We start from the raw sequence: 45,058 nt of genomic DNA, 5'->3' as shown, positions 1-45,058 counted from the left end.
TTGGGGTGGCTGATGGGACTCGAACCCACGACGACAGGAATCACAATCTGAGGCATCAAGCCTTATTCGGAGCGGCTCTCCGGGTAGCTCGTGGGAATACTGATCGAAATTCGAGCACGGCTGCATGCGGCTTTCCGGGCTGCTATTCCCACGAGAACAAAGGCCTTTTCACGACCTGCCCGCGACCCTATACTGTATATCCATACAGTATACGTAGAGTGCATCATGGGCAACAGCAAACTAGCCAACGGCTGCTCAGTCCCTTCCGCCAACCCTACCCCGCGCGCGTCGCCTCAGACTGGCATCCTGACCTATGTCGGCGGCCACAAGATCGCAGAGGCCATGCAGACCCTCCCCCCGCCCAGCCGCACCGGCCCCGAGCACGCCGAGGCGGAGATCGACACGGAATACCAGGGTCGCGTCCGGATCTTCTTTGAGCGAAGGACCTCGCGCCACCACAAGAGCTCCCACGTGTTCTGGTCAGCCTATCGGGCGGAACCGGTGCACGGCGCCTGGGATTCTGACGCCGGTCAGACGTAGCCCTATACCGCCGCGGCCGCCCCGGGCATACAACGGAAGTGATACGCATAGGAGGCGACCATGGCAGGGAATATTCACGTCGTGCCGGCCGACGGCAACGGATGGGCGATCGAGGTAGAGGGATCGGGCCGGACCAACGTACATTATCCGTCCCAGGAAGAAGCCATTCGGCAGGCGACCGAGCAGGCGAAGCAGGCAAAGGTCGAACTGTACATCCACGGCCGGGATGGCCGAATCCGGGAGCGCAACAGCTTCGGCGACGACCCCCGCGACATCAAGGGGTAGCCGTGGCCACCGCTCGGCCGCCTGCCCCTACGCTGGCCGAGCTCTCCCCGATGCTGCTCGAGGAACGCCGTGCCGTTCCACTGGGCGACTGGCACTTCGAGATCAAGTACGACGGGTACCGGCTGCTCGCGGCCAGTAAGCCGGCGCGCCTCAAGTCCCGCAACGGGCACGACGCCACCGCCTGGTATCCGGAAGTCGCCGCGGCTGTCGGCAACCTCAAGGCTGGTTGCATCTTCGACGGCGAGGTCTGCGTCCTGGACGAACACGGCCGGAGCGACTTCGAGCTGCTGCACCGTCGGTCGGCACGCCGCGGCAAGCCGCCCGGCTCGCACCACGTCGCCTACTGCGTGTTTGACCTGCTGGTCAACGGCGGCCGGGACATCCGCGGCCAGCCGATCGAGAAGCGTAAGGCTGCCCTCCGGAAGATCCTGGACTGCTGCCCCGACACCCTGCTGTTCGTCGACTGGGTGGAAGACGGCGACTGGCTCTATCAGCAGGCGCTGGCGCTGCAGCTGGAGGGCATCGTCGCCAAGCGCGCCGGCAGCCCATATGCGGCTAGCAAACGGTCGAGCGACTGGGTGAAGGTGAAGCGGCCCGGCGCTGTGCCAGCGGAGAGATTCCAGCGGCCGCTGCTCAATATACGGAGGCCTGCGTAGTCATCCAAGTAATCCGCCGCTACATGCGAAGGCACCACCAATCCGCTGGAGGCCGATAACACGGCTCTATCACACACCCCAACCGGCGCACGCATGGCTGCACGCAAGCGCTGCGCCGCGTGAACGCGGCGCTGACCCGGGGCTGGCGCCGCATCGGTACGGCATTGTGGTATCTTCGCTACCATCCCAACTTGGAGTCCACCATGTCTCTCAGTCCAGAAATGCGCCGCCTTCAAAACAAATGGGCCACAAACACCGGCTGGCCCAAGCGCCTCGAATGGTTGGAGATTGATGGAATACATGGATGGACGGGCCAGCGCATAGATTTCTCGTTTCCGATCGTCGCGCTGGTTGGCGAAAATGGCGCGGGTAAGAGTACGGTGCTCCAGGCCGCTGCGTCAATCTATGCCGATGCAAGTCGCGAGCGTGAAATCTATCCCTCGACATTTTTCCCCGATACACCATGGGAGAGAATTACTGCTGGTTCAATCAAATACTCTGTGCGGGAAGGCAATCGATCGAGAACTGACAGCGTGCGAAAGCTAACTCGGTGGCGCGGTTACTCAAACCGGCCTCAGCGCAACATTGTGAATATCGATTTGAGCCGACTCCAACCGGTCGCGGCCCGCGTGGGCTATCAACGTTTGGCAAATCCGCAACTTCGCGAAGTGGAGGTGCAGGACACTTGGGCCGCTGACAAGGTAAGACGCCTGTCGCACCTGCTCGGAAAGAGCTATGAATCGGCCCGCATGGCTCTAACTACCTTGGACAACCGGCGCCGAGTGCCAGTACTGCAAATAAACGGCCAGTCGATTTCCGGGTTTCACCAAGGGGCAGGAGAGATAACAATCGCTGAGTTATTGCAGCATCCGTTTCCAAGTACGGCTTTGGTGCTCATTGACGAGATTGAGACGTCTCTCCATCCGCGCGCTCAACGTCGACTTGTCCGGGAATTGGCGGATCAATGTCGACAATTGGATTTGCAGATTATTTTGACAACGCATTCTCCATATGTGCTTGGAGAACTTCCGCCAGAAGCCCGTATTCAGATACTGAATGGAACTACGGGTCGCACTATCGTTGCAGGCGTAAGCCCGGAGTTCGCTATGACTCGCATGGACGAAGAGCAACATCCAGAATGCGATTTATATGTGGAAGATGATAGAGCGGGCGCGATGCTTAAAGAAATTTTAGTTCGCGGCAACCCAGCACTAGTACACCGATCTATGATTATCCCGTACGGAGCCGCCTCAGTCGGCTACGCCCTCGGCATCATGGCATCGCAAAATCGATTTCCCAGGCCATCTTGCGTGTTTGTCGATGGAGATCAAGAAGAGCGCCCCGGTTGTATGGTCTTGCCAGGCGGCGATGCGCCGGAGAGAGTAGTTTTCGAAGCACTCTCCGAAGCAGACTGGCCCGATCTGAGTACTCGACTTTCGAGAGGCTTCGCTGACGTCGCGGATTCGTGTCACGGCGCGATGGCTTCAGCGGACCATCACACCTGGGTTAACACCGCCGCCAATCGATTACTTGTTAGCTCATCGGTGCTTTGGCATGCGATGTGTGCGACCTGGGCCGCGAACTGCCTTTCCGACGCAGATGCAGCCCGAATCTTGCGAGTCGTTGAAGCGAAGTTGGAAAACTAGTGGCGCCTCTCCGCTGAAACCTTATTCAGTGCCTGGTATGCCCGCTCGCAGGCTTGCCCTGCGATGCGGGCGGCGTCAGCATATTCAGCCAGGATTCCCGCTCGACGGTCAGCCCTTTCGAGCACGTCGGCAAGCACTCCGAGGGAATCGCCGGTTGACGCGCCTCCGCTGGTAGGGGCGGAATCGCCGCCGGATCGACTGGCGGCGACCAGCCCGGCAATTCGCTGGCGCAGCTGGCCAGCAACAGCGTCAGCGGCGCGAGCATCAGCGCGCGCCAGCTCGGCTTCCTGTTTCGCAGCATTGGCAATCTCCGTTTGAGCCGCGATGCGGCGTTGTTCCTCCGCGCGCGCCCGGTCAGTGGCCTTGACTTGGTCGACGGCGGCGGCACGCCGAATTTCGGCTATCTCCGCGTCCTTGCCCCGCGCGGTGAACTCGGACCCAGCCAAGAACGCCAGCGCGAGCGCCGCACCGGCGGCGACAATCTTCACCCAAGGCATAGCGCCCTCTCCTGCTGCCGGCGATTGACGAGCCCGGGCAGCTTCACGCCCTTCGCATACACCCAACGCGGCAGCTCGTTGCAGGCACCCACGTAGTCGCCGGCGTTCAGCTTGCGCACCAGCGTCGAGCCGCAGAACTTGCCCCGGCCGACGTTGTACGCGAACGAGACCAGCGCGGTCCGCTGCCCTTCGCTGAGCGGAACGCGAACGCACGAGTCGACGCCGGCATTCGCCTCCAGCAGATCCCTCGCCAGGAGATCGTCGCACTGCTCGCGCGTGTAGACCTGACCAAGCCGGACGCCCTTGGTCGCGCCGAAGCAAGCCGTCGGGATGCCGACAGGATCAAGGTATGCCGTCTGGCGCAGACCCTCGAATGCGGCCACGAGCGGGACCGCTGCTGCAATGCCAACGGCGATGACGCGGCGGCGGAGATCAGGGCTCATCGCGCCCCTCCAGGACCCGCATGCGCGCTGCGTGTTCTTCGCGCTCCCGCTCGTCTCGGGCCGCGCGCTCCTGCGCCTCCAGCCTGTATTTCAGTCGCGTGTACCAGGCATTGAGCCCGAACGTCAGGAGCGCCGTCACGATACCGACGATGACGCCGATATCGGCCAGCGTCAGGGAAGCGCCGATCGAGGTGATCGCGCCGGCGTAGCTCGTTGCTTCGACGGGATGGAGTTGTCGCATGTGGACCCCGGAAAAGAAAAAGCCCGCTCTGTGGCGGGCATTGATGGAACTGTTGACAATAGCCCCTATGGGGCTACAATGGTCCTCGTAGGGTAGCGCAGCCGTGCAGCCCGATAACCCTCGCGGATGAAGCCATGACGACCTTTCACCTCGGCGCGTTCAGCGCCGTCAACGATGCCAATCCACTACGTGCCTCCACACCCGGAGGATCTGCGCGCCCTGAAGCAAAAGCTCGGCTATACCGGCGAGCAAATGGCCGAGCTCTTCGGCCTTTCCGGCAACAACCAGTGGCGCAAGTACACCGGTGGCGAATCCCCACGCCCTATGAGCCTGCCTATGCTTTTCCTGGCCGGGGCTATGCTCGACCGGGCACGGACCGCCGAGCAGATATTCGATTGGTGCCGGGAGGTCGGGGCAATCGTCGAACTGCCGCAACGAGAGCAATCGTGAGGGGTCTGATTGCCAGCCTCGCTGGCGCCTTCGTCGTCGCATGCAGCGGGTGCGGCGGCGGTGGAGGCGACGAAGGCCCTAGCGCGCCTACCGACTCGCCCCCGCCCAAGGCTGTGCGCATGGTCGTGATCGACTGCGAAGGCGATTCAACGATGTGGGGCATGGCGAAAGATGAGCAAGGACGCGCATATCAGACAGCCCGTTCTGCCCCCGTCGTTCTGCAGGAGGCCCTTCGGCTTCGGGTGGAAGGCACTGTCGTGGTGAACAACCACGGCGTTCCATCGGCATCGGTGTCAGATTCGCTCTCAGGCAACAACGAGTTCTATTCCTCGCCATGGGATAGCCGGCTCAGCGCCAGCAACGCCCATATCGTCATCGAGAACTACGCCCTGAACGACATGAAAACCGTCACCCCGGACCAGTTCTATTTGAACCTGGCACAGTGGGTCCATCGCGTCCGTGTCGCCGGCAAGATTCCCGTCCTCGAGGAACCGAACCCCATCACGCGCCCTGGCCTGCCCGACGTTGAACCCTACGTCCGCGAGATCGGCCGTGTCGCGTCCGACTACAACGTGCCGCTCGTCAAGCAGTACGACTACATCAAGTCGCTTCCGAACTGGCAGGCGATGCTGCCCGACGGTGTTCACCCGAGCGATGCACTGTACGAGATCAAAGCCAAGCGCGTAGCGGAGGTCGTGACGCCGATGATCTACTCGCTCATCCCGCAGCCCTAGCCTCCCTCAGGGCTCGATCGGCCAATCGATCTGATCGGCGTCCATATCCAATCGGGACAGCGCAACCCGATACCGCTTCAGGTCTTCCAAGAGTTCGGCCTCGGCCGCCGTTGCAATGCCGAGGTCGACAGCATCCTGCAGCGGGCCCATGCGACGACCGGCCGAAGCCATCATGGCATCGCGCCGCATGGCTTGCGCCTTCTTTATGATTTCCTGGTCTACTTCGCCGCCCTGCGAAAGCACAGGGCGACCATCGTCGCCTTCGATTATGCGCAGCCCTCGCCCTTGGCCGTCCAAGAGCGCGATGTGTTCGTCGGCACTGATCTCCAGGCCGCCGTTGTCCGTTTCGGAAAAGGCGTAGCGCCCGTCAGCTTCTATCCATTTTGCGAACATTCGAGTCTCCTTATCGGCCGAGCGCAAAGTAAAGACCGCCATCCGTAACTGGCGCCCCACTAAGATTGGTGACGATCGCGGTGAAGCCGGTCAAGGTGATGCCCTGCACCGCCCAGACATTGGGCGTGCTTCCCCCCGCAACTGTTTCCCCTGGGATGATGCAGTACGTCGCGTTCGGGAACGCGATAGGGAAGGTGGTATTCCCAACGCCACTCACTGCCCCAGTCTGTCCCCACTGGAGAATCAGGCCTCCTGGGAGTTTCTGGTATCCCGCCGACCCGAAACTCTGATTCGCGCCTGTGAACTGCCCGAGCTGGATTGCGTGACCGCTTTGCGTGCCGACGGCGACCTGCTGCGCGCCACCCGAGGATTCGAGGAGCACCCACGAGCTGATGTCCGCTCGCCAAACTGCAGCGGCTCGGCCGCCAGCCACCAGCTCACCGCCCTGGAGCGCGCCATGAGCATATCCGACAAGCGGCTGTGCACCGAGCCCATTCACATTAAGTGTTGCTGCTCCTGTGTTGGCCGTCTTCACCTTAAAGCGCAGCACCATTCCGTCGGTCAGCGTGGTGATGGCCGGCGCATAGGTCACCGCATACGCATTTGCAGCACCGACATCTTCAGCCGTGATCAGTGCGCTCTGCTGGACGGAGTGCAGCAGATCCGTGGGCAAGATGGGCGCGTTTGCGGCGCGCGATATGTTGGACGAAGCGATGGAGGTCTGGCCGTTCGCGACCGTTACTACCCAGAGGCCCGTGTATCCGACGTCCGGCGCCGGCGTGAGCTGCGTCCCTGTGGGTGCAGAAACACCAGCCTTCGCCGAGATCGCGATGATCCCCTTGCGCGCGGTTGCTTGCGGCGTCCCGCTGTTGTTCGGGCCTGACCAGGCTTGCGTTGGATTGCTCGCGTTGTAGTACGGCAGCGTGACGAGGTCCGTATCGGCGTCCTGATACGCAGCCTGGACGAGGTAGTTGACGCTGTGGCCCGCAGTCGCCGGCGCAGGGCAGTCGAGCGTCACCGCGTCCAGCGAGATCCCCTGCTTCAGGATGTTGTGAGCAGTGTCTGCCGGCAGGGAGGAATACCCGGAAGCATCGATGCTCATCAGCGCATACATCTCACCGGGATTGACCGTCACCTGCATCGATGCCGGATCGGTCGGCACACATGCCAGGCCATTCACAACGGTGGTCGTGCCCAGCATCGCGGCGGCAAGCTTGGCCAGCGCCACCATTGCGAACTTGTTGGTGTGCAGCAGGTCGGTCTCGAGCGGAATCTGCCCCGGATATACGATTTGGCGGTCCATTGAAACTCCGGAATGAGAACAGCGCCCGGAGGCGCTGCAGTGGATGTGTGGTGTGTCCGTTCAGGACGTAATGCGCGTCCAGACGATGGTTGCCACCGGCTTCACGCTGTCGATTGCCGCGTAGATGTCGGCGTCGGTGACGGCGCCTTGGATCATGGACAGGGACGCATATTCCGCTTGCGACGGCGTGCTGTAGGCTCCGGTGGAAACCCCATAGCCGGCTACGCTCGGGATCCCCGTCCCGACCGGCCGGAAGGCGGTAACGAACGCCTGGAATGGCATCGACATCGAACCGTAGGCGCCGGCGACGCCATAGCCCCAGTTCGGCATGCTGTAGGCACCCGTGTCCGCCGGCCGCGTGGGCTCGACCACGATCGGCGTGCGGCCGGTCAGGTCTTCCAGCACCCTGATAAGGCCGGCGCGCGTGGCCCGCTCTCGAAACAGGTTCAGCAGGATCCTGGCGCGAAACGAATCGTCCGATTGGTTCGCCGCACGCCGCAGCGCGTCGCCGAAGAAGTCGGCTGCGATCATGTCCAACCAGCCATCGGTGGCCGTCTTGATCCGCGTCTGCAGCTTGGCATAGCTGATCAGGCTGTAGACGAACGCGCCCCCGTAGGCCAGGCCGCGAAGCAGGCCAGTGATGATCGGCGCCTCGCTCTCATCTGGAAACCACCGAGGCAGGTAGCCCCGCAGCCGCTGATACACGTCGTTCTGATCGCCGACCATTTATGCCACCGTGACCGAGGACCATTTGATGGTCTGCTGCGACGTGACCGTCAGGTCAGCTGTGCCGCCGTTGAGCGTTACCGCCGTGACGTTCACCACGCCGAGCGACGCGTCGTAGGCGATCTGCGCGAGCCGCGAGTACGTGAGCGACTGACCCAGGCCCAGCGCGTTGATGTAGTTCTTCAGTGCCGTGACCACCAGCGCCTTCGTCGCCTCCGGGTCGTACCCGGTCGCGATCGTGCAAGTCATCGACACCGCGGCATGGACCACCACCGGAGCAAAGACGCCGAAGCTGCTGCACAGCGGCCGCACCGCGTCGATGGCGTTGGCCACCGTAGACAGAAACGTGCTGCCGGGCGATCCGGTACCGTCGTCGACCACCACGTAGAAGTAGCCCATCTGGACCGCACCGGAGTACGCCTTGTTCTCGACCAGCGTATAGGTGATGCCCTGCTTGAGCGATGTGATCGCATAGCCCACCGCATCCTTGGTGGCCTTGGACAGGCTTCGCACGTACGCGATGAACCGCGTGCGCAGCGCCGCATCCGATTCCGCGTCGGCGCCGTTGGCGAAGGCAGACGCGTTGGTGACGGTGTCCACGCCGGGAACAGCGCCGACGATCACCGACACCGCGCCGGCGACCGCATTGCCGGCCGAGCCCGCCACAAGCGCCAACACGGGGACGGTCACGCTCGATGTCCCGGGCGGCAGCACGTAGCCGCCCAGCGTCGCATCGTAGGCCGGGTTGCTGGCGTCGATCGTGACCGCATACTGCTGCGTTCCGTCGCCGGTCTGAACCGTCGCCCCAATCGGCACAACCGCCTGCTGCGTGGCCGTAAAGCGCGAGAACGTAGCCAGCCCGCGCGCGAACGTCGCGGCCAGCCGCGTCACGCCGAAGTCGGCGACCCAGCTATCCAGATCCGCCCCACTCGACGTGGCCGCACGCGTGATCGCCAGAACCTGCAGGACGAGCGCCTGCAGCCAGACGATCACTGCGGCGTTGGCCTCGACGATCGCGCGCAGGATCGAGCCGACCGTCAGGTCGACCAGCGCCGAGGCATAGCCTTGGATCGCCGTCACGCTCTCGCGAACCAGCGTGTTGAAGTCCTTCGTGGAGATGGCCATATCAGCGGGTCACGTCGAAACTGAGAGTTACCGGCTTGCGCGTCGCGGCGCTGGTGTACCGGATGGTGATGGCGAAGCCGGAGTTGATCTGCCGCACGTCGACCTCGGGCTCAGGCAAGCGCGCCACGGCGTCTTCCATGAGCACCTGCGTGCGGATCAGCGCGCGCAACGCCGGCAGGTCTGCCGTCTGGCCGATCTTCGCCGGCAGCCCGGCGCCGTACTCGGGGTGAAAGACGTACTCGCCGGGATTGGTGACGAGGCGCCGAACGATGCGCTGCTGCGTCCGCACTTCGCCCGTGACCTGGCCGAGGTCTCCGGTGGCGGACACACCAAGGTCGCCGCCGGCCCAGTGGTCGATGTCGGTCAATAGCTTCTGGCTCATACGACGGTCCCCGACTGGCTCGATCCCGCTTGCACGTCGCCGTGCCGGTGGGTCTCGTCTATGGGCTTGCCGTTGGCTGTCACCGGGCCGGTGAAGTCCGTGGCGCCCTGGATGCTTACCGACTTGCCCGTACCGTTGTCGCCGGTCACCGCCATGCCGCCCTGGCCGGTGATCGTCTTCTTGACTAGCAGCGTCTCGTCGATTTCCATTGCGCCCTTGTGCCGCCAGAGCCCGCGGGACTCGATCGTGCCGTCGTTGAGGAACTTGAGGTACTGGCCCGACTTATGGACCAGCCAGAACTCGCCCGACGGCGCGCCCGGCGGCCGATCGGCGTCGCTGTAAAGGCGCCCACATACGTAGCCGTTCTCGATGTCCCCGCCGAAGAACTTCACTTCGACCTGGTCACCCACGCTCGGCGGTGCGTCCATGCCCCACCCGTTGCCGACCCACGGCGACGTGACTGGCAGCCAGCCGGACAGGAACGGCTCGGCGTCATCCTCGGGGTGAGACCGATCGACGAACTCGACCCGGGCTGTGCCGCTGTCTGGGTCGTAGCTGCGCACGATGCCGGCGCGCGCCTCAGCCACATCGCCGGCGGCGAGCCGGCTGGCCAGCGCCATCTGGTTGCGGAAGGTCTGCATCATGGCGACGGCACCGTCTCGGGGTTGTGGTTCTTCGCGTCGACCGTCATGGTGTAGCCGCCGCGCAGGCTCATCCGCTTGGTGACGGAGACCGGGTAGTAGGTCTGGTCGAACTTCGTGCCGGTGCCTTCCACCTGGATAACGACCGTCGGGTCGAGCAGCTCGTCGGCCGGTAGCGTGGCGCGCAGCTTCATCTCGTGCGAGGTGATCTCGCGATGCAACTGGATCGCCTTCTGCGTGGCCTGCTCCTGCGTGAGCCCCGGGAACACGAAGCTGTACACCTGCGTGCCGCCGAACGGCGACGCCGCGCCGGCCTGCGTGGTGCGCCCCTTGTTCGGATAGGACGCGGTGAAGCCAGCCTTCTGCTTCGTGTTCCACGACCGCACCACCACCGTGACGCCATTGGCGACCGTCAGGCTGCGCGAGAACTCCAGCGACTCGACGTTGGCCTGCGGCGCCGCGTTGTCATCCGTCGGCGGCTCCCAGCGGATGACATAGGGCTCGCCGGGATCCGTGGGTCGAGGCCGAAAGTGCAAGGTTTTGCCCCGCACGTAGCAGAGGTAGCCTTCATTCGCCGCCAAGTAGGTCAGCAAGTCCCACTCGCTGCGCTCCTGCTGCATGCGCGCGTGGTCCCGAACGTAGTAGGTGCCGACCTTCGTGGTGGTGGGCACCACCTCCGCGGTCAGGCCGTGGGATTCGGCCAGCTTCTTGGCGATCTCCGACGACGTCATGTTCTGGTACTGCATGGACGTCTTCGCGTCTATGAACACGGCCGTCAGATCGCGCCCGACCAGGTCGATCGTGCCGCGCACGATGTCGAACTCGACGTCATCGATTCGGCCGTAGATCTGGCTCGTCAGGTCGGCGTCCGTGTAGTTCTCCGGGTCCAGCGGGAGGCCTCCGAAGATCTCGACGAAGCCCTCTTTCAGCTCGGAGAACCAGGCTTCGTTCCGCTGAGGGCTCAGTAGGCGCACCGCAAACGTCACGCGGAAGGTGTCGGCCTGGTAGTAGGTGTTCCGAGACACCGACCAGTCGATCCACCCTCCGATGGTCTCGTCCGACACGCGCACGATCCCCCGCGGCGCGCGCGCTGCTGGCGCGGCCGGCAATGTGTTCAGCATGGGAATGGCTCTACGAGTTGAGGACCCCGCCCTGATCGTCGGCGGATGCCGGGATGGTCAGTTCGCGAATGCCCGTGACCTTCGGGTCGGTGATGCCGTTCGCCTTTGCGATGCCGGTCCAGGCCATGGCATTGCCGTACGCCTTTGCTGCCATGTCCATCAGGTCTGCGCCGGCGACTGTGACGCGGCGCGCGCTGTTGTACACGCTGCCGACGTTGCCCTGCACGCGGCCCATGACCCGATCGAGCTGCACCAGCGCCGGCAACTGCTGCGCCGCGAGGATCTGGCCGGACAGCCGCTGGACCTGCTGCGCAATGGGGTTGTTCGGCAGGATGCCGCCGAGCGTGCTCACGTTCACCAGCGTGTTGTTCACCGATACGACGGCGGTCTGCACTTCGTTGCGAAGCGCCGCGATTGGCTGCAGCACGCTATTCAGCGTGGACTGGGCCGCATTGGCGAACGACGACACCGCCGACACCGCAGCCTTGACCGGCGCGAATGCCGCGGTGATGCTGCCCATCGACAACCCGTCGACCAAGCCACCGGCCACCGACATGTCGGCGCCGATCAGGCTGTCGAGGCTGTCGGTGCCGAGCGACAGCACCGGCTGCCCCAAGTCCTCGACCACCTCCAGCACGATGCTGTACGGCAGCTGGTAGAAGCGCTGGAAGTCAGCCCGGAACGACCGGATCAACACGACGTAGATGAACTCCGACCACATCAGCGTCAGCGGCTTGCCCTGCGCGCGCATCGTGTCGAGGTACCGGGCGCGCTGGAGCGCTTGGGGACCGCGCAGCCAGCCGCTCCATGCCTTGGGCAGGCAGAAGCCGCCCATCGCGTCGATCTGCCGCTTGCCGCCCACCAGCTCATGGATGACCAGCCGCTGCTCGCCGCCCACGGCATCCCGGATCTCGGCCGGAATCTCGGTGTCCTGGAACTCCATATCACCGAGGAACAGCACCAGGTCAGCCATTTTCAGTTCCTAAGCGCCGGCGGGCGCAGATTCATTGCGGGGTCGAAGCCGCTCGGCCCGGTTTGCGGCCGCGCCAGCTCCTTTGCCTGGTGGAAGCTCGTCGCCTCGGCCAGCACGCGGCTATCCAGCCTGATTGCGGTGTTCACCTGAACCATCTGCGGCGCGGCGCCGGCGACGGGGTTCGCCGAAGCCATCTTGTCCTTACCGCCAGACGCCACCGGGTCGCCGGGTAGAAGCGACTTGCCGGGCCGCCAAGCCCATCCGAGCACGCCGCCCGAGCCGATGTCGCGCGGATCCAGCGAAAACGGCGTGCCGACCGCCTTCAGCCGCTCGTTCAGGCCGGCGTTCTTCCGGTCGTTCACCTGAACCATCTGCGGCGCGGCGCCGGCGACGGGGTTGGCCGAAGCCATCTTGTCCTTACCGCCCGTCGCCACCGGGTCACCGGATAGAAGCGACTTGCCGGCCCGCCAGGCCCATCCGAGCACGCCGCCCGAGCCGATGTCGCGCGGATCCAGCGAAAACGGCGTGCCGACCGCCTTCAGCCGCTCGTTCAGGCCGGCGTTCTTCATCCCCCAGTCGTTCACCGACCGGAAGAACTCGGTGCCGGAATTGAGTAGCTTGGTGACCGTCGGAAGCACGCCCCGGCCCATCTCCGCCTTCATCGAGGTCCATGCCGCGACGAAGTCGGCCTCGGCCCCCGGCGCGCTCTTCTTGAACTCTTCGATCGTGCCCTGCACGCCCTTGGCGTTCTTGGCCAGATTGAAGTCGCGCAGCGCCTGCGCCTGCTGGGTGGTGAAGTTCGCCGCCATGTTGGAGCCCTGGCGGTTCGACACCAGGTTGTTCATGAAGGCGATGACCTGCGACTCGTCGGTGGCGCCGGCGCGCTTCGCCGCCTCGGTACCGTACTTCATCAGCCACGCCGCCGGGTTCTCGCGCAGCAGCTTCTCGTCGACGATGTTCTTCAGCGCCGTGGACTTGATCTGCTTGCCACCGACGCTGCCGCTGGTGATCTCGGTGAGCTCGGCCAGGCCGGCGTCGGCCAGCGCCGCCATGGTCTTCTTCGGCGTGCGGCCGGCGATCAGATTCTGGTAGAGCGACATCAGCGCGGTACCGGTCCGCGCGCCGCCCTGCTCCTGGGCCAGCGTGGCGAGCATCATGACGCCGTCGTCGCTCAGCCCCTTGAACGCTGCGCCGCCGGTCTTCGCCATTTGCTCGAGGTCGGTGAACTTCAGCGCGCCGCCGGAGCCAGTGATCATCCGCTGGGCCAAGTCCAGACCGCGGAGGAAATCATCCTTGCTGTCGGTCAGCCCGCGCATGTCGTTGAAGCGCATAATCGCCCGGACCGCGCCCTCGTCCAGCGCGCCGACCTTGCCGCTGAACAGGCCTGCATTGGCTGCGTTCAGCGCGGCCAGCGTCGGTGCTACCTCCTTGGCCAGGTCGAGCCGACCAAAGACGCCAACCGACTCGCGCAGGGTCTCCATCAGGGTCGCGCTGGAGGCGCCATAGACCCGAGTGCCGCGCGCGAACAGCTCGGCGTCCTTGTTCACGTCCTCGCCGAGGTTCAGCGTCCGGAAGCGCGCCGCGGCGGTCTGGAACTCCTTGGCTGCGTCGTAGAGCGACTTGGTGATGTACGCCCCACCGACGCCGGCCGCCAGCGGCCCCAAAGCGGCGCTGGGCACGCCGAAGCCGATGGCCCCCATGCCGAAGCCGCCCGGCCCGACGTGCACGTTGCCGCCATGGCCACCGCCGAAGCCACCGCCGCCACCGCCGCCAGCAGCGCCGGCGCCGCCGTAGCCGCGGCGACGCGGCATGCCCGAAACATAGCCACTTGGTCCTGGGAGGGCCGGCGGTCGGCCCGATCCAGCACCGGCACCACCGGGCCCCATCGCGCCGACGAAGGCCGATCGCGAGGCCGCTGCGCCGATATTGCGCAATGTGGTGAGCCGCTGCGCAAGGATCGCCGCCTCGGCGTTGGCGCGGGCCAGCTCCGCCTCCAGGCCGATTCCGGCGCCCGGAATGGCGCCGCGGATGCCGTTCAGGTTCCGCTTGACCCGGACAGCGTCATTGCTCACGCCCTGCAGGCCGGAGCTGAGCTGCTTGGCGGCGCCCGTGAGGCTGCGCAGGCCGACGACCTCTGCAGTCATCTTCTGCAGACGCTTGTTGACCTGCAAGGCGACGGCGTCGACCTTCTTGAACTCGGCGGCCAACTTGAGGAGCCGCGGCGCGATCAGGTCGTTCAGAACCAGGGTGGCGCCGATCTTATAGACGTCGATCATGGTGGCCTATACTTTGCTGTCCGGACCCGACTGCCGAATCCATGCCTTCGCCCATCTACCGCGCCCACGAGTGGCTTGCCGACCGCATTTCATGGGTGCAATACCCGAAGCGTCAGCCGCCGCGTCCTCGCCAAGAGCCAAGCGAGACTGCTCGCCTGGACCGCCGCGCGCGCCGGATCACCGGGGCAATCTTCTTCGCGGTCGTGGTCCTGCCGTTTCTCGGCGGCGCGATCGCCGGGCTATTTCAGTCTGGGCCGGCGCCAGCCGCGCCCGGCGAGCCAGGCCACAACGACGCGGGTAAGCCGGTCCTGAAGGTCCTCGCTCACCCGGACCGCAGCTGGACCTAGCACCGCCCGCGGGGGCACCTTCTCCGTGCCCTGCTCGTGCCACACCATCTTGTCGTCGTTCGAACCGACAGCCGCTTCATTACCGATCACCGTCCGCTCGATGCTGTCGCGCATCCCGCCAGTGCGAAGCAGCGGAGCATCGACCGGGTAGCCGTGCCGGATCTTGTCGAATTCGGTCTCGGCGGTGAGCTCTTCCCACTTCGCGAACGGGCCAACCGCCGGCTGGTAGTGGCCGATCTCCGCCTTCGCGGTCTTTTCGATCGCGGCGGCGGTCTGGTCGGTCATGTGGTTGGTCACGACGGCAGACTCGACCGCCATCTTGGCCAGGTGCTCGGCGAAGTCGCCCATGCTGCGGAAGGTTTTCATGGCTTCCGTTCCTTGAACTGCATGGCGTCCCAGTCGAACACGGCGCCGTCGTGCTCGCTCATCACGACGCACGCGGCGAACCGCTCAGCGTCCGAGTACGAGAATGCGACGTCGTAGGGGACTCCATGCTTCACGAGCCACAGCGCCTCACGAAACGCTGTGGCCCGGGCTAGTTTTTTGCGGCTTCGATGCCTCCGCCGCTACTGGCCTGCGCGACCTGGGCCATTCCCTCCTGCACCGCGATCAGGCCGTCTTCGTCCAGGCGTTGGATCAACGCCTCGAGTTCCATCTTGGTCGTCGGCTGCAGCACGGGGTCGCCGTCGATCGCCGCCACATACAGGAGCGGCAAGCACATGAAGCGGTACGTGTCGTTCGCGGCCGCCTCCGGGCCCATCGCTTCGACGAGGCGGAACTGCGACAGGACGCCGGGCTTGCGCAGCGTGATCTGGCGCCCGCGCGCATCGGGCACCGTGACTTCAGCCGCCGCGCGCGCGACTACCTCTTCGGAGGGACGTAGGGTAACGGTGGTCATGGTCAGGCGATGCGGATGCGGCGGGAAGCCATGAAGGTCAGGTTCAGCTTGACGGACGCGTCGCCGGCGGCCTCGCCGCCATCGTCCAGCGACAGCACGACGCCGTCATAGCGCCATTGCGAGATCGCGCCGCTCGGCTCCGACACCGTCTCGTAGATCTGGCACGGCTGCTCGTTGATGCCCGAGTAGTAGTCGGTTTCGAGCTGGTCGAAATACGAGTCGATCTCGGGGCCGGCGCGGTTCACGCTGAAGGAGCCCGACCAGCCGTCGAAGAAGCGCAGATGCTGCGAAACGCCGTTGATGAGCTTCACGCGCTCCTGCGTGGTGTCCTGCTTCTTGCGGAAGGCCGTGAGCTTGGGGATCTGCAGCGGCCCGGTGGGCGTCTGGATGACCAGCGTTGTGTCGCGCCCGACGGAAAGCCCTTGTTGCGGCATGTGTTTCTCCAGTGAGAAATGTGCCCGGCGGACCGGGCAAGTTCATCGGGTGCTTACTGCACGATCACGGTGGTCTGGCCGCCTTGCAGGTTGACCAGGAAGTTGCGGACGACGGCCAGATAGCGCGCCTGCACGTTCGCCTGCATCCAGCCGGCGCGAATGCGCGCGTCCGGATTGTTGCTCTTGTCCAGGACCACCTTGTACGCGTCGATCATCCGCGGCTGGACGGTCACCATGTTCGACATGAACTGGTCCAGGCCGGCGAAGGCGTTGGCGCGCGTCTCGTCCTCGTCGTCGAAGCCCTGCAGCTGACCGACAAACTTGCCGCCCCACGCATCGATGCTGTAGGCGATGTAGTTCGTCAGGCGCGTGTAGCTGTCCTCGCGCTGCGCCGGGTCGCTGCTCGTGTTGACGCCCAGCACGAAGCTGAAGTAGTCGCCGCCCGGCGACGGATTCGTCAGCACGTCGATACCCGCCTGCACGAGCTGAAGCAGCTCGGCGTTCGAATACGGCGGGTTCGCGTTGTTGAAGGTCCGCTGCGTCGCGACGATGCCCTGCAGCGGCTTGTTCAGCGTGCTCTGCTGCGGCGACTGGTTGGCCATCAGGCCGACGGCGAATGCCTGGGGCGAGATCAACCGTACCTGGTTGTTGACAGTGTCGTTGACGTAGACCCAGTCGCCGAACGCCACCTTCCCAGCGTACGTATCGATGCCGGCTGCCTTCTTCTTCGTGACCGCATTGCTGATGGAGTCGCCAGCCGGCCCGACGAGTTGCATGTAGGCGCCTTCGGTCAGGCCGAATGCGATCTGTGTCGACCACGTGGTGTCGTCGTCGCAGTCCGCCAGCGCGATGATGCTCGCGCCGGTCTTGCGCAGCGCGTACATGCCCTTCCGCGGCGCCGTATCGGTGCCCAGCAGCGTCGCGCCGGTGATGGTCGTCGCGCCGTCGGTCCCGCCGGACAGGGCCACGGTCACGGGCAGCGTCGGCACAGTGGCGCTGGCGCCGGCCGAAGCCACGCACATGGTCGAGGGGCCGCGGAACTGGCTGTTCCCGAAGTTCACGGCCGAGACGATGTTGTCGCGCAGCGTCGCGCCGGTGCCCGGGATGTTGTCGTAGATCTCGGGCTGGTAGCCGCCGAGGGTGATGGTCAGCTTCGACGTGTCCGCCTTGGTGCCGGCCGACAACGTGGCGGAGATGCTGTTGCCCATCGTGCCGGTGTAGCGCGAGGTCAGCGTGACGAAATCGGTGCCGAGCGCACCGGTGGCCGCGACGTCGGTGCCGTCGGTCACGCGCACGAGCGCAAATGCGGCGACGCGGCCCTGCATCGCCGCCCAATTCAGCACGGTCATCAGGTCGTGCTTGCGCGGTTGCATCTGGCCGAAGATGGCCGCGCCGCCCGCATAGTCAGACGCCATCACCGGGACGCCGACCGGCCCCCACGTTGCGGTGCCGACGATGCCGCCGATGTTGCTCGGCACGCCGTTGATCGGCGCCGGCCCCGGCGGCTGGATGGCGACGATGACGCCCGGCACCTGCTGTGCCGTCAGATTTACCTGCCCTGCTTGTACCACGGTCATGGGATGGCTCCGTAAACGAAAAGAGCCACCCTCAAGGTGGCTCGCGCTATGCGAATGAGTGCTTTACGACTTGGCCGCGGGCGCCGGCGGCGGGGCCACCTTGACGACGTTGTTGGCCTGCTCGGACGCCAGGATGGCGGCCACCTGCTTGCTGTCGGTGATCAGGTCGCCGACCTTGTGCCCGTTGAAGGGCGAAATGACACGGACGTGCATAGGTGCCTCACACGATGATGTTGCGGATGGTCAAGCCGACGTCGTCTTCCACGACGATCTCGCCTTGGGTGATTTCGTACTGCTCCTGGGCCACGGTGGTCGAGTACTCGATCCAGCAGCACAGGTCGCGGCGGTAGATGCGCTCCTTCTGGCCGCTGTCGTTCCATGGGTTGCTCATCGGCCGGGACCGCAGCGTGCCAAAGGAGCCGTCAGGCAGCGTGATCCGGGTCGTGGCGGCCAGCGCCGCGTCGACGGCGCTCGCCACCGGGTCGCGGCTGTCGTAGCAGTTCGCCCAGACCGTGATCAGGAACTCCTGGTCCTGCCGCCTGACCTCGCGCAGCCTGGTGGCAACGCCGCCAACCCGCGGGGAGATAGCGATCGCGCCCGGGACGGTCACCACTGGGCCCGTCGAGGTGGCCGGGCGGTCCGCGCTGATGAGCGCCGCGAGCGCCGTGGCGATCGACGCCAGCGTGTCGCTTTCCTGCACGGCATACGGGAAGGCCTCGCCATCGATGACCAGCGAGGCATTCTGCGGCGTCGATACCGTTCCGCCGACGGTCACCTGGTCGCCGCTGGCCACCAACGTTAGCGTGTGCACGGGCGGCGTGATCGTCCGCCACTTCGAGACGGCGCTGTTGACCTGCTTGACCGCGCGCGGGAAGACGCTGATATGCACCTTCCCTGCCTTCAGATCGTCGGCCAGCTCGGCCGGGTTCGGCCAGCCAGCGTAGACCTTGACCGGCTGACCGGTGATCGACGGCTGGCTGGTGCCATTCGGATACACCGTCTTCGCGATCAGCGCCACCAGCGCGCGCGAGACGTCGGATAGATCGGCCATTACACATGCACCTCAGTGACGTCCAGCTGCCAGAGCTGCTCGGTCCGCTCGGCGCCGGCCACCTGGAACCGCCTGCCGAGGTCGTCCGTCAGCATGTCCGCGGCGCGCACGACGGTCGGGATGCTGGCCGGCAGCAGGATCCGGAAACCGTGCTCGTCGGCTGACGCCGGCAGCGGCTCATACCGCCGCGTCCGGCCGCCGAACAGGATGGACGCTGGCCAGCCGGCGCCGCCCGGCGTTCCGATGATCGGCGTGTCGGTGTGCGCGCAGGAGCCGCCGTAGCCGACGTCACCCACCTGGTCGTCCGTGGCCGGCCGCGACATCCACACGGACCCGTTGCACTGCACGGCCAGAATAGGCAACTCCGACTGCATGCCGGCGACAAAGTAGACGTTCTGGTCCCGCACCAGGTAGTCGCCCACGGCGGTCTGGCCGCCGTCGATCAGGCAGTACCAGTACGGCCGGTCGGGCAGATTCGCCTTGGTGTAGGTCCATTCGCGCGCGCTGAAGGACGCATTCAGGCTCGCGACTTTCTTGGTCAGCGGATCGGCCGCGCTGGTCGGCCGGAAGACGTCGTAGACGTACCCGATCCGCTTGGCCGCCTTGGCGTAGCCGGAGTAGATCTTGCCCTGTAGCTTTGCCGCGTCCATCTACACCACCAGCTCAATCGAACCGCCGCCGCCTTGCAGGCTTGGCCCCGGCGGCACGCCGAAGAACTCGCACAACTGGCGGCGCCACAGGTTGAACAGCGCCATCCGGTCGGCCACCTCGCGCTTGTTGTGCGTCCACACCGCGGCCTGATCGGTGTCGAGGTTGTCGCTCGACGCCGGCACGGCCTGCTCGAGCGACGCGAGGTTGGCCAGATAGCTGGTCCGGACCGTCTCTTCCTCGACGGTCGCCAAATTGTTCATCCGGAATTCCAGCGTGCCGTACCACTGCATGAACCGATACCCGAACGCCTGCACCGGCTGGCCGCCGAAGACGGGATAGCCGCAGTAGCGCCGGATGTCGACCTTTTCGGCGTCGGTGAAGGCCATGGTTCAGTCCTTGTGCTCGACCCCTTCGAGCGGGGCCTTGCGGGCCAGCAGCAGCGCGATGGTGTCGGGATCGGTGACGACCTCGCCAGGCTGCCAGTAGCGGTGCGCGCCGGTGTCATCGTCGATGAAGCCGTGCGGCGCGCTCAGCGTGACGCTGCCCGGCAGGTCGGCGGCAGGCTGGGGGGCCGGTACCACGGCCACCGGAGCCGATGCTGGTGCTGGTGCTGGTGCTGGTGCTAGTGCTTCCGGGGAGGCGGCCGCGCCTGCGACGGGAAGTTCCGCCGCGGCCGGCGGCAGACCAACGTTCTCGGCCGCCGTCGGTTGCGGCTTCAGGGTGTTTCGCGCCATCGGTGGCTCCTGTCGGTTCGCCGGGGCCGAAGCCCCGGCTGGCGGTTACGCCGACTCGATGACGACCGCGCGCTTGAAGTAGCTGTTGCTCGCGGTCGGGATGATGGTCGGGTTGGCCGTGATGTCGGTCGGCACGCAGAAGCCGCCGACCCAGTACCACGACTGGGCGATGATCTGCTGCAGGCGGTCCAGCGGCTCGCGCGTGACCATGCAGATGTCGTCGACCATCGCCTTCAGCGAGTCCTCGCTGGCCACATCGGCGTAGCCGGTGCTGGCGTAGTCGCCCTCGATCAGCGCGCCCTGCCCGCACACCACGGCGCGGTGGATCGCAACGCCGCCCAGCGTCTGCTGCGGCGCCTCGGTGGTCGGAATGAACCGCACGCCGAGCAGCTCGATGATCTGGCCGGTCCGGTACTCGGACGAGCCGTACGCGCCGCGGTACAGCAGCTTGAAGTCGTCGTCCTTGAACAAGCCCAGCAGTTGCCGGTCGTCCAGGTAGCAGTTGTACAGGCCGCCCACGGTCGGCACGTTGTTGCTGCGCAGCTGCGCGACGGCTTCGAGCACCGTCTGCATCTTCAGCGTGTCCGTCGCCAGAATCGCCGCGGTGCTGGCGCGACTGCCCTCGCGCAACACGACCGGTGCCACCGACGACACGACGGCGTTGCCGGCAGTGCCGTCGGACACCGACACGTTGGCGCTCAGCGTCAGGGTGCCCGAAACTCCCTGCGGCGCGGTCGAGACGTTGGTGCCGTCCGCCGTCACGCCGGTCAGCGTGTACGAGCCGGCGCCGATGGTGACGGTCATGGGGTTGCCAGCCGAGACCGGCACCATCACGCCATTGGACGTCACGTACTGGAAGCCTCGAATGTCGTCGACCGCCACGGTGGTGGCCGGCGCGCCCAGCGTGGTGCGCACGCGCGTGTTGCCGCCCAGGTACGAACCGTACAGCGCATTGCGCGCTAGCCGGTCCAGCGACTGGGCCGCCTGCACGCCGTTCACGCGCGCGTTCTCGACGAACTGCTTCGCGATGCCGACGCCCTGCGTCACCATGTTGAGGTCGATGGTGTCGCCGTACATGTTGATGCTCAGCGTGTACTGCTCGACCGTCCAGCTCGACGGCGTCAGGCCGTTGTCGAGGTTGGTGTTGGTCGACGGATTCAGCGGCGTGGTGACTGGCGCCTTCAGGCCGCGGCGGGTCTTGGTGATCGTTTCACCGATCTTGTTGGGGAACTCCTCGCGGTCGGCGATCGCGCGGAACGCCAGACGCGAGCGGAGGCCTTCCTGGAACTCGCGCTCGAGGAAGCCCTGCTGGATGATCGGCTGCAGTGCGGCCGGGAAATTCTGGATGCCCATGGTCGGGGACCTCTCGTTCAGTAGGAAAAGTGGATTTCCCTGCTGGGCGTCAGGCCCCGATCAGGTGATGCTGGCGCGCGAGGGCGCCATGGGTTGTCAGGCCAGGCCGAGGCGCTTCTTCTCGGCCAGATAATCCGCATCCGACAGCTTGCGAGCGTCCTTCTGCTCGTCGGGCTTCGCCGGCGGCGGCGTGCTGGTGCTGCTGGTCGACGGCGCACCCTGGAACAGGTACGGCTTCGCCTTCTTCAGCTCTTCCATGAGGGCTTCGGCGCCTTCGACCTCGCCGGTGTCCTCGTTCAAGGTCACCTTCGACAGGTCGGCCAGCTTCAGGCCGTCCAGATCGACCATGCCGGCCTTCAGGGCCGCGGTCTTCAGTTCGGCGCGCAGGATGCGCTGCTGGGCTGCGGTGCTGGCTTCTTTCACCTTTGCCTCGGCTGCCTCTTCCGCCTTCTTGGCGCGCTCTTCGGCCTCCTGGGCCTTGCGCTCCGATTCCTGATACTTCAGGCGGTAGCCGGCACTTTCCTTCCGCAGCTCGGAGACGTACTCCTTCGAGAACGTCTCGGCGGCCGGCGCGGGCGCCGGTGGGCTGACCGTTCCACCACCGCCACCACCACCGCCCGGATCGTCGATCCAGAAGCGCAGGCACAAGGCACGGACGAGCATGCTGTAGACGGACTTCATCATGCCGATGCTCCTTCGCGCTCGGCGCGCAGGCCCTGCTCGATCGCTTGTGCTTCGGGGCCGGCGAGGCCTTTGGCAACGAGGTCGTCGTGCTGGGACAGGTTGATGTGGATGCCGACGGACAGCAGTTCGTTTGCTTTGGCGTGGTTGACGCCGTGCGCCGCCATGCCGATGGTCCCGTTGTCGTTGAGCATCAGCACAACGCACCCGGGCGCCTTCAGCGCTTGGCAGATCGCCGGCGCGACGTTCCCGAGGTGAACGTCATGCAGCAGTGGATCAGGCATCAAGCCCTCCATGGAAGATTCCCGCCACCTGGGCGGGCGTTGGTATTCAGCGCCGGGTCAACCGGCGCCGGTCAAACTGAGCGCGTCTGCGTGGTCTTGGGCTGCTCGCGCGCGATGCGTTCCTCGCGCTCCTTCTCGATCCGCGCCCGCTCGGCCGGCACGTCCTCGATGTCGTACGTGTCAGCCAGCGCGCGGGTGCCCGTCTCTTCCGAGATCAGGCTGGCATCGGCCAGCGTCTTGAGCGTGTTCGCGTCGTCGTTGCGGTCCTTGGCTGTCGGCTGATACCAGGCCGGCCAGCGCAGCACGATGTCGGCGTCCGCGGGGATCTCCGGGAACTTGGCGCCGTCCTTGAACTGCAGCGGCATCTTGCGGCGCGCGGCCACAACCATCTTGAGCAGGTCGAGCAGAGCGCCCTCGCCGTAGCTGATGCGCAGCCGGTCGGCCAGCCAGATCAGGGCCTGGTTCATCAGCTCCATGGCGCGGCCGGACTGCGCGGCGCTGAGCTTCTCGGCGCTGGCCCGGTTGCCGTGCATCGACTCCAGGGCCAGCTCGCGCAGCAAGCGCACGTATTCCATCACCGCAGTGGCCGCCGTGCCGTTGATCTCCAGCAGCTTGGCGTCGCCCTGATCGCTGACCACGAGCGCATTACCGGCGCCCTTCACCATCTGGCCCTTTTCCCCGAGCGTAGGCTCCTTGATGAGCAGCGTCGGGTCGGACGAGTACTTCAGGCCTCGGCTGCCCTGCGACAGCAGGTAATCGACCTCGATGGCGGTGTCGATCGCCTCGTCGGGGAAGGTCGGCAGGCCGTCCACCCCATCGCCGCCGGGAAGATTGCGCACCCATACCGCCGGCACGAAGCCGAGGCTGTGCGTCACGGTCCGGGTGGTGTCGACCACCGGGGGAGGCGGCGGCTCCTTCTTGGAGTCGGCCACTTTCTGCGGCAGGTAAAACACCTCCTGCGTGGTGGTCCACTCGCGCCGAAACCAGTAATCCTCGTCGTTGTCCTCGGCTTGGTAGCCCATGGCCACCAGCGTCTTGCCCTTGACCTTGTACTTCTCGGTGACCTTGACCAGCGTGTCCGGCGCTTCAGGGTCGAATTCCGGCGACAGGTACTGGGTCGGCTTGACCTCGAAGAACACGCGGCCCTTGAGCACGCGCATCAGGATGACCACGGAGCCGACGGAGCCGCGCGTCGCGGCGTCGATCATGATCGCGTTGAGCTTCGTCTCCTTGACGAGCTGGGTCAGCGCTTCGTCAAGGTCCTGGTTCTTGCACTCGATCGTCGGGAAGTGCCCCTCCGAGAACAGCATCGACACGCTGTCGTCGACGACGATTCCGCAGAGCCGGTACCGGACCGATGGCCGGCGCTTGCGCAGCGGGATGTATTCGCCGGCCTCGTTCTTCTCGTCGTGGAAGGCGTGCTGCAGGCCATCGTAGATCGTGCCTTCCAGCACGCGCGTCAGGATGCCGAGCCGGAAGGTGCGCTGCGGGTAGTCCTCGTCCTTCGGGAAGGTGGATTGCAGCGTCTTGAACATAGGTCAGCGTGTCATGTGCGGCACCGATGTGATGCGCGTCGTGGCCGGCCGTGCAACTGGCCAGCGGTATGCCAGCGGATACCCCGCGGCGTCGTTGATGTGGTCGTGGCCGGTCGTCTTGTCCGGTTCGCCGCTCGGGTCGTATGCCTGCTGCTCCAGCGCCTCGGTCAGCTTCGGGCACGCGTCGGTGTTCACCTTCAGCCGGCGCTCGCCCTTGTCGTTCAGGATCAGGGCGTTGACGGCGTTCACGCGATCCTTGACGGCCGGATTGGTGCCGTGGGCGCGGACAGTGAAGCCGGCCTGCTGCAGGATCGACAGGTCCGAGACGCTGGCGCCCTTGCTGCTGGTGTTCTGGCCGCTGGCGTCTGGGTAGACCGTCATGGCATGGCCGCCCGGCCGGAACTGCCGGTTCAGCAGCTCGGCCATCGCCGGCGTGTCGCGCACGTCGGTGAACTCGCGCACCGCGTGCGGCAAGTCGTCGCGCAGCACATAGACCACCGCGGCCATTTTGGTCACGTTGAAGTCCATGCCGATCATCAGCGGCTCGCCGGGCAGCGCCACCGTGGGCGCGTGGTTCTTGACCCGGTCGAACTCCGGGTAGACCGCCCCGCTGTTCAGGTTGACGAAGCGGCCGCGCAGGTACGCCTCGATCAGCTGCGGCGGGTAGCTGGCGCGCAGCGACGGGATGTAGTCCGCCGGCAGGTTCAGCTCGTTGTCGTACGTGCTGGCCTGCACCAGGCCGTATAGCGTCGTCAGTTCCGGCTTGTCCCGTATCGCCATGACGAACTGGTCGTAGACGAACTTGAAGCCCTCGGGCGTCGTGGTCACGTCCACGCCGTTCAGCAGGCCGGGCGCCACCTGGCGCAGACGCGCGATGATCTTGCGCCAGGCGATCTGCGCCTTGTCCTTGCGCATCACGTCGAGCTCGTCGACCAGCCCCTTGCCGATCTTGAAGCCGACGATCTCGCCGGGCTTGTCCATCGACCGGCAGATCACCGTGCTGCGGTACTGGCGGCCGGCGAACAGGTGCACTTCCTTGTTCGACGTGTTGGTCTTGGCGCGCAGGCCCCAGTCGTGGGCGACTTCCTCGATCGTCGGGTAGAAGATGTCCCGTATCTGGCCGTAGGTCGGCGCGAAGTAGCCGGCGTTGATGCGCGGGAACTCCCACGCGTGCTTGGCCAGGCCGGCGCAGCCGACCCACGTCTTCCCGGAACCGAAGCCGGCGACGAAGGCCTTGAACTTGTGCGGCAGCGCGAGGAATTCAGCTTGTGGTTTGTTCAGGCTCGGCATCGGGCTTGCGGGCGTCGGTGACCTGGACCACCACGCGCACCGGCGTCGGGTCGTCGTCCGTGTCCTTCGGATCGGGATCGCGGCGCCACAGGTCCGGGCGACGGTTGCGCAGCCACAGATCGGCCGCTTTCACCTCGGGCGGGTAGACGCGCTCCACCTTGACCTTCCGGATCTTGCCGCCCACCACGTGGATGCTGACGTCCGGGTGCCGGAAGCCGACGGCGCGCTCGTACAGGCTGGCTGCCACCTCGGCGTCCGCGAGCACCTTCCCGCGTGTAAGGGACTGACAAAACTCGGGGTAGTCCTTCTTCCAGCGGTTGATCGTCCGCTCGGTCACCTCGAAAAACGCTGCCAGGTCCTTGTCGGTCGCGCCCATCAGGGCGAGCTTGCGCGCCTGCTCGGCGAACTCGGGCTTGTAACTGGATGGTCGTGCCATCTGGGCACCTCCACGAGCGCGAGCACCCGGCTCACGTCGCGAACAAATAGGGGAATCCCCGGGGAGGGGGCAACCCGCCCACCGCCTGAAAGGACCTGCAGCGCCACCGCAGGGAAGGAGAACGGCTTGTCACCGCGTCGGGTTGCTGCCGGTGTTTTGCCCCACCGCCGGCCGGGGGTGACCTCAGCCCCCACCAGGCCGATGTCCTGCGAATTAGCTGAGCGTGAAGCCGGTGATGACGCCGTTCGCGTCCACCTGGGGCGTGATCTTGCTGGTGTAGGTGCCGGTAACGGGCACGGTCAGGTCAACGCCGTCCTTCACGATGCCGGTGTTAGCGCCCAGCGTGACGCCAGTCAGCGCGCCCTGATCAACGCCGATCGTGCCGCCGGCCGTCGTGGCGCCGTTCACCGTTTTGACACTGACTGGAAGCGCATCGACCACGATCCGCGTGGTCGCGTTGTCCAGCTTGAGCGAGAGGGCGTTGCCCGAGACCGACGCGACAGCGGCGAACGAGCCCGAGCCATCGTACTGCCCCACCGACAGGCCGGTCTGCTGGTCCTGCACGCACGCGTAGTCGGCGGGCAGCGCCACGCTCTCCAGCAGGTCGTTGGCGACGTGCGCGGTCACCATGGCCTGCAGGCCGGTGTTGTCCGCCTTGGACAGCGGGATGGTCAAGCCATCGCCCACCAGCGCGTTGCCGGCGGGCAGGCTCAGTCCGTGGTCGCCCTGCTCTGACGTTGCCGCGGCGTGCGATCTATCCTCGGTTCATCTTGAGGCAGATCTGGCAGGCGATTCCAGCTCCCCTCTACGAGTTCCCAAAGGGATCCGTCATCGGCGACGGCGAACAGGTGGCCATCCTCGGCCGTGAGTTGAAGGACTTTTCGCATGATCTTCCTTGATTGTTACGGAGTAACCATTCGACCATGAAAAAAACGCAGAGTAGTGCGATTTCATGTGTCAAACGGAAAGCAATCCGACACGCCACAGGCACCCTTCCTCAGGGAGGGCTCTCTACAGCCCGGACAGTCTGGGATAGCGGCGGTGCAGCGTTCATGCGCAAGGAAGCAAAAAGCCCCGCGCGGCGGAAACCGGCGGGGCTTTAGGGACACGTGCTGCGAGTCTGGTGAAAATCTATACCGCTTGTTGCAAAAAAGCAAGTGATTTTTCGCCGCCATCCCTTATGCAGCAAGGGCTTGCGGCTCATCGCACGCTGTACGGTCCTCGACCACGCCATGCGCAATAAAGGCCGGCTCCAGCCGGACAATCGCGAGGTTCTCCAGCGCCCGGTAATGCGACTCCATCCACTTTGCCGCCCGGAAGACCCGCGTCTGCTCGGACCCGTGCTTTTCGGCGATCGCGCGGAAGGTGTAGCCCTCCCGCCGGTCCCGCGGCAGGTAGTGGCGCGCGGTCAGGTCCAGCAGCAACGCGGTCGCCGTCAGCCCGGACGACCGGCGCGCGAACAGCGCCAGCCGCTTCATGCCGTCCACCTTCTCCTTCCCCACGCCGAAGCGCGCCCACACCGCGGCCACCTCCTGGCTCGGCAGCCGGTCCCGTACCGCCGCCGTGACCATGCTGCACTGGGCCCGGATCTCGTCCGGCGTCAGCCCGCCGAAATTGACTGTCCCGCTGCCCGGCGTGCCGCGGAGCTGGTCGAGCCAGGCCTGCTGTTTGTCCGTCGGGTGATCGAGATCCTCGAGCATCCGGATCAGCATGTTCCGGAACGGCGCGCCCTGCCGCGGCGGCATGGACAGCACCAGGTAGGACACGTGCAGCGCCTGCTCGGTGCTCCTGAAGATCGCGTCACTCATTGTTCGATTTCCCCGTCGTTGTAGTGCTGGCAGCGCCGGCCGTGGTTCCGGCGCTTGCCGTTCGGTAGTAGCTTGATGCAGGCCCTGATCGTCGTGCCGAACAGCGTGGCCGTCCGCTCATGGACGCAGCCCTTGCAGCTTCGCGCCTCCGCGCGCTCGTAGACCTCGGCCGGGTCGCGGTAGCAATAGCTCGGGAGCGCCATCTATCGCCCCCGCCTGATGCGGGTGAGCTGGCCGCAGTGCTCGCACTTGGTGCGGCTCCGCTCCGCCAGTCGCTTCATCTCGTCCTGATACTGCGCCGCGTGGTTGTGCCAACGCGTTTCCGCGCGCGCGAGCTGCTGCAGCACCCACATCGGATTGAGGCGCTCCCCGCAGGCGGTGCACTCGACCGCGTCCAGCTTCTCATCGATGGTGAACCCGGCCCGGTGTTGGCAGCCAGGCCGGTAGTGAACCTCCCGCAGGTACGGCCCTTCGTCGGCCGGCACCTTCTTCTTGCCTGGGAAGGAAAGCACGGCGGCTTTGTCCTCTCGTCCATGTTCACGATCATGCGGCCTCCCAGCGCAGCTTCCCCTGCAGCGGGTGCGTGTCGACCCGCGGTCGGCTCGGGCAGTTCCAGCTGCCGCCCGCAGTCTCCGCGACGACCCTCCAGCCGGCGGCGCGGAGCGAGGCACCGCCTTCCGTGTTGAGGGTGTAGGTGATCAGCCTGCGGTAGCCCAACGCACGGGCGGCGCGCCACGCCGCCGCGTAGAGCATCGAGCAAGCGTTGCGGTACCCGTCCGTGCAAAGGCGGTTGACCTCGAGCGTCAGGCCGTCGTCGAGAGCGCGCGACACGGGGCGCCCTACCAGCGCCACACCGACGATCCGGTCGCCAGCGGCCGCGCCGACCGCGAACTTGCATCCTGCAGCCGGCTTGTGGTGACGGTGGTGCTGGGCCACGAAGGCGTTTCCCTCAGCAAACGAGATAGGGACGATGCGGAGTGTCATGCATGCACCCCGTCGAAGCTGACGCCGAATTCGTTGGCCGCGGCCGCCTGCACCTTCGCCAGGTACTCGCTGAACTCACCCACCGACATTTCACCGGTCGACTTTCGCGTGACGCGCGTGCGGCCGTCCGGCAGCCGGATTTCCACCTTCACGCCGTACAGGTCCGCGAAGTACTCGTGCCAGGTGTCCTTGCTGAACTGCTGGCCGTGGACCCACGCCTGCTCCGCGATGTCGCGCAGCACGACGCCCCAGTAGTACCGGTTCGCCTCGGTGGTGCGCCGGCGCTCTTCGGCCGTGACAATGACTCGCAGGGGCGTGCCCCTCTCCAGGCAGGCGGCGGCGTTGGACTTGATGAAGGCGAGCACCGTGGGCCAGATGCCGGGGCTCTTCAGGGTGAACTCGCGGTAGAGCGTGGCCATGCTCAGGCCTCCTTTCCGGGGAAGTTGACGCGGGCGAACTCCCCAAACGTCGCGCGCGCGGCGGCGTCATAGGCGCGCGCCGCCTCTGCCGGCGTGTCGAACAGCCCAAGGTGTCGCGTCCTGCCGCCGTGGCCGATGGATGCGCGCCACTTCTTGTCCTTGAACGACACGCCCTTGTAGCCGCTCTTGTTCTTCGCGAGCATCGCCCGGTTCCGCAAGTTCTCGGCTCCGCTGCACAGCCGCAGGTTGGCGATCCTGTTGTCGCCGCGACATCCATTGACATGGTCAATCTGCTCGGGCGGAAGCTCGCCGTGCACGTAGAGCCATGCCAGGCGGTGCGCCATGTGGATACGACCGTCGAGCAGGATGATGCGGTATCCATGCCCGTTGATGCAGCCAGCGGGCTTGCCAGCGAACCGGTTGAACGGACTGCTGGCCTTCCATGTGAACTCGCCCGTTTCAGGGCAATACGTCAGCGCCTCGCGAACGCGCTCCGCCGTCAGGGACCGGAGCATTTTTCCCTTGCTGGGCATCAGGCAGCCTCCTTTGCGTCCAGTTCGATTCGGATTCGGGTGTTCTGCACCAGGTCGCGCGCGTATGCCGCGGTCATCTGCATGGCCTCGGCGCGCAGGGCCTCCAGCGCTTGGCGCGCGGCTGCGACGTCGGCCTGCTCGAGCGGCATGGCGTAACGGAGCTTCCGCGCCAGCACCAGCAGCGGATCGACCGGCACCGCGCGGCCCTGCCGCTTGCCGTGCATCTCGAAGGCGCAGGCGACGCCCTCCACTGCCGGCGCGGTCTCGTACCAGCAGCCGTCGTTCGCGTCGCGGAAGATCGGCACGCCGGCCGCCGTGGTGGTCACGGTGCCTTCGCGGTCCAACGTGTCGAGGATGGATTCGAGCGGCCGGAAGACGGCGTCCACTTTCCACCCCTCACACCGAAGCTTTACGTTGCCCCCATCCCAGCCGGGCCGATACTTCTTCCGTGGAGCCTTGCTACGCGGCATGGTCGCCCCCCAATGCAATTGCTTGCTCGCTTAACTCGAGTGCGTCCATCGCGCTCCATCCTCGATCGAGACGTTTCCTCACCGTCGCTTCCGACAAGCCAGCGAACTCGCACCACTCCGCGAGAGTGCGAGTGACCCCAGCAATGGTCAGTCGCCGATTTCGCCGAGTGTTTCTGGCCTGCTCTAGCCTGCTCGCCCACACGCAGTTTCCAGGCCGATAGTCGCCATCGTTGTCTCGGCGCTCGATGGTTGCGCCGGGCGGCCGAGGTCCCATATCGGACAAAAAGGACTCGAATGAGTCGCGCCAGCGATCGCACACCCGAATGCCTCTGCCGCCCCAGTTCGGGTAGTCAGGGTTGGCAGCGTTGTAGCAACGCGACTTCATGTGCTGCCAAGCAACGTATTCCGGGGTGCGAGTGCGGGTGTGCTTTCCAACTGCCTGCACCACCCGCTCATTGCGTAGGCACCCACAGGATTGGACTGCTCCACCTCGCAAGTTGGAGGCCTCCACCACCGCGGCTCCGCCACAAGCGCACCGGCAGTTCCAGTAGACGCGTGGACGCGTGCCTCCCATCCGGCTGGAACGCGCGACCACCGTAAGCCGCCCAAAGGTCTTTCCGACCAGCGATTCCGCCTTGCTCATCACGCGGCCTCCTGCGCCCGGGCGTACTCGAGCAGCGCCAGCGCGTCGGCATGGTTGTCGTCGACGACGCGGTGGCCGCGCGCGCGCATGGCCGCGATCATGGCGTCCTTGTTGGCGTTGCCCTTCCCCGTGGCCGACTTCTTGATGACGGTCACCGGCACAGCGACCAGCGGCACGCGATTGCGGTCGGCCCAGGCCTGCAGATGCGCTTCGAAGCCGCCGTAGACGTGAGCCGCCTGCACCGCGGTATGGCGCAGCACGCGCTCGTAGTAGATCGCGTGGATCTCGCCCGCCTGCCGCGCGCACTCCCCGAGCCAGGCCGCGAACTTGAGCCAGCGCTGGCCAGGGCCGTCGTTTCGCCGTGGCGCGAACGACTCGCTGCCGCTGAGCAGCTGCCCGTCGCGAAGGCCGAGCGCCCAGCCAGTCGTAGTGCCGATGTCGATCGCCAGGATGTTCAGGTTGCAGGCCGGCGTACCCAACGCTGCGAGGGCATTGCGTTTGGAATCAGCGACTTGGTCAGTCGCCTCGTCTCGCGTCACCGTGTCGAAAAAGTCCGTCATGGAATGCCTCAGTCAAAGCCGCGGGACGTGTTGGCCGGGCGCTTGGGCGGCGCCGGGTGCCAGTTCGTCGCAAGCGTTTCGAATCGGGTCTGCGCGCCGATGTAGGCCAGCGCGACGCGGCCAGGCTGGCCCTGCCGGTTGAGCGCGACGTCGACCTCGCAGATGCCCTTGTCCGGGGTGTCCGGGTGGTACACCTCGTCGCGGTACAGGAACATCACGACGTCGGCGTCCTGCTCGATCGCGCCGGAGTCGCGAAGGTCAGACGGCTGCGGCCGCTTGTTGGGCCGGCGCTCGAGCTCGCGGTTGAGCTGCGACAGGAGCACGATGGCGATGTCCAACTCTTTCGCCAGGGCTTTGAGCCCGCGCGTGATGCCCTCGATCTGCGCGTTGCGGTTGTCGCCCTCGCCTTCCATGAGCTGCAGGTAGTCGATCACGAGCACGTCCAGGCCGGCGCGGCGTTTGACCTGCTTGGCTTTCATGCGGACGTCCAACAGGCGCAGGCCGCCCTGATCGTCGAGCCACAGGCCCATGCTCTCCAGCACGCCCATCGCCTGCGATAGTCGGTTCCATTCATCGTCCGCCATGCGGCTCGGCGTCAGCAGGTTCGACAGCGGGATCTGACCGATTGCGGCAAGATTCCGGTCGTCCAGCTGCGCGCGCGGCATTTCCATCGACAGCACGAGCACCTGCCGGCCGCGGGCTGCATGGCGGGCCAGGCCGAGCGCGAAAGCGGTCTTGCCCATCTTCGGGCGCGCCGCGACGACGATCAGCTCGCCCGGCCGGACGCCACCGTTCAGCAGCGCATCGATGTCGCGGAAGCCAGTCGAGATCGCCCGAGCACCATCGGTCTCGCGCGATTGAAGAATCCGCGCGTATTCGACGAGGCTGCTCGACACGTGCGTCGGCTCCTTGCGCACGCGGGCCTGCGCGAGTGCCTCCAGGCGACTGGTGGCGCGGTCGATCAGCGCCGGCGATTCGTCAGCCGAGGCCTTCGCCTCCTGGGCGAGCTCGCTGCCGAGAACCAGCAGCGCCCGGCGGACCGCGCGCTCGCGTACGATCGCGGCATGCCTGCCAACGCTTGCGGTACCGGGCGTGTTCTGCGCGAGCTCGGTTAGGTACGCCAGGTCGGCTGCGCCTTGGCCAGCGGCCTTCAGACGTTCGAATACCGTGACGCAGTCGGTCGGTTTGCCGGCTTGGATCTGGCGCGACAGCTCGGCAAAGATCGCGCGGTGATCGCCGACGGTGAAGTGCTCCGCCTGCAGGTCACCGATGCGGTCGAAGCACTCGCTGTCGATCAGCAGCGCGCCGAGCACGGCTTGCTCAGAAGCGACCGCGGTCAGGCGGTCGTCGTGGCCGGGAGTCGGCATGGGAGCGTTCATGCTGCCTCCGCGTGGACGCGCCGCGCCTGCTCGCCGACCGTGGTCAGCACGACGTTGCCGTCGCCGGCGATGTACCAGAGCTTGAACCAGTTGCCGCGCACGGACTTGCGATGCACGGCCGGCCAGTCCTTGTAGCGCTTGGCGTCGGGCAGGCTGTACCGGGCCTTGAACTCGAGCCAGTGCAGGCGGAGGAATTCCATCGGGATGCCCGCTTGCTCGGCGTAGGCGAAGACGGTGTCGTCTTCGGCAATGGGCTTCACGCCCTGCTGCTTGCAGGCCTTCAGGTAGGCAGGCAGACCGATCGCCGAACGCCTGGGCTTCCCGACTCGTTCGGTTTCCAGCTCATTGCCCCCTTGGGGGGTATGGGGGGTATTTCTTTCCTGTTCCTGTTCCTGTTCCTGTTCCTGGTTTCGAAACGGTTTAGGTAACCGTTCGCCAAGGGTTTCGAATGGCTCTCTCACTTCGGCCGGGAATTTCGGAGCGAAATCCCGCAAAGCCCGCGCCAATACTGGCTTTACGGGGCAGTCGTCTGGAACTTGGTGAAAGAGCTTGGCCGCTGCCTTGCCTTGGTTGGGGTTCTCAATGTCGTTCCACAGACAGAACTTGTGGATGACAACCCATTTCGACCCTTCATCACGGGTTGCGAAACCGTTTCCAGACAGTTCGTCAAACCGTTCGGAAACCGTTTCGATAGGCCAGCGAAGATCCTCGGCGACATACCCGTCAGGAAGACGGAATGCACCGATCATGTTCGTGTGTGGGCTGCTGAGGAGATAGAGCGCCAGCACTTTGCCTTGGTCGCTAAGCCCCAGAAAGCCTGGGTCTGACCAAAGCGCCGTGGGCATCTTTCCGTAATCGCGCATCTGCTACCTCAATCCCTGCGCGGTGCCTGGCTGCCCAGCAGCTCGGCGATCGCGCGTTTCGTTTCGGCGCACAGCTGCAGGCGGACATCGACCGTATTGGCCAGCGTCATCCGGTGCAGCAACTCGTTGATCCACGCGACTTGGGCGCGCTGTGCCTGCTGTGCGTCCATGGTTCTCTCAATGCTTCGTGTTCTGTTCGGCCAGCACGTCGAGATAGCCGACGGTGGCAAACGCCTGCGCGACGCGGGGGTCCCGCATAGCCTTGGCGAGTGCCTTGGTCATCCTGACGTCGTCTCCAGCGCCCTGCTTCATCGCGTCTTCCATGGCCTTGGTGGCCACTTCGATCGCTTCCACGTCGGTCATGCATTCCTCGCCGCCAGCACCGCTTCCATGATGGTCAGGGCCCCGCGGTGCATGAGGTACTGGCTCAGAATCCGGTTGCCCAGCACGCGTTCGACGTCGGCGATCTTGTCGGCCGGCAGCGATCGCCGCGGGTTGCCCTTCGGATTGAGGGCCGCGCGCTGGAAGTAGTCGCTGACGTGTGATGGGTAGAGGTCGGCCAATGCGGCGAGAGCCTGGAGAGTCAGACCGGGTTGCGCCCGGCGTTCCCAAGCCAGCGCGCAAGCGTCACGGTAGGTCGCGCACATCGCGATCTCGGCGTCGGGAAGAAAGCGCCCCTTGCCGTTGATGAAAAAGCCCTGAGGCCCAGTACTGACGCCGGTTCCCGGCTCTTCAGCTACCCGCATTTCTTCTTCTCCTGATTGGCAAATTCAATCGATTCCACAGTTGCTTCCACGGTTGGCCCCCGGGCCAAATAAAGGCGTCACGAGGACGCCGGGAGCAACGCCGCGGCAGGGCTGGTGGCCGCCTACTTGCGCACCACCGCCCTACTCGCGACCCTGGTGACAAAGGCTTTTGTCACGAGAAAACAAGCACTTCTGCATACAAGCGATGACAAACTGCCTCGCATGGACACTTTCACCGACCGCCTCAGATGGGCCATGGCCCAGATGGACCCGCCCATATCGCAGCGACGCCTCGCGCTGCGCATTGGTGTCCGTCCTCAGGCGATCCAGTACCTCTGCAATCCGAGCAACAACGCGAAAGGCAGCCGGCACACTCACGCGATCGCCCATGCGCTCGGTGTCGATGCAACGTGGCTGGCTAAGGGCACCGGCGCTCCACGACGCAGGGTTCGACGCGTTGTCGACCAGCGTCACGCCATCTGGGAATGCATCCGGTGCACGCATATCCTTCTCACGCACCTCGAGCGGGTCGCCGCGTCGTTCGACGAGTGAGCCGCCCACCCGCGGCGACCGCGGTATCGGCTTGGCCGAGTTCTGGCCAGATCAGGTGCCAGCGGTCAGGCGCCAGGTCGTCAAGGCTCTTCGGCTTCTTCCCCGACGCCAGGGCGAGCTCGCTCACCCGGCTGCGGGGGATGCCCGTCTTCCGCCAATCACTGACGGAAGGGGCTTTGATGCCGAGCAGCTCGGCGACGGCGCTGGTGCCGCCAAGGAGGTCGATGAGTTGGTCTGCGGTAGCCATGGCCGCATTTTAGGTGCGCCTAAATCGAAATGCAAGGTACAACTAAAATCCTTGCTGTTAGGCTGACCTAATGGACACATGGAACAAACGGCTTGCCGCCGCGCTTGCGGAGAGCCCGTACACTGCAAACCGCTTGGCATCCGAGCTGGGTCTCTCGGCGCCCACGATTTCGGCATGGATCGGCGCCGGATCCATTGCGCCGGCGAAGGACATCAAGGCTGACAACCTGCTGCGCGTGTGCGCCAAACTAGGGGTAAGCCCTGAGTGGGTCATGTTCAAGGAAGGGCCGATGCGTCCCTCAAAGCAATGGCCGTTCAGCGTGCCATTCGCCGAATATGACGCGCTGGACGATGCGCAAAAGCAGATAGTCGACAGGGTCGTTTCATCACTCGTGAGCGAGTCCTGGGGCCGACCGCCCTCCAGCGGCGAAGTCGGATTGCCTGCAGCAAAAAAGGTCGCTCGCAGCTAGAGAACAAGCGTTCGCGACATCACAAAGGCCGCCCGGCGAGAGGCGGCCTTTTTTGTTGTTCCCTGATCCAAACGCATACAAGCCGCTTGGTAATTCCCGCACGGGGAATTTGTAGCATGCGCTTAACTCGTTCCCTTAACATCTACGCACCAGGCAGCAAAGACTGCACACGGGGAAGGGGTCAGGGATGTATGTCGAATGTGATTGAGTTGGCGCAGTTCCGCGCGGGGCGATCCAGTAAGCGCAAAGAGGGGCATTCCGAGCAGACGCTCGGGGAACACTCCATTGTGATCCGGGCACTGCCTGATGGCGGCCACACCTACACGATCCACGGCATCTACTCGGCGTCGCGCCGGCTCACGGCCCAAGCGCTGACCTGCGTGCTCGGCGACATCCTGAAGGACTGACATCTGGGCCGGCACCATCATTTAGGCCGGGCTAATATTTTTCTTGACGCTTTCTTTAGGCCGGCCTAATATAGCTCTGTCAGCGCAAGCAATGCGCGAATCAGATGGAGCAAGACATGCCAGCCCGCATCAGCCACTTCACCGCCGCCCAGACCGAAGTCGCCGAGCACATTCAGCGTGATGCGCTGAACTTCGCCAACGACAACGACATCGAGGCCGGCGCCTACATGGCGCCCGTGGCCGGCCTGGTGCTGCGCGGCGATCTGAGCGATGCCGCACTGGTCTCCATGGCGCGCGAAATCCTGCAGCAGTACGAGCGCGACACGCGCCACCACGTCGCCCTGATCGACGAAGCGGCGGCAGCCGACGAGCAAGAAGCGCTCGGTCTGCGCGCCCTGCATATCCGTTCCCTCCCCGAGTCCCTGCTGTCGCGCAACGGCGCGATCGCCTGATCTCGCACCCGGAGAAAGCAGCCATGTGCCGCTACGTCTTCACCCGCGAGTGCGACGACGGTCCTGTCATCAGCCCGGACTACGAGCTGACTGTCGACTTCGAGCTCGACCAAGGGCACATCGCCGTGCGCGGTGTCTATGCCCGCTTCGCCGGAAGCAATGACGTGGCGAAGCTCGGCGACCGCAACTACGACCGCGGCGCCATCGAATCCCTGTGCCGCAACTACCTGGAGACCCTGTGATGTCCGACGACGATCTGCGCGCCGTCCAGCGCCGCAACAACCTGATCCTCTGCTACGTGATGGCCATCTTCGCCGTGGTTTGCGCCGCGCACGAGATCGCCAACGTGCTGCCGTGAGCCTGGCCGTGATCGACATCCACGACTTCAGGGCCATGCGCGAGCGCCAAGCCAAGAACCTGCGCCGGCTGCGCGCGGCAACGTGGCTGGTCATCGGCGCGCTCCTGCTAGCCAACGTCATCGACATCGTGAGGCCCTACCTGTGATGGACGACACCACCACCGACTACCAGGTCCACCGTTCGCTGCGCGACGCGTGCGGCCCCAAGGCTCAGCTGCACGTCGAGCCGGAATACGACATCACGGCCTGGCTCCTGGCCGCCGTCTACGGCGTCGGCATCGGCTGCCTTTGGTACCTCGCTGTCGCCCTGCGCGCCGGCGCCTGACATCACCACCAACAGAGAGAAATGACCATGCTCGTCCCCGTCGCAATCCAAATGGACTCCGTCGACTCGTCGCAGATCCACAGCATCGGCCACGACGCCGCCACCTCGACGCTGGCCATCCGCTTCAAGAACAAGGACGGTGCGCCGACCTCGCTCTATCACTACCGCAACGTGACCGCCGAAGACTTCGCGGCGTTCCGCGGCGCCGAGTCGATCGGCTCGCACTTCTACAAGCACATCAAGCCGTTCGCCGACAAGTACCCGTACGTGAAGGTCGAGTCGGCGCCGGCCGCCTGAACCGCTCCCCTCACCTTTCCTGCCTGGAGACCTACATGTCCACTGCCGTCGCCGAGCGCGCTACCGCCCCACAGCGGCAATCGCTCGTCACCAAGTTCGCCGAGCGCTACAGCATCGAGCCGAACAAGCTGATGAACACGCTCAAGGCCACTGCCTTCCGTCAGCGCAACGATGCGCCGATTACGGACGAGCAGATGGCCGCGCTGCTGATCGTGGCGGACCAGTACAAACTCAACCCGTTCACGAAGGAGATCTACGCCTACAACGACAAGGGCGCGATCGTCCCCGTGGTCTCGGTCGACGGCTGGGCGCGGATCATCAACGAGCATCCGGCGCTGAACGGCATCGAGTTCCGCTATTCGGATGAGCTGGTGACCAACTCTGGCGCGAAGCCGTGCCCGGAATGGTGCGAAGTGATCATCCACCGGAAGGACCGCGAGAAGCCGACCATCATCCGCGAATATCTCGACGAGACCTACCAGGAGCCGCGCGGCGAGAAGCGTGTCCCGGGCCCGTGGCAGAGCCACACCAAACGGATGCTCCGCCACAAGACGTTGATCCAGGGCTCGCGTATCGCCTTCGGATTCGCCGGGATCTACGACGAGGACGAAGCGGCCCGCATCGTCGAGCGTGACATGGGCACGGCGGAAGTCGTCGGCAACGGCGCGCCGACGGTCCAGATGCCGCAGGCGCGGCCTCGGCAGATCCAGCAGCAGGAGGCCCGCACGATCGACGTGCCGGCGCCGCGCGCCGCGCAAGCAGATCCGGTGCAGCGCCAGGCCGCGCCAGCGCCCGCGCCTACCCCGGCCGCCGCCGTCGCGGCTGATCTGGACGACGCCGTCACCGACGGCGAAAAGCAGTGGATCCGGAACAAGCTGGCCGACGCGGACATCGCGATCGACGACGCCATCGCGACTCTTTGCCTGTCCGTGCCCTCGTCTCTCGATGGCCTAACGCGCGACGGCTTCATCGCCTTCCAGGACTACATCCGGGAGAACTGCTGATGTCGGACCTGCAATTTGACGCGGCGTCGCACACCTACACCGTCGGCGGCGTCGCGGTACCGAGCGTGACGCAGATCCTCGCGCCGCTCAACGACCTGTCGATGATTCCGCCCGCGACGCTGCAGTACAAGCGCGACCTCGGCACGGCCGTCCACGCGGCCACCGAACTGCATGACCGCGGCGAGCTCGACGAGTCCACCGTCGCGCCGGTGGTGCAGCCCTACCTCGATGCCTGGATCCGGCTGCGCGCCGAGAAGCCCTTCGAAATCGTCGGGCTGGAGCACCGCGTCTTTCACCCGGTGCACCGCTACGCCGGCACCTACGACCGCCTCGTGGTGATGGACGGCAAGCTCTGCGTCCTCGACATCAAGACCGGTGCCATGTATCCGAGCTACGGCCCGCAGCTCGCGGCCTACAAGAACGCCGTCGAGCATGAGACCGGCCGTCGCGTTCAAGGCCGCTACGCGGTCGAGCTGCGCGACGACGGCACCTACCGCCTGCACCCGATGACCGATTCCGAGGACTGGGCCGTGTTTCTGTCCTGCCTCACCCTGCACCGCTACCGCAACAAGCACGCCGCCTGATCGCGGCCCGGAGAACGACATCATGACCACGAACACCCAAGGCACGATCGCATACGACGCCAGCGCGGCCGTCGTGCTGGCCGGCAAGGCGCAGAAGGCGCTGCAGAGCGCGAAAGGCTACGTCATCGACAGCCCGACCATGTACGAGCTCGCCAGCGACGACCTGAAAAGCGTCAAGGCGCTGATGAAGCAGGTCGAGGAGCAGCGCACGTCGATCACCGGCCCGCTGAACCAGGCGCTGAAGGCGGTCAACGACCTGTTCCGCGCGCCGAAGGAATACCTGGAGTCGGCGGAAGCGACGCTCAAGGGCGCCCTGCTGGCCTACGACCGCGAGCAGCAGCGCAAGGCCGAAGAAGCGCGCCGCGCCGCCGAGGAAGCGGCCCGCAAGGAGCGCGAGCGGATCGAGGCCGAGGCGCGCGAAGCGGAACGCGCCGCGCGCGAGGAAGCCGAGCGCATTGCCCGTGAAGCTGCTGCAGCCGCAGCCGCCGGCGACCGGGCAAAGGCCGAAGAGCTGAAGGCGGAAGCTGAGCGCACTGCGGCCGCCGGCGCCGAGCAGGCACAGCAGATGGCCACCGTCGCCGAGCTCGTGACGGCCGCGCCCGTGCCGGTGGCCACCGCGGCGCCAAAGGTGTCAGGCCTGTCCACCCGGCAGAACTGGAAGGCGCGCTGTGTCGACAAGATGGCGCTGATCCGCTTCATCGCGGAGCACCCCGAGCACCAGCACCTTCTCGACATCAACCAGTCGGCGCTCAACCAACTGGCGAAGGCCCAGAAGGAAGCGATGCGCATCCCTGGCGTCGAGGCCTACCCCGACGCCGTGATGTCCGCCCGCGCCGCCTGACCGACCCCCTTGGCCGGTGCAGCGTCCCGGCCCTTTCTATTCCACAGGAGCCGCCCATGCTCGAACTCGAAAACGAACTGGTGAAGATCACCCACATCAACACGCGCAACGAGAAGCACGGCGACGAGCCGGTGCTGGCCGTCGATCTCAAGCTGCAGGCGCGGCTGTCGAACGACGTGCTGTCGCTGTTCTCGCCCATGTTGAAGGCGAGCTTCTACCACAAGGACGAGTCCGTGCAGGGCGACCTGGTGACCGACCCCGGCTACCTGCCCAACCTGAAGCACCCCAGCATCGGCCCGGTGAAGTGGGCCGGCGATTGGGAGCATCACGTGCTGATCATCCACAACGGCGTGCGCGCGGCCGACGACATCGTGCTCGACGAGGCCCGCATCAACAAGGTGCAGTTCGACTTCCAAGAAGGCGGCACCGTGTTCGTCAACTTCCGCGCGCAGGTGCATCCGGACGAGAAGACCGCCGCAAAGCTGCTGTCGCTGCTCGGCCAGGAAGTGCACATGAGCCTGCGGTACGACGAGCCCGACGAGATGCCGGAGGCGGCGTAACGATCAACGGAGGAAAGCGGATTCTGTTCGATCGCGACTGGGCGTGAAGCCCGTAGCCGGGAGATGCCGAGCCAGTCGCTACGCGCGCTAGGCGGCGCGATCAGTGCAGCGAGTACCCCACCCTTCAACGGGCCACCTGCGGCGGGACAACGCCGAGTCCCGATAAATAGCGGCGACGACTCCAACTGATTGGCAGGAAGTCGCAGGCGGCCCACCCAGACAGAGCAATGACCATGGACTGGCCAATCGGCACCCCACTCTCGCGCGCCCAGCGCCAACTGCAGGCCGATATCGTCGACCTGGCGCGCGACTCGACGGCGCTCAAGCGCGAGAACGCGGAGCTGCGTCAGCGCCTACAGGCTGCCGAGCGCGCTGCCGCGCTGGCGGAAGAACGCGCCGAGATCGCGAACCAGGCGCACGCCATCCAGGCCCTGCAGCTCGCGCAGCTCGAGAAGCTGGCCCGCGAGGTGAAGCGCGCCGCGGTGAAGAACCCGCACTGGCCGATCTCGCGATGGGTCAAGTTTGGGCCGATGGCCGCATTTCTGGCATCGATCAAGGACATCTGACTATGAAGCGGAACTACCAAGCGGAACGCGAATGCGCGGAGTTGGACCGATCGAGGATCGGCACCGCACAGCAGCCAGCAGCGCAGCCGGCGCCCTACGCTTATGACGTGACGTGTGCCGACGGTGAATCCGAGCTGGTGTACGCCGCCTACATGGAGCGCCACGGGAAGGACATGGACTACGTTTCGCGCGTGCCGCTCTACGCGGCGCTGCCAGCGCAGGCCGCGGGGCTGACGGACGACGAAATCGAGCGCCTGATTTCGCGCTTCATCGGGAACGTGGCCCCGGGCCTTCGCAACGACTGCCGCGCGTTGGTGCGGGAAGTTCTATCCCGCGCCGCGCCGAGCGGGGAGCCGGTGGCGTACGTCGAGTGCCGCGAATGCGGCCGCTGCGGTCACACCGGCATCAACGACGCGCACTCGCAGGACGAATGCTGCTCGAATTGTGACTGGACTGGTCCGGCTCCGAAGGAGGATGTTTGCCCCGGGTGCGCGCAAACCGGGACCATGCGCGCGGCCTGCCCGAAGTGTGGCAGCGTGTATCGCCTTCTTTGCGAAGCGACCGTCGGTGCCGCCCCGCAGCCGAGCGAGAAGCAGGCCGAGCAGCCCGCCGAGAAAGCGCGCGGGGTGGATATGCGGGCCGCGCTGGACATGGCTCGCACGGCGATGGTCAGCAACGGCCTGACGCCGAACGAACTGCCGCGCGTGTTCGAGATCATTGACGCCGCCCTACTCGCCGCGCCCGCCGCAGCGACGGCGCAGGAGCCGCCGAGTCCGCCTCCGATTACGGCGCGATATGGCACGCAGGAATACGACCAGCAAACCGCTTTCGCTGAAGGCTGGAACGCCTGCTTGGACGCCGCGCCGCAAGCCGCTACCGGGGCGCAGGGGCTGACGGAGGGCGATCGCAAGGAACTGGATCTGTTTATTTCCCACCTCCGCAACGCTCTCAAAGGCTCCGGACACATGGCCGTCTGCGGGAATGATGCCGAACTGCTGGACCGCGCCGTCGCCATCCTCGCCCAAGCCGCACCCGCCTCTCTGCACGCCGAGAGCGTCAAAGAGAATGCAGAGAGGTTGCAGGGAGCGGCAGCCGACGCGCTGCAACAGATCGGCGCACTCCTCGGTGCTGGTGAGCAGGCCCGCACGCTGGACGTGATTATGCCCAGCATCCGTAATCTGAAGCACCTCTCCGATTGCCTCGCCGCCATCGAGCGCGAGTTTTTCATGGTGCCGGGCGAGCCCGATGAAGAACTCCCGGGAGAGGAGGTCAGCGACGAATGCCTGCTGAACAGCTGGGGCTCGACCGTCGAACAATACGTCGACCAATTCCGCCAGCTCGGCATCCCACACCTGGTCGGGCGCGCGATTGAGCAGCAGATGACCGCCGCAGCGCGCGACGTTCTTCGGGAGCGCCAGCGGCAGATCACAGCTGAGGGCTGGACGCCGGAGCATGACGACCAGCACAGCCCCGGCACGCTCGCTCAAGCCGCCGCCTGCTACATCGAATGGAATGGCTGGGAGGCGAAGTACCAACGCGCAGGCGCCATCCCGGTTAATTGGCCGTGGGACCCGAAATGGTGGAAGCCGTCAGACGACCGCCGCAATCTGGTTAAGGCGCTCGCACTGGGGCTGGCCGAGATCGAGCGGCTGGACCGCGCCGCCCTCGCCGCGTCGAAGGAGAGGGCGTGATGCTGGCCACTTCCAACGCACAGCGCATCGTCTGCTGGTTCTCGTGCGGCGCGGCGTCTGCTGTCGCTACCAAGTTGGCTATCGAAGCCAACGCGCGCGGCCCCAGGTTGCCGCTGGTGGTCGCCCGCTGCCATGTCGCGGAAGAACACCCCGACAATGATCGCTTCGCCGCCGACTGCGAACGCTGGTTTGGCGTGCCCATCCTTGAACTTGCGAACGAGCGGTTCGGCGCTTCCATCTACGGTGTGTTCGAGAAGGAGCGATACATCGTCGGTCCGGCGGGAGCGCCATGCACGCGCGCCCTCAAGAAGCGCGTGCGTGAGGGCTTCCAACAACCCGGCGATCTGCAGGTCTTCGGCTACACCATCGAGGAACAGCACCGCATCGACAACTTCATCGACGCGAACAACGACGCGCGACTGTGGCCTGTCCTGGTGGAGCATGACCTGTCGCACGCCGATTGCCTGGGCATCGTAGACCGCGCGGGCATCCGCTTGCCCGATATGTACCGACTCGGCTACCGGAACAACAACTGCATCGGTTGCGTCAAGGGCGGCGCGGGATACTGGAACAAGATCCGGGTGGACTTCCCGGAAGCCTTCACGCGCATGGCGGCATTGGAACGGAAGATCGGCGCCAGCATCTGCAAGGAGAACGGGCAGCGCGTCTACCTGGACGAGCTATCGCCAACGGCTGGCAGCTATGAGGCCGAGCCGTCCGTCCAATGCGGCATCTTCTGCGAGCTGGCGGACGCGGCCATTGGCGCCTCGCAAGCGGCAGAGGGGGAGCGCAATCATGGGTGAGATGAAGCCGTGCCCGTTCTGCGGCGACGACGGCGAGAAGGGCGAAGTCGAGATGACCGAGTTCCCGTCGCGGAACCAGTACAAGGTCATCAAGTGCTACACGTGCGGCGCGAGCTGCCCGGCGGCGAACTGGAACACCCGGGCGCCAGTAGAGGGGCCGAAGCCGAACCATGCGACCTTCGCCGACTGGCAGGCGTTCCACGACTCCATGCGCCAGGCCGGCGCGACCGAACAGGAGATCGCTGAGGCGCTGGCCGCGCGCGACGAGACCGGAGCCGGCACGCTGGCCAGCGCGATCGGCGGCCTCCCAGCCGAACCTCGTACCAAGCAATGACTGAGGCAGCAACACGAATCATCGAATTGACCCGGAGCATCTGGGAGAGAGAAATGGCGGTACTGACCAACAACGAGCTGAAAGAACTGACGGGCGGGCTGGTCCAGGGTGCGGCGCAGCGGCGCTGGATCAAGAAGCAGCTCGGCATCGACGCGCCGGTCAAGATCGACGGCCACCCGGTCATCACCTGGGAGCAGGTGAACCGCGGGCCCGTGAAGGCGAACCAAGGCCGCACCGAGCCGCGCTGGAGCGTCGCGGCATGAACCGTCCCCGCACCGTCAAGGCCGGCAAGGGCTTGTTGCCGAGAATGGAAGCGCGGCCGCGCCGCGATGGCCTGGTCACCTATCGGTACCACCCTGTCGGTGGCAAGCCGATCAACCTGGGCACCGATCGCACAGAGGCGATCCGGAGGGTGCTGGACCTCACCGGCGAGGGCGACGACGCTGGCACGTTCGGCCGGCTCTGGCTCCAGTACCGGGACACCCCCGACTGGAAAAAGCTGGCCGAGGCGACGCGCCGCGACTATGAGCAGTGCTGGCTGCAGCTCGAGCCCCGGTTCGCGGAGGTCCATGCTGGCCACCTCCGGGCCTCCCATGTCGCCAGGTACATGCGGGTCGAGCGCGCTGATGCGCCCGTCAGGGCGAATCGAGAGGTCGCGTTGCTGTCCAACCTGTGCAATCTGGCGATCGAGCGCGGCGAAGCCGAGGCAAACCCCTGCCGGCAAGTCCGCCGCAACACCGAGCAGCCGCGCACCAAGGCCCCGGCGACGGCGGCGCTAACCGCATTCCTGGACTGGCTCAGCAAACAGAGCCCTCAGAGAAGGGTTATCGGTCTCGCCGCCGAATACGCCGCGGTCGCGGGGAATCGAAAGGTGGAGTTCCTCGACCTGGTGCGGCCGCAGGTTGACCGCGCCGCGGGCGTCATCCGCACCAAGCGCGCGAAACAGCGCGGCATCAAGCGCGGCGAGATCATCGAGGAGATCGAGATCACGCCGAAACTGGCTGATCTGCTGGACCGGATCGAAGCCGTCCACGCCGCCCGCAATCGGGACTGCCTGTACCTGTTCCCGAATCGGCACGGTACCGCGTACACCGCGGCCGGGTTCAAGGCCATGTGGGGCAAGATCATGAATGCCGCCCTCGAGGAGAAGGTGATCACGGACCGTTTCACCTTCCACGACCTGCGGGCCTATTACGCGACCACCCATAAGGCCGAGCGTGGCGCCCTGCCCGATCTGCACGCAAACCCGGCAATCACCGCGCGCGTCTACGACCGAAACAAGGTGGTCAAGCGGAAGGCCCTGTAAGGGCGAGTATTCCCACCGTGGGAATATGGCGGGAACAAACCACTGTATGGATGTCCAGAAAGCAAAACAGCCGCTTTCGTAAGCGGCTGTTTCTTAAGGGAATTCTTTGGGGTGGCTGATGGGACTCGAACCCACGACGACAGGAATCACAATC

The 45,058-nt window shown here is 65.5% G+C and carries 67 protein-coding genes; 24 read left to right on the top strand and 43 right to left on the bottom strand.

From position 1 onward, the window contains the following. Positions 1-225 precede the first annotated feature (225 nt). The 4 genes from J5T34_RS06070 (at position 226) to J5T34_RS06055 (ending at position 3,127) form a co-directional block, all read left to right on the top strand. Entirely contained in the window at positions 226-540 is a 315-nt protein-coding gene (locus J5T34_RS06070; protein WP_208579070.1) for a hypothetical protein, read from the top strand. Positions 541-600: 60 nt separating this feature from the next. Next, a complete protein-coding gene (locus tag J5T34_RS06065) occupies positions 601-825 on the top strand; it encodes a DUF2188 domain-containing protein (RefSeq protein ID WP_208579069.1) in 225 nt (74 codons plus the stop codon). A gap of 50 nt (positions 826-875) precedes the next feature. After that, entirely contained in the window at positions 876-1,481 is a 606-nt protein-coding gene (locus J5T34_RS06060; RefSeq protein ID WP_208579068.1) for a hypothetical protein, read from the top strand. 203 nt (positions 1,482-1,684) lie between these two features. After that, positions 1,685-3,127 (top strand): AAA family ATPase, encoded by a 1,443-nt coding sequence (locus J5T34_RS06055; RefSeq protein ID WP_208579067.1) that lies wholly within the window; start codon positions 1,685-1,687, stop codon positions 3,125-3,127. Here J5T34_RS06055 and J5T34_RS06050 read toward each other — a convergent pair. Genes J5T34_RS06050 through J5T34_RS06040 form a run of 3 tightly spaced genes read right to left on the bottom strand, consistent with a single transcriptional unit; the run spans position 3,124 to position 4,308 of the window. Continuing rightward, positions 3,124-3,624: a DUF2514 family protein gene (locus J5T34_RS06050; RefSeq protein ID WP_208579066.1), complete on the bottom strand. Its 501-nt coding sequence runs from the start codon at positions 3,622-3,624 to the stop codon at positions 3,124-3,126. The genes J5T34_RS06055 and J5T34_RS06050 overlap by 4 nt on opposite strands. Further along, positions 3,612-4,067, bottom strand: coding sequence for a lysozyme (locus tag J5T34_RS06045; protein ID WP_208579065.1), 456 nt, complete (start codon positions 4,065-4,067; stop codon positions 3,612-3,614). Before J5T34_RS06045 ends, J5T34_RS06050 begins: the two co-directional genes overlap by 13 nt. After that, positions 4,057-4,308 (bottom strand): HP1 family phage holin, encoded by a 252-nt coding sequence (locus J5T34_RS06040; RefSeq protein WP_208579064.1) that lies wholly within the window; start codon positions 4,306-4,308, stop codon positions 4,057-4,059. Before J5T34_RS06040 ends, J5T34_RS06045 begins: the two co-directional genes overlap by 11 nt. Positions 4,309-4,482: 174 nt before the next feature. Here J5T34_RS06040 and J5T34_RS06035 point away from each other — a divergent pair, with 174 nt between their 5' ends. Next, on the top strand, positions 4,483-4,758 hold the full coding sequence (locus tag J5T34_RS06035) for an XRE family transcriptional regulator (RefSeq protein WP_208579063.1): 276 nt from the start codon (positions 4,483-4,485) through the stop codon (positions 4,756-4,758). Between the two features lie 119 nt (positions 4,759-4,877). Next, entirely contained in the window at positions 4,878-5,492 is a 615-nt protein-coding gene (locus tag J5T34_RS06030; protein ID WP_208579062.1) for an SGNH/GDSL hydrolase family protein, read from the top strand. A gap of 6 nt (positions 5,493-5,498) precedes the next feature. Here the strand turns inward: J5T34_RS06030 and J5T34_RS06025 are convergent, their stop codons facing one another. The 39 genes from J5T34_RS06025 to J5T34_RS05835 all read right to left on the bottom strand — a co-directional run bounded on the left by J5T34_RS06025 (position 5,499) and on the right by J5T34_RS05835 (position 34,108). After that, positions 5,499-5,885, bottom strand: coding sequence for a tail fiber assembly protein (locus J5T34_RS06025; protein ID WP_208579061.1), 387 nt, complete (start codon positions 5,883-5,885; stop codon positions 5,499-5,501). A gap of 10 nt (positions 5,886-5,895) precedes the next feature. Then, positions 5,896-7,188: a gp53-like domain-containing protein gene (locus J5T34_RS06020; RefSeq protein WP_208579060.1), complete on the bottom strand. Its 1,293-nt coding sequence runs from the start codon at positions 7,186-7,188 to the stop codon at positions 5,896-5,898. A 60-nt stretch (positions 7,189-7,248) separates the two neighbouring features. After that, positions 7,249-7,914: a hypothetical protein gene (locus J5T34_RS06015; protein WP_208579059.1), complete on the bottom strand. Its 666-nt coding sequence runs from the start codon at positions 7,912-7,914 to the stop codon at positions 7,249-7,251. After that, positions 7,915-9,039: a baseplate J/gp47 family protein gene (locus J5T34_RS06010; protein ID WP_208579058.1), complete on the bottom strand. Its 1,125-nt coding sequence runs from the start codon at positions 9,037-9,039 to the stop codon at positions 7,915-7,917. 1 nt (position 9,040) lies between these two features. Continuing rightward, positions 9,041-9,421 (bottom strand): phage tail protein, encoded by a 381-nt coding sequence (locus J5T34_RS06005; RefSeq protein ID WP_208579057.1) that lies wholly within the window; start codon positions 9,419-9,421, stop codon positions 9,041-9,043. Next, entirely contained in the window at positions 9,418-10,065 is a 648-nt protein-coding gene (locus J5T34_RS06000; protein WP_208579056.1) for a phage baseplate assembly protein V, read from the bottom strand. The genes J5T34_RS06005 and J5T34_RS06000 overlap by 4 nt, the downstream gene beginning before the upstream one ends. Then, positions 10,062-11,183: a phage late control D family protein gene (locus tag J5T34_RS05995; RefSeq protein ID WP_208579055.1), complete on the bottom strand. Its 1,122-nt coding sequence runs from the start codon at positions 11,181-11,183 to the stop codon at positions 10,062-10,064. Before J5T34_RS05995 ends, J5T34_RS06000 begins: the two co-directional genes overlap by 4 nt. A 10-nt stretch (positions 11,184-11,193) precedes the next feature. Beyond that, positions 11,194-12,156, bottom strand: coding sequence for a hypothetical protein (locus J5T34_RS05990; protein ID WP_208579054.1), 963 nt, complete (start codon positions 12,154-12,156; stop codon positions 11,194-11,196). A 2-nt stretch (positions 12,157-12,158) separates the two neighbouring features. Further along, positions 12,159-14,432, bottom strand: a complete 2,274-nt coding sequence (locus tag J5T34_RS05985) for a hypothetical protein (protein ID WP_208579053.1) — start codon at positions 14,430-14,432, stop codon at positions 12,159-12,161. Positions 14,433-14,671: 239 nt separating this feature from the next. Further along, entirely contained in the window at positions 14,672-15,145 is a 474-nt protein-coding gene (locus J5T34_RS05980; protein ID WP_208579052.1) for a hypothetical protein, read from the bottom strand. Further along, positions 15,142-15,279 (bottom strand): hypothetical protein, encoded by a 138-nt coding sequence (locus J5T34_RS05975; protein WP_208579051.1) that lies wholly within the window; start codon positions 15,277-15,279, stop codon positions 15,142-15,144. The genes J5T34_RS05980 and J5T34_RS05975 overlap by 4 nt, the downstream gene beginning before the upstream one ends. A gap of 35 nt (positions 15,280-15,314) precedes the next feature. Then, on the bottom strand, positions 15,315-15,677 hold the full coding sequence (locus tag J5T34_RS05970; RefSeq protein ID WP_208579050.1) for a hypothetical protein: 363 nt from the start codon (positions 15,675-15,677) through the stop codon (positions 15,315-15,317). Between the two features lie 2 nt (positions 15,678-15,679). After that, a complete protein-coding gene (locus J5T34_RS05965) occupies positions 15,680-16,111 on the bottom strand; it encodes a hypothetical protein (protein ID WP_208579049.1) in 432 nt (143 codons plus the stop codon). A gap of 53 nt (positions 16,112-16,164) precedes the next feature. Further along, on the bottom strand, positions 16,165-17,688 hold the full coding sequence (locus J5T34_RS05960) for a phage tail protein (RefSeq protein WP_208579048.1): 1,524 nt from the start codon (positions 17,686-17,688) through the stop codon (positions 16,165-16,167). 63 nt (positions 17,689-17,751) lie between these two features. Continuing rightward, the gene (locus J5T34_RS05955; protein ID WP_208579047.1) at positions 17,752-17,901 is read right to left on the bottom strand and encodes a hypothetical protein; all 150 of its coding nucleotides are present in this window, start codon (positions 17,899-17,901) and stop codon (positions 17,752-17,754) included. Positions 17,902-17,908: 7 nt separating this feature from the next. Then, entirely contained in the window at positions 17,909-18,739 is an 831-nt protein-coding gene (locus tag J5T34_RS05950) for a hypothetical protein (RefSeq protein ID WP_208579046.1), read from the bottom strand. Further along, a complete protein-coding gene (locus tag J5T34_RS05945) occupies positions 18,739-19,389 on the bottom strand; it encodes a hypothetical protein (protein WP_208579045.1) in 651 nt (216 codons plus the stop codon). The genes J5T34_RS05950 and J5T34_RS05945 overlap by 1 nt, the downstream gene beginning before the upstream one ends. Beyond that, positions 19,390-19,776 carry a hypothetical protein gene (locus J5T34_RS05940; protein ID WP_208579044.1) on the bottom strand — a complete coding sequence of 129 codons (387 nt, stop codon included), beginning with the start codon at positions 19,774-19,776 and terminating at the stop codon, positions 19,390-19,392. Positions 19,777-19,779: 3 nt separating this feature from the next. Beyond that, entirely contained in the window at positions 19,780-19,977 is a 198-nt protein-coding gene (locus J5T34_RS05935; protein WP_208579043.1) for a hypothetical protein, read from the bottom strand. A gap of 192 nt (positions 19,978-20,169) precedes the next feature. Next, positions 20,170-21,477, bottom strand: a complete 1,308-nt coding sequence (locus J5T34_RS05930) for a hypothetical protein (protein ID WP_208579042.1) — start codon at positions 21,475-21,477, stop codon at positions 20,170-20,172. 96 nt (positions 21,478-21,573) lie between these two features. Next, positions 21,574-22,161, bottom strand: coding sequence for a hypothetical protein (locus J5T34_RS05925; protein ID WP_208579041.1), 588 nt, complete (start codon positions 22,159-22,161; stop codon positions 21,574-21,576). Further along, positions 22,158-22,442, bottom strand: a complete 285-nt coding sequence (locus J5T34_RS05920) for a hypothetical protein (protein ID WP_208579040.1) — start codon at positions 22,440-22,442, stop codon at positions 22,158-22,160. The genes J5T34_RS05925 and J5T34_RS05920 overlap by 4 nt, the downstream gene beginning before the upstream one ends. A gap of 71 nt (positions 22,443-22,513) precedes the next feature. After that, positions 22,514-23,977: a phage portal protein gene (locus tag J5T34_RS05915; RefSeq protein ID WP_208579039.1), complete on the bottom strand. Its 1,464-nt coding sequence runs from the start codon at positions 23,975-23,977 to the stop codon at positions 22,514-22,516. Between the two features lie 3 nt (positions 23,978-23,980). Continuing rightward, positions 23,981-25,267: a terminase large subunit domain-containing protein gene (locus J5T34_RS05910; RefSeq protein WP_208579038.1), complete on the bottom strand. Its 1,287-nt coding sequence runs from the start codon at positions 25,265-25,267 to the stop codon at positions 23,981-23,983. Then, on the bottom strand, positions 25,239-25,703 hold the full coding sequence (locus tag J5T34_RS05905) for a terminase (RefSeq protein WP_208579037.1): 465 nt from the start codon (positions 25,701-25,703) through the stop codon (positions 25,239-25,241). Before J5T34_RS05905 ends, J5T34_RS05910 begins: the two co-directional genes overlap by 29 nt. Positions 25,704-25,916: 213 nt before the next feature. Next, positions 25,917-26,378 carry a hypothetical protein gene (locus J5T34_RS05900; RefSeq protein WP_208579036.1) on the bottom strand — a complete coding sequence of 154 codons (462 nt, stop codon included), beginning with the start codon at positions 26,376-26,378 and terminating at the stop codon, positions 25,917-25,919. 503 nt (positions 26,379-26,881) lie between these two features. Further along, on the bottom strand, positions 26,882-27,511 hold the full coding sequence (locus J5T34_RS05895; protein ID WP_208579035.1) for a hypothetical protein: 630 nt from the start codon (positions 27,509-27,511) through the stop codon (positions 26,882-26,884). Next, positions 27,508-27,714 carry a hypothetical protein gene (locus J5T34_RS05890; RefSeq protein WP_208579034.1) on the bottom strand — a complete coding sequence of 69 codons (207 nt, stop codon included), beginning with the start codon at positions 27,712-27,714 and terminating at the stop codon, positions 27,508-27,510. Before J5T34_RS05890 ends, J5T34_RS05895 begins: the two co-directional genes overlap by 4 nt. After that, a complete protein-coding gene (locus J5T34_RS05885; protein ID WP_208579033.1) occupies positions 27,715-28,023 on the bottom strand; it encodes a hypothetical protein in 309 nt (102 codons plus the stop codon). 31 nt (positions 28,024-28,054) lie between these two features. After that, positions 28,055-28,495, bottom strand: a complete 441-nt coding sequence (locus J5T34_RS05880; protein WP_208579032.1) for an XF1762 family protein — start codon at positions 28,493-28,495, stop codon at positions 28,055-28,057. Then, positions 28,492-28,914, bottom strand: a complete 423-nt coding sequence (locus tag J5T34_RS05875) for a recombination protein NinB (RefSeq protein WP_208579031.1) — start codon at positions 28,912-28,914, stop codon at positions 28,492-28,494. The genes J5T34_RS05880 and J5T34_RS05875 overlap by 4 nt, the downstream gene beginning before the upstream one ends. Positions 28,915-28,916: 2 nt before the next feature. Further along, the gene (locus tag J5T34_RS05870) at positions 28,917-29,447 is read right to left on the bottom strand and encodes an HNH endonuclease signature motif containing protein (protein WP_208579030.1); all 531 of its coding nucleotides are present in this window, start codon (positions 29,445-29,447) and stop codon (positions 28,917-28,919) included. Continuing rightward, on the bottom strand, positions 29,447-29,833 hold the full coding sequence (locus J5T34_RS05865) for a hypothetical protein (protein ID WP_208579029.1): 387 nt from the start codon (positions 29,831-29,833) through the stop codon (positions 29,447-29,449). Before J5T34_RS05865 ends, J5T34_RS05870 begins: the two co-directional genes overlap by 1 nt. Positions 29,834-30,559: 726 nt before the next feature. Then, a complete protein-coding gene (locus tag J5T34_RS05860) occupies positions 30,560-31,120 on the bottom strand; it encodes a hypothetical protein (protein ID WP_244258717.1) in 561 nt (186 codons plus the stop codon). 8 nt (positions 31,121-31,128) lie between these two features. Next, entirely contained in the window at positions 31,129-32,499 is a 1,371-nt protein-coding gene (gene dnaB / locus J5T34_RS05855) for a replicative DNA helicase (protein ID WP_208579028.1), read from the bottom strand. Beyond that, positions 32,496-33,362, bottom strand: coding sequence for a hypothetical protein (locus J5T34_RS23895; protein ID WP_244258716.1), 867 nt, complete (start codon positions 33,360-33,362; stop codon positions 32,496-32,498). Before J5T34_RS23895 ends, dnaB begins: the two co-directional genes overlap by 4 nt. A gap of 8 nt (positions 33,363-33,370) precedes the next feature. After that, entirely contained in the window at positions 33,371-33,532 is a 162-nt protein-coding gene (locus J5T34_RS05845; RefSeq protein ID WP_208579027.1) for a hypothetical protein, read from the bottom strand. Positions 33,533-33,539: 7 nt separating this feature from the next. Beyond that, entirely contained in the window at positions 33,540-33,725 is a 186-nt protein-coding gene (locus J5T34_RS05840; protein ID WP_208578675.1) for a hypothetical protein, read from the bottom strand. Further along, positions 33,722-34,108 (bottom strand): XRE family transcriptional regulator, encoded by a 387-nt coding sequence (locus tag J5T34_RS05835; protein WP_208579026.1) that lies wholly within the window; start codon positions 34,106-34,108, stop codon positions 33,722-33,724. The genes J5T34_RS05840 and J5T34_RS05835 overlap by 4 nt, the downstream gene beginning before the upstream one ends. 222 nt (positions 34,109-34,330) lie before the next feature. Here J5T34_RS05835 and J5T34_RS05830 point away from each other — a divergent pair, with 222 nt between their 5' ends. Next, complete coding sequence (locus J5T34_RS05830) at positions 34,331-34,660, top strand: helix-turn-helix domain-containing protein (protein WP_208579025.1); 330 nt, start codon at positions 34,331-34,333, stop codon at positions 34,658-34,660. On the opposite strand, the gene J5T34_RS05825 is transcribed toward J5T34_RS05830, so the two are convergent. Then, positions 34,620-34,907 carry a carph-isopro domain-containing protein gene (locus J5T34_RS05825; RefSeq protein WP_208579024.1) on the bottom strand — a complete coding sequence of 96 codons (288 nt, stop codon included), beginning with the start codon at positions 34,905-34,907 and terminating at the stop codon, positions 34,620-34,622. The genes J5T34_RS05830 and J5T34_RS05825 overlap by 41 nt on opposite strands. A gap of 70 nt (positions 34,908-34,977) precedes the next feature. Between J5T34_RS05825 and J5T34_RS05820 the strand changes: the two genes are divergently transcribed. The 17 genes from J5T34_RS05820 to J5T34_RS05740 all read left to right on the top strand — a co-directional run bounded on the left by J5T34_RS05820 (position 34,978) and on the right by J5T34_RS05740 (position 44,904). Further along, positions 34,978-35,376, top strand: a complete 399-nt coding sequence (locus tag J5T34_RS05820) for a helix-turn-helix domain-containing protein (RefSeq protein WP_208579023.1) — start codon at positions 34,978-34,980, stop codon at positions 35,374-35,376. A gap of 191 nt (positions 35,377-35,567) precedes the next feature. Next, positions 35,568-35,783: a hypothetical protein gene (locus tag J5T34_RS05815; RefSeq protein ID WP_208579022.1), complete on the top strand. Its 216-nt coding sequence runs from the start codon at positions 35,568-35,570 to the stop codon at positions 35,781-35,783. A gap of 116 nt (positions 35,784-35,899) precedes the next feature. Continuing rightward, entirely contained in the window at positions 35,900-36,235 is a 336-nt protein-coding gene (locus tag J5T34_RS05810) for a hypothetical protein (RefSeq protein WP_208579021.1), read from the top strand. 23 nt (positions 36,236-36,258) lie between these two features. Then, positions 36,259-36,477, top strand: a complete 219-nt coding sequence (locus J5T34_RS05805; RefSeq protein WP_208579020.1) for a hypothetical protein — start codon at positions 36,259-36,261, stop codon at positions 36,475-36,477. 112 nt (positions 36,478-36,589) lie between these two features. Further along, complete coding sequence (locus tag J5T34_RS05800; protein ID WP_208579019.1) at positions 36,590-36,739, top strand: hypothetical protein; 150 nt, start codon at positions 36,590-36,592, stop codon at positions 36,737-36,739. Next, entirely contained in the window at positions 36,739-36,918 is a 180-nt protein-coding gene (locus tag J5T34_RS05795) for a hypothetical protein (protein WP_208579018.1), read from the top strand. Before J5T34_RS05800 ends, J5T34_RS05795 begins: the two co-directional genes overlap by 1 nt. A gap of 51 nt (positions 36,919-36,969) precedes the next feature. Further along, complete coding sequence (locus J5T34_RS05790; RefSeq protein WP_347880637.1) at positions 36,970-37,215, top strand: KTSC domain-containing protein; 246 nt, start codon at positions 36,970-36,972, stop codon at positions 37,213-37,215. A 35-nt stretch (positions 37,216-37,250) separates the two neighbouring features. Continuing rightward, on the top strand, positions 37,251-38,219 hold the full coding sequence (gene bet / locus J5T34_RS05785) for a phage recombination protein Bet (RefSeq protein WP_208579016.1): 969 nt from the start codon (positions 37,251-37,253) through the stop codon (positions 38,217-38,219). After that, on the top strand, positions 38,219-38,803 hold the full coding sequence (locus J5T34_RS05780; RefSeq protein WP_208579015.1) for a PD-(D/E)XK nuclease family protein: 585 nt from the start codon (positions 38,219-38,221) through the stop codon (positions 38,801-38,803). Before bet ends, J5T34_RS05780 begins: the two co-directional genes overlap by 1 nt. Positions 38,804-38,825: 22 nt before the next feature. Next, on the top strand, positions 38,826-39,644 hold the full coding sequence (locus tag J5T34_RS05775) for a hypothetical protein (protein WP_244258715.1): 819 nt from the start codon (positions 38,826-38,828) through the stop codon (positions 39,642-39,644). A gap of 56 nt (positions 39,645-39,700) precedes the next feature. Beyond that, a complete protein-coding gene (locus J5T34_RS05770) occupies positions 39,701-40,204 on the top strand; it encodes a hypothetical protein (RefSeq protein ID WP_208579014.1) in 504 nt (167 codons plus the stop codon). 227 nt (positions 40,205-40,431) lie between these two features. Continuing rightward, entirely contained in the window at positions 40,432-40,770 is a 339-nt protein-coding gene (locus J5T34_RS05765; RefSeq protein WP_244258714.1) for a hypothetical protein, read from the top strand. A 2-nt stretch (positions 40,771-40,772) separates the two neighbouring features. Further along, a complete protein-coding gene (locus J5T34_RS05760) occupies positions 40,773-42,461 on the top strand; it encodes a hypothetical protein (protein ID WP_208579013.1) in 1,689 nt (562 codons plus the stop codon). Further along, on the top strand, positions 42,461-43,264 hold the full coding sequence (locus J5T34_RS05755; protein ID WP_208579012.1) for a hypothetical protein: 804 nt from the start codon (positions 42,461-42,463) through the stop codon (positions 43,262-43,264). The genes J5T34_RS05760 and J5T34_RS05755 overlap by 1 nt, the downstream gene beginning before the upstream one ends. Next, positions 43,257-43,598 carry a hypothetical protein gene (locus J5T34_RS05750; RefSeq protein ID WP_208579011.1) on the top strand — a complete coding sequence of 114 codons (342 nt, stop codon included), beginning with the start codon at positions 43,257-43,259 and terminating at the stop codon, positions 43,596-43,598. The genes J5T34_RS05755 and J5T34_RS05750 overlap by 8 nt, the downstream gene beginning before the upstream one ends. Positions 43,599-43,651: 53 nt before the next feature. Further along, entirely contained in the window at positions 43,652-43,861 is a 210-nt protein-coding gene (locus tag J5T34_RS05745) for a DUF4224 domain-containing protein (protein WP_208579010.1), read from the top strand. Then, positions 43,858-44,904, top strand: coding sequence for a tyrosine-type recombinase/integrase (locus tag J5T34_RS05740; RefSeq protein WP_208579009.1), 1,047 nt, complete (start codon positions 43,858-43,860; stop codon positions 44,902-44,904). The genes J5T34_RS05745 and J5T34_RS05740 overlap by 4 nt, the downstream gene beginning before the upstream one ends. Positions 44,905-45,058: the final 154 nt, after the last annotated feature.

This window comes from Cupriavidus gilardii (genome assembly GCF_017598945.1).
Lineage (GTDB): Bacteria > Pseudomonadota > Gammaproteobacteria > Burkholderiales > Burkholderiaceae > Cupriavidus > Cupriavidus gilardii_E.
The sequence above is the reverse complement of the archived record's forward strand: the minus strand, read 5'-3'. Positions and strand labels throughout refer to the sequence as shown.

Excerpts from the sequence above, each read along its gene's own strand:
- J5T34_RS06070 (WP_208579070.1), top strand. The coding sequence starts at position 226 with ATGGGCAACAGCAAACTAGCCAACGGCTGCTCAGTCCCTTCCGCCAAC.
- J5T34_RS06065 (WP_208579069.1), top strand. The coding sequence starts at position 601 with ATGGCAGGGAATATTCACGTCGTGCCGGCCGACGGCAACGGATGGGCG.
- J5T34_RS06060 (WP_208579068.1), top strand. The coding sequence starts at position 876 with ATGCTGCTCGAGGAACGCCGTGCCGTTCCACTGGGCGACTGGCACTTC.
- J5T34_RS06055 (WP_208579067.1), top strand. The coding sequence starts at position 1,685 with ATGTCTCTCAGTCCAGAAATGCGCCGCCTTCAAAACAAATGGGCCACA.
- J5T34_RS06050 (WP_208579066.1), bottom strand. The coding sequence starts at position 3,624 with ATGCCTTGGGTGAAGATTGTCGCCGCCGGTGCGGCGCTCGCGCTGGCG.
- J5T34_RS06045 (WP_208579065.1), bottom strand. The coding sequence starts at position 4,067 with ATGAGCCCTGATCTCCGCCGCCGCGTCATCGCCGTTGGCATTGCAGCA.
- J5T34_RS06040 (WP_208579064.1), bottom strand. The coding sequence starts at position 4,308 with ATGCGACAACTCCATCCCGTCGAAGCAACGAGCTACGCCGGCGCGATC.
- J5T34_RS06035 (WP_208579063.1), top strand. The coding sequence starts at position 4,483 with ATGCCAATCCACTACGTGCCTCCACACCCGGAGGATCTGCGCGCCCTG.
- J5T34_RS06030 (WP_208579062.1), top strand. The coding sequence starts at position 4,878 with ATGGTCGTGATCGACTGCGAAGGCGATTCAACGATGTGGGGCATGGCG.
- J5T34_RS06025 (WP_208579061.1), bottom strand. The coding sequence starts at position 5,885 with ATGTTCGCAAAATGGATAGAAGCTGACGGGCGCTACGCCTTTTCCGAA.
- J5T34_RS06020 (WP_208579060.1), bottom strand. The coding sequence starts at position 7,188 with ATGGACCGCCAAATCGTATATCCGGGGCAGATTCCGCTCGAGACCGAC.
- J5T34_RS06015 (WP_208579059.1), bottom strand. The coding sequence starts at position 7,914 with ATGGTCGGCGATCAGAACGACGTGTATCAGCGGCTGCGGGGCTACCTG.
- J5T34_RS06010 (WP_208579058.1), bottom strand. The coding sequence starts at position 9,039 with ATGGCCATCTCCACGAAGGACTTCAACACGCTGGTTCGCGAGAGCGTG.
- J5T34_RS06005 (WP_208579057.1), bottom strand. The coding sequence starts at position 9,421 with ATGAGCCAGAAGCTATTGACCGACATCGACCACTGGGCCGGCGGCGAC.
- J5T34_RS06000 (WP_208579056.1), bottom strand. The coding sequence starts at position 10,065 with ATGATGCAGACCTTCCGCAACCAGATGGCGCTGGCCAGCCGGCTCGCC.
- J5T34_RS05995 (WP_208579055.1), bottom strand. The coding sequence starts at position 11,183 with ATGCTGAACACATTGCCGGCCGCGCCAGCAGCGCGCGCGCCGCGGGGG.
- J5T34_RS05990 (WP_208579054.1), bottom strand. The coding sequence starts at position 12,156 with ATGGCTGACCTGGTGCTGTTCCTCGGTGATATGGAGTTCCAGGACACC.
- J5T34_RS05985 (WP_208579053.1), bottom strand. The coding sequence starts at position 14,432 with ATGATCGACGTCTATAAGATCGGCGCCACCCTGGTTCTGAACGACCTG.
- J5T34_RS05980 (WP_208579052.1), bottom strand. The coding sequence starts at position 15,145 with ATGAAAACCTTCCGCAGCATGGGCGACTTCGCCGAGCACCTGGCCAAG.
- J5T34_RS05970 (WP_208579050.1), bottom strand. The coding sequence starts at position 15,677 with ATGACCACCGTTACCCTACGTCCCTCCGAAGAGGTAGTCGCGCGCGCG.
- J5T34_RS05965 (WP_208579049.1), bottom strand. The coding sequence starts at position 16,111 with ATGCCGCAACAAGGGCTTTCCGTCGGGCGCGACACAACGCTGGTCATC.
- J5T34_RS05960 (WP_208579048.1), bottom strand. The coding sequence starts at position 17,688 with ATGACCGTGGTACAAGCAGGGCAGGTAAATCTGACGGCACAGCAGGTG.
- J5T34_RS05955 (WP_208579047.1), bottom strand. The coding sequence starts at position 17,901 with ATGCACGTCCGTGTCATTTCGCCCTTCAACGGGCACAAGGTCGGCGAC.
- J5T34_RS05950 (WP_208579046.1), bottom strand. The coding sequence starts at position 18,739 with ATGGCCGATCTATCCGACGTCTCGCGCGCGCTGGTGGCGCTGATCGCG.
- J5T34_RS05945 (WP_208579045.1), bottom strand. The coding sequence starts at position 19,389 with ATGGACGCGGCAAAGCTACAGGGCAAGATCTACTCCGGCTACGCCAAG.
- J5T34_RS05940 (WP_208579044.1), bottom strand. The coding sequence starts at position 19,776 with ATGGCCTTCACCGACGCCGAAAAGGTCGACATCCGGCGCTACTGCGGC.
- J5T34_RS05930 (WP_208579042.1), bottom strand. The coding sequence starts at position 21,477 with ATGGGCATCCAGAATTTCCCGGCCGCACTGCAGCCGATCATCCAGCAG.
- J5T34_RS05925 (WP_208579041.1), bottom strand. The coding sequence starts at position 22,161 with ATGATGAAGTCCGTCTACAGCATGCTCGTCCGTGCCTTGTGCCTGCGC.
- J5T34_RS05920 (WP_208579040.1), bottom strand. The coding sequence starts at position 22,442 with ATGCCTGATCCACTGCTGCATGACGTTCACCTCGGGAACGTCGCGCCG.
- J5T34_RS05915 (WP_208579039.1), bottom strand. The coding sequence starts at position 23,977 with ATGTTCAAGACGCTGCAATCCACCTTCCCGAAGGACGAGGACTACCCG.
- J5T34_RS05910 (WP_208579038.1), bottom strand. The coding sequence starts at position 25,267 with ATGCCGAGCCTGAACAAACCACAAGCTGAATTCCTCGCGCTGCCGCAC.
- J5T34_RS05905 (WP_208579037.1), bottom strand. The coding sequence starts at position 25,703 with ATGGCACGACCATCCAGTTACAAGCCCGAGTTCGCCGAGCAGGCGCGC.
- J5T34_RS05895 (WP_208579035.1), bottom strand. The coding sequence starts at position 27,511 with ATGAGTGACGCGATCTTCAGGAGCACCGAGCAGGCGCTGCACGTGTCC.
- J5T34_RS05890 (WP_208579034.1), bottom strand. The coding sequence starts at position 27,714 with ATGGCGCTCCCGAGCTATTGCTACCGCGACCCGGCCGAGGTCTACGAG.
- J5T34_RS05880 (WP_208579032.1), bottom strand. The coding sequence starts at position 28,495 with ATGACACTCCGCATCGTCCCTATCTCGTTTGCTGAGGGAAACGCCTTC.
- J5T34_RS05875 (WP_208579031.1), bottom strand. The coding sequence starts at position 28,914 with ATGGCCACGCTCTACCGCGAGTTCACCCTGAAGAGCCCCGGCATCTGG.
- J5T34_RS05870 (WP_208579030.1), bottom strand. The coding sequence starts at position 29,447 with ATGCCCAGCAAGGGAAAAATGCTCCGGTCCCTGACGGCGGAGCGCGTT.
- J5T34_RS05860 (WP_244258717.1), bottom strand. The coding sequence starts at position 31,120 with ATGACGGACTTTTTCGACACGGTGACGCGAGACGAGGCGACTGACCAA.
- dnaB (WP_208579028.1), bottom strand. The coding sequence starts at position 32,499 with ATGAACGCTCCCATGCCGACTCCCGGCCACGACGACCGCCTGACCGCG.
- J5T34_RS23895 (WP_244258716.1), bottom strand. The coding sequence starts at position 33,362 with ATGCGCGATTACGGAAAGATGCCCACGGCGCTTTGGTCAGACCCAGGC.
- J5T34_RS05845 (WP_208579027.1), bottom strand. The coding sequence starts at position 33,532 with ATGGACGCACAGCAGGCACAGCGCGCCCAAGTCGCGTGGATCAACGAG.
- J5T34_RS05840 (WP_208578675.1), bottom strand. The coding sequence starts at position 33,725 with ATGACCGACGTGGAAGCGATCGAAGTGGCCACCAAGGCCATGGAAGAC.
- J5T34_RS05835 (WP_208579026.1), bottom strand. The coding sequence starts at position 34,108 with ATGCGGGTAGCTGAAGAGCCGGGAACCGGCGTCAGTACTGGGCCTCAG.
- J5T34_RS05830 (WP_208579025.1), top strand. The coding sequence starts at position 34,331 with ATGGACACTTTCACCGACCGCCTCAGATGGGCCATGGCCCAGATGGAC.
- J5T34_RS05825 (WP_208579024.1), bottom strand. The coding sequence starts at position 34,907 with ATGGCTACCGCAGACCAACTCATCGACCTCCTTGGCGGCACCAGCGCC.
- J5T34_RS05820 (WP_208579023.1), top strand. The coding sequence starts at position 34,978 with ATGGACACATGGAACAAACGGCTTGCCGCCGCGCTTGCGGAGAGCCCG.
- J5T34_RS05815 (WP_208579022.1), top strand. The coding sequence starts at position 35,568 with ATGTCGAATGTGATTGAGTTGGCGCAGTTCCGCGCGGGGCGATCCAGT.
- J5T34_RS05810 (WP_208579021.1), top strand. The coding sequence starts at position 35,900 with ATGCCAGCCCGCATCAGCCACTTCACCGCCGCCCAGACCGAAGTCGCC.
- J5T34_RS05805 (WP_208579020.1), top strand. The coding sequence starts at position 36,259 with ATGTGCCGCTACGTCTTCACCCGCGAGTGCGACGACGGTCCTGTCATC.
- J5T34_RS05795 (WP_208579018.1), top strand. The coding sequence starts at position 36,739 with ATGGACGACACCACCACCGACTACCAGGTCCACCGTTCGCTGCGCGAC.
- J5T34_RS05790 (WP_347880637.1), top strand. The coding sequence starts at position 36,970 with ATGGACTCCGTCGACTCGTCGCAGATCCACAGCATCGGCCACGACGCC.
- bet (WP_208579016.1), top strand. The coding sequence starts at position 37,251 with ATGTCCACTGCCGTCGCCGAGCGCGCTACCGCCCCACAGCGGCAATCG.
- J5T34_RS05780 (WP_208579015.1), top strand. The coding sequence starts at position 38,219 with ATGTCGGACCTGCAATTTGACGCGGCGTCGCACACCTACACCGTCGGC.
- J5T34_RS05775 (WP_244258715.1), top strand. The coding sequence starts at position 38,826 with ATGACCACGAACACCCAAGGCACGATCGCATACGACGCCAGCGCGGCC.
- J5T34_RS05770 (WP_208579014.1), top strand. The coding sequence starts at position 39,701 with ATGCTCGAACTCGAAAACGAACTGGTGAAGATCACCCACATCAACACG.
- J5T34_RS05765 (WP_244258714.1), top strand. The coding sequence starts at position 40,432 with ATGACCATGGACTGGCCAATCGGCACCCCACTCTCGCGCGCCCAGCGC.
- J5T34_RS05760 (WP_208579013.1), top strand. The coding sequence starts at position 40,773 with ATGAAGCGGAACTACCAAGCGGAACGCGAATGCGCGGAGTTGGACCGA.
- J5T34_RS05755 (WP_208579012.1), top strand. The coding sequence starts at position 42,461 with ATGCTGGCCACTTCCAACGCACAGCGCATCGTCTGCTGGTTCTCGTGC.
- J5T34_RS05750 (WP_208579011.1), top strand. The coding sequence starts at position 43,257 with ATGGGTGAGATGAAGCCGTGCCCGTTCTGCGGCGACGACGGCGAGAAG.
- J5T34_RS05745 (WP_208579010.1), top strand. The coding sequence starts at position 43,652 with ATGGCGGTACTGACCAACAACGAGCTGAAAGAACTGACGGGCGGGCTG.
- J5T34_RS05740 (WP_208579009.1), top strand. The coding sequence starts at position 43,858 with ATGAACCGTCCCCGCACCGTCAAGGCCGGCAAGGGCTTGTTGCCGAGA.